This is a genomic window from Bradyrhizobium sp. LjRoot220, from assembly GCF_964252915.1.
In the GTDB taxonomy this organism is placed as follows: Bacteria; Pseudomonadota; Alphaproteobacteria; order Rhizobiales; family Xanthobacteraceae; genus Bradyrhizobium.
Genome location: NZ_CAXUPS020000014.1, coordinates 1 through 57,234, shown reverse-complemented (window position 1 = coordinate 57,234; position 57,234 = coordinate 1). Strand labels below are relative to the sequence as shown.

Sequence of the window (57,234 nt, the reverse complement as noted above, 5' to 3'; positions counted from 1 at the left end):
TTGAATCGGAACGGGGCTCTAGATTCTTGGTTTGACGCGTTTTCTTGACGCGAACCGGTATCCACTTCGCTGGAAAACGCTCTGGGGCCCCTTCTATCTTTGCATGGGGTTGTTTTCGCGATTTTGTGTCCGGGGCCTGCGGCTCGAATGGCGAGGGGTCCGGCGCGTTACGCCGAACCCCTCATTTCTTCGTCCTCTAGACGTGTTTTCTTCACGCGAACCGGAAGTCCACTTCGCTCGAAAACGCTTTAGAGCATCAGCCAGCCTGTAAGCCGGGTTTTGTAGGGCACCGCCCGCTTGCGCGGACGATACGTGACGGCCATTCCTCTGGGACCATGTTTGCACATGGCCTCGAGCAACCTACCCGGACGGCGAGCCTGACATCGCCCTGCGGCGTTTTCGCTTTCGCGAACGGCCCGCGTTGCCGTCCCTATTCGGTTTTGCTCCCGGTGTGGTTTGCCATGCCGGTTCCGTTGCCGGACCCGCGGTGCGCTCTTACCGCACCTTTTCACCCTTGCTGCCCCTCCCTTTCGGGTGGGGAGCGGTTCGTTCTCTGTGGCACTTTCCCTGGGGTCACCCCCGCCGGACGTTATCCGGCACCGTATGTCGATGGAGCCCGGACTTTCCTCTCCCGCAGCCTTTCGACCGTAGCGGGAGCGGCCGTCCGGCCGACTGACGCCTAAAGGCATGGGGGCTCCGGGCCGTGGCGTCAAGCCACCAACCCGCGCAAAATAAACTATCCTGAAAATGTCGTTTCGCGTGCCGCCCGTTCGACTGGGTGTCGGCGATCCAGCCGATCAAGAGGAGTAATGAGATGCAGTACCTGTTGCTAATCTATCAGAACGAGGCCGAGTTTGGCAAAATGGACGCCGCGGCGCGCAAGGCATTGACGGCGGAATACGGCGCATACACCCAATCCATCGTTCAGAGCGGCCATTTCAAGGCCGGCGACGGCTTGCAGCCGACGACGACCGCGACCACGGTGCGGGTTCGCGACGGCAAGACGCTGACCACGGATGGTCCATTCGCGGAGACGCGCGAACAGCTTGCCGGCTATTATCTGGTCGAGGCCAAGGATCTCGATACCGCGCTGGCGATCGCCGCGCGCATTCCCGGCGCCAGGACGGGGTCGGTCGAGGTGCGGCCGGTCATGGTTTATGACTAGGTTTCTCGTCATTCCGGGGCGCGAAGCGAACCCGGAATCTCGAGGTTCCGGGTTCGACGCTTCGCGTCGCCCCGGAACGACGGTGGTTAGTAGCGCTCCCCGATGACCCCCATCGAGATCGAAAAAATATTCCGCGATGAGGCGGGCAGGGCGTTGGCGACCCTGATCCGCCTCGTCGGCGATTTCGATCTTGCCGAGGATGCGCTGCAGGACGCGTTCGCGGTGGCGCTGGAGCGCTGGTCGATCGCCGATGTGCCGGCCAATCCGCGGGCCTGGCTGGTCAATGTCGGGCGCAACAAGGCCATCGATCGCGTTCGCCGCAACGTCGCGTTTCGCGGCAAGCAACAGGAGTTGACGCGCGAAATCCTGCTCAGCGCGTCGGAACCGTGCGAGTCCACGGACGGCGTGCTCGACGACGACATGCTGCGGCTGATCTTCACGTGCTGCCATCCGTCCTTTGCCGCGGAAGTGCAGGTGGCGCTGACGCTGCGCACGGTGTGCGGGCTCTCGACGGCACAGGTCGCGCGCGCGTTTCTCGCCAGCGAAGACGCAATGGCGCAGCGGCTGGTTCGCGCCAAGCAGAAGATCCGCCTCGCCGGCATCGCCTACGAAGTTCCGGAACGCGAAGCGCTGGAGCCGCGGCTGCGCGGCGTGCTCGCGGTGATCTATCTGGTCTTCACCGAAGGCTATGTCGCGACCTCGGGCGAAGACCTGATGCAGCCCGATCTGGCCCGCGAGGCGATCCGGCTGGCGAGGCTGCTCGACACGCTGATGCCCGGCCGCGGCGAGATCAAGGGATTGCTGGCGCTGATGCTGCTGCATGATTCACGCCGCGCCGGCCGCCAGACCGCGGGCGGCGACATCGTGCTCCTGGAAGAGCAGGACCGTTCGGTGTGGAATCAAGCCCAGATATCGGAGGGCCTGAAGCTGGTGGAAGAGGCGTTGCGGATTCCGGGGCGGCCGCAATCCTATGCGGTGCAGGCGGCGATCGCCGCGCTGCATGCGCGCGCGCCCAATTACCAGGACACAGACTGGCCGCAGATTGCCGGCCTCTATGAAGTGTTGCTGCGGATCAGCCCCTCGCCGGTGATCGAACTCAATCATGCCGCCGCGGTGTCGATGGTCGACGGGCCGGCGCGGGCGCTCGACCTGATCGACGCGCTGGAGGCGCGCGGCGGATTGAAGGGCTATGAACTGCTGCCGGCGGTCCGCGCCGATCTGCTGCGCCGCCTGGGCCGGCGCGATGCGGCGCAAGAAGCCTATCAGGCGGCGACATCAGCGACGCAACTGGAGCCGTTGCGGCGACTTTATGCGCGGCGGATGGCGGAACTCTAGTCGTCATTGCGAGCCAACGGGTCGCGCGAACGCGCGCCCGATGACAGGCTCCGCGAAGCAATCCATAGCCCGCCTAGCCGGAGCATGGATTGCTTCGCTGCGCTCGCAATGACGGTTGAAAAATCTCGCCTTGCTTACTTCGCGGCCACGGACGTCGGCGTCGCATCAGCCGGCAAACTCGCGAGCAGCGCGTGCAGTGTGTTCATGGTCGAAAGATCGGCGATGCCATCGACGCGGGCGGGACGGAAGTGGCGCTGGAACGCGGTGACCACTTCCATGGTCGGGCCGTCGAACTTGCCGTGGTTCGGCACGTTGTAACCGTACCGGGCCAGGGCAGTCTGCAGACCGGCGACGTCATCGCTGATGCTGCCCAGCTTGAGCGTTTCGCCGCGTACGATCGGCGCCGGCTGCACCCAATGGCCGACGCCGGAATTGGCCAGCGAATGCCACGGGAATTTTTCGCCGGGGTCCTTCTTGCGCGCAGGTGCGACGTCCGAATGCGCGAGCACGCGATGCGGCGGTACGTTGCGGCGGAGCATGATGCCGCGGCACAGCGCGATCACGGCGGCGATCTGGCGCAGCGGGAAATCCGGATAGCCCCAGTCGTGGCCGCGATTGATGATCTCGACTCCGATCGAACAGGAGTTGATGTCTTCTTCCCCGGCCCAGAACGAGGCGCCGGCATGCCAGGCGCGCTTGCTCTCCGGCACGCATTGTACGATGCGGCCGTCTTCCAGCACGATGTAGTGCGCCGATACGTCGGTTCCCGGGGTGCAGAGCTGGGCGATCGCGCCTTCCACATCCGGCATGCCGGTGTAGTGCAGCAGGATCATGTCGGGCAGGCGCCCCTTGTTGCGGTCGCCATAATTCGCCGACGGGATCACGTCGGAGGCAATCGAGGAATCCGGGGTAAAAGTCTTCATGTCCGCGTTGGCCCTGGGAATGGGAAGGGCGCGTTGACGCTTCGAATCAATACCGCCAGACGTGAACGAACCAGAGGCCATTATATATCAACCCAAACCGGGCAGGAGAGCGGCAACCCGCGAATTCCAGAAAATGAACTGAGTTTACTATTCCTTTACCTTGTCATCAGCGCAATCCGGCAGCCGGGCCCGGTTTCGCATTTTGCCGGACTGTGTGCGGCAGGCATCACTGGCTCTGCCAGTGAGCCGGGCATCACCGGGCTCGCCAGTGAGCCGGGGCATCACTGGGTGTGCCAGTGAGCCGGGGCATCACGGCCCAAAAATTGACTAGAAAGCGCGCAAAAGCCGCGGCCGATCGTCAACGCTTTCTTAACGCTAAGTGCCGTTACTAAGTAATGAAGAGCCGAACCGGTTTTGGGGACGGCCGAGGCCCTCTTTCACGCTCGAAAAGCCATGGCAGCCCAGCAAATTCCGTCCGGAAAACAGGGTTTGCGGGCTGGAGCTGATAACAACAGTCGCGCCTCGCAGCGGTTTTTTGGCCGGAACAACCCGGCAAAGCGCAGGGATTTGAGGCGCAATGGGCCCGTTGGCGTCCAGTTTCCGTTCTATACGCTGGAATACGCCGAAGGCCGGCGAATGACCGCGGCTGCCTCCCGTCATATCTCCGTTCTCGGCCGTGAGGCGGTCGAGATGCTCACCCCCCGCGACGGCGGCATCTATGTCGACGCCACCTTTGGGGCGGGCGGCTATAGCCGGATGATCCTGGAAACCGATGGAACCCGGGTGATCGGCATCGACCGCGACCGGTCGGCGATATCAGGCGGCTTCGATCTGGTCGATCAATCCCGCGGCCGGCTGACCCTGGTCGAAGACCGCTTCTCCAAGCTCGCCGAGGTCTGCGCCGCGCAGGGCATTGATGCCATCGATGGCGTCGTGATGGACGTTGGTGTCTCCTCGATGCAACTCGACCAGGCCGAGCGCGGCTTTTCGTTCCGGCTTGGTGGCCCGCTCGACATGCGGATGGGTCATGACGGCCCGACCGCGGCCGATGTGGTCGCCAAAGCGTCCGAAGCCGATCTTGCCAACATCATCTACATCTTCGGCGAAGAGCGTCACTCCCGCGGCGTCGCGCGCGCCATCGTCGCCGCCCGCAAGGAAGCGCCGATCACGACCACGAAGGCGCTCGCCGATATCGTCGGCAAGGTGGTGCGCTCCAAGCCGAACGAAATTCATCCGGCGACGCGGACGTTCCAGGGCTTGAGGATTTTCGTTAACGCGGAACTCGACGAGCTGCATCTCGCGCTGTCAGCGGCGGAACGCGTGCTGAAGCCGGGTGGCCGGCTCGCCGTGGTGTCGTTTCATTCGCTGGAAGACCGCATCGTCAAGGATTTCCTTAACCAGCGCGGCAAGTCCGGCGGCGGATCGCGGCATCTGCCTGAGGTCGCGCAGGCCGTGCCGAGTTTCCAGATCCTGACCAAGCGGCCGGTGACGCCCGGCGAAGCAGAGATCGCGGCCAATCCGCGTGCACGATCGGCAAAACTGCGTGGCGCCGAGCGCACCGCGGCACCGGCGCATGCCGCTAGCGCGTTGCCGGCATGGCCGACCATCGACAGCGTCATGAGGGGAGGCTGATCATGCGGATCATCCACCTCCTCGTGATCGGCATGCTGGTGTTCGCCGCCTCCTATGTCTACCGCATCAAGATGGAATCGACCTCGCGCACCGAGCGTGTGCTGCGGCTGAACGCGGAAATCCGCGAGCAGCGCGACGCTATCGCAGCGCTGCGCGCGGAATGGGCCAAGCTCGACGCGCCGCTGCGGCTGCAGGGCCTTGCCGACCGGCATTTGCCGCTGAAGCCGCTGGTCGCCACGCAGTATGACCAGTTGAAGAATTTGCCGGAGCGGCCGCCCAGCTTTGCCAGGCCGGGCGCGCCCGATCCGATCGGCGCGATGATCAATACCATCGAGGCCGCCGCCGATGCATCGACCGTGACCGGCTCCGTGCCCGCGCCGGGAGATCAGCAATGACCGACCGGGCGCTTGTGACCACCAAACCCGCAAGGCCTGCCGAACCCTGGCGGCAGCGGCTGATCCGCAGCCTGCTCTACGGGCGCAACGTCGATCGCGCCGCGAAGGCGCGGGCCCGCGTCGGATTTGCCGTGCTGGCGTTCGCCGTGGTGTATGCCATTCTCGCCGGACGCCTCGTCATGTTTGCGATCGGCGCCGACAGCCACACCGCGGGTCGCACCGGCTCGCGCGACGCGATTGCCACGGCGCGGCCCGACATCGTCGATCGTAACGGCGAGATCCTGGCGACCGACGTCAAGTCGCCCAGCCTGTTCGGCGAGCCGCGCCGCATCATCGACAAGGACGAAGCGATCGAACTCCTGACCGCGACACTGCCTGACCTCGACACCATTGAGGTGCGCGAGCGGCTGTCGTCGCGCAAGGGCTTTGCCTGGCTGAAGCGCGAGATCACGCCGAAGCAGCAGCAGGCCATTCATCGTCTCGGCATTCCCGGCATCGGCTTCCTGCGCGAGAACAAGCGCGTCTATCCGACCGGCGCCTCGGTCGCCCATCTGATCGGCCTGGTCAATATCGACAACCAGGGCATCGCCGGGATGGAGAAATGGCTCGACAATAACGGGTTGGCCGATCTGCACCGCGCCGGCTTCGCCACCGACCGGCTGCAGCGGCCGGTGGAATTGTCGATCGATTTGCGCGTGGAGCATGCGCTACGCGACGAACTGATGAAGGCGAAGGAGAAGTACAAGGCCAAGGCCGCCTCCGGCCTCGTCTCCAATGTCAGGACTGGCGAGATCGTCGCACTGGTGTCGTTGCCGGACTTCGATCCGAACAACCCGAAAGAGGTGCACGACCCCGACCGCATCAACCGCCTGACCACCGGCGTGTATGAAATGGGTTCGACCTTCAAGGCGCTGACGCTGGCGATGGCGCTGGATTCCGGCAAGGCCAACCTCAACACGCTGTATGACGGGCGGGGTACGCTGAAATTCGGCAAATTCACCATCCACGATACGCATCCCGTCGGCCGCTCGATCACGCTGACGGAGGTATTCACGTTTTCCTCGAACGTCGGCGCGGCCAAGATCGCGCTGGGGCAGGGCGTCGAGGCGCACAAGGCGTTCCTGAAAAAGCTCGGCCAGATGGACCGGCTGCGCACCGAATTGCCGGAGAGCGCGTCGCCGATCGTGCCGAAGCGCTGGAGCGAACTCAACACCATCACCATTGCCTTCGGTCACGGCATTGCAGTTGCGCCGTTGCAGGCGGTGATGGGCATCAACGCGGTCGTCAACGGCGGCTACCTGATCCCGCCGACCTTCCTCAAGCGCTCGGAAGAAGAAGCCAAAGCGATCGGCAAGAAGGTGCTGAAGACCGAAACGTCGGACAAGATGCGCTATCTGATGCGGCTGAACGCTGAAATCGGAACCGCGAAGAAAGCCGACGTGAAAGGCTATTATATCGGCGGCAAGACCGGCACCTCGGAAAAGGTGGTCGGCGGACGCTACTCCAAGAAGCAGGTGCTCAACTCATTTACCGCCGTGATTCCGGCCGACAACCCGCAATTTCAGCTCTTGGTCATGCTGGACGAGCCGAAGGCGCTGCCGGAAACGCACGGTTTTATCACCTCGGGCTGGAACGCGGTGCCGACCGGCGGCAAGGTGATCGCCCGTATCGGGCCGCTGCTCGGCGTCGAACCGCGCTTCGATTTGCCGCCGTCCGAGCGCCTCATTCTTGCGGCATCGAAGACAACCCAGTAAGGCGTTATTTCAAGCGCCGAGCTGCGCCGGCCGGACTGGAAGACATGAGACTTCGCGACCTCTTCAGCAATGATGCTGCGATCGAGCCGCAGGCGGAAGCGCTCGACGTCACGGGCCTGGCGGTGGACAGCCGCGCGGTGAAGCCCGGCGATTTGTTTTTTGCGCTCGCCGGCAGCAAGACCGATGGTTCGCGCTTTGTCGATGCAGCCATCGCCTCGGGCGCGATGGCGATCGTGGGCGATCACCCGATCAAGGATTGCCGCGTGCCGTTTGTCACGACGCCAAATCCACGCCGCGCGCTGGCGCTGGCGGCGGCAAGATTCTATCCGAAGCAACCTCAGATGATCGCAGCCGTCACCGGCACGAGTGGAAAAACCTCGGTCGCGGCGTTCACGCGCCAGATCTGGCAACAGCTCGGCCACGCCTCCGCCAGCATCGGCACCATCGGCCTGGTGTCGCCGAAACGCACGGTCTATGGGTCGCTGACGACGCCGGACCCGATCGCGCTGCATCGCCAGCTCGACGAGATCGCAGGTGATGGCGTCACCCACCTCGCCTTTGAAGCGTCGTCGCACGGGCTCGACCAATACAGGCTCGATGGCGTGCGCATCGCCGCCGGCGGGTTTACCAATTTGACGCGCGACCACATGGATTATCATCCTGACGTGGCGCATTACCTCGCCGCCAAGCTGCGCTTGTTCCGCGATCTCATCGCGGCCGACGGTGCGGCCGTGATCTCGGCCGATCATGATTGCTCGCGGCAAGTGATCGACGCCGCGCGGGAACGGAAACTGCGGATCATCGCCGTCGGCCGCAACGCCGACGAGGCGGGTGAGGGCATCCGTCTGGTCGACGCCGTGGTCGATGGTTTTGCGCAGAAGCTGACGCTTGAACATCGCGGGCGCAGGCACCTGATCAAGCTGCCGCTGGTCGGCGAATTCCAGATCGAGAACGCGCTGGTCGCGGCGGGGCTCGCGATCGGGACCGGTAGCGAGGCTGCGGCGGTGCTCGCCAGCCTCGAACATCTCGAAGGCGCCAAAGGGCGTCTGGAGCAGGTCGGCGAGCATAATGGTGCGCCGATCTTCGTCGATTACGCGCACAAGCCGGACGCGCTGGCGAAGGCGCTGCAGGCGCTGCGGCCTTATGCCAGGCGCGAGCTGGTCGTGGTGTTCGGCTGCGGCGGCGACCGTGACGCCGGCAAGCGCCCGCTGATGGGCGCGATCGCGGTCGAGAACGCCGATCATGTGATTGTCACCGACGACAATCCGCGCAGCGAGAATCCGGCAAAAATTCGCGCCGCCATCCTGGACGCCGCCAAGGGCGCCGATGACATCGGCGATCGCGCGGAAGCCATCAAGGCCGGCATTGCGGCGTTGCAGCCGGGCGACGCGCTATTGATCGCCGGCAAGGGTCACGAGACCGGCCAGATCGTCGGCGACAAGACGTTGCCGTTCAGTGATCACGACGCGGTCGCGGCCGCGCTCGCGGAGAGGACGACATGAGCGCTGCGCCGTTGTGGACGATCGCCGAAGTGGCCCGGGCTTTAGGCGTGGCCGGGAAGTTTCCCGACACCGCGATCGATTTCGTCACGCAGGACAGCCGGCTGGTAAAGCCCGGATGCCTGTTCGTGGCGCTCAGCGGCACGCCGAGCGGCGGCTTCATTTCGAGTTTCGCCAGCGCGCGCGACGGCTGGGAATTCGCCGACAAGGCGGAAGCCGCCGGCGCCGTGGCGATGATCGTGCCGCACAAGATCGAAGGCGTCAGCGTTCCCCAGCTGATCGTTGAGGATACGCTGATCGACGGCCTCTGGGGCCTGGCGCGCGCGGCGCGGGCGCGGTTCAAGGGGTCTGTCATTGGGCTCACCGGCAGCGCCGGCAAGACCAGCACCAAGGAATTCCTCGCCGCCTATCCGAACGCCTATGCCAGCCCGAGCAGTTTCAATAATTTCTGGGGCGTGCCGCTGACGCTGTGCAATGCCAGCCCCAGCGCCTCGTTGTGGGTGGTGGAAATGGGCATGAACCAGACCGGCGAAATCGCGCGGCTCAGCGAACTGACGCAGCCGACCGTGGCGCTGGTGGTAAACGTACAACCGGTGCATCTGGAAAAGCTCGGCAGCCTGGAGGCGATCCGGCGCGAAAAGGTCAGCATCGCGCAGGGCCTCCCGCAAAATGGCGTGCTGGTGCTGCCGACCGAAGTCGAAGCGCCGGAATGGAACGGCAGGCTTGTCCGCTTCGGTGGCACGTCCGAGGTGCGCGAATTGAATCGCACCGCGCATGGCGAAAGCTGGGACGTTTCAGCGCAGGTCGGTGGCAAGGAGATTTCGTTCGGCCTGACGCCGGGCGCGCCGCACCGCCTGCAGAACGCGCTGGCCGCGCTGGCATCGGTCCATGCCGCCAACCTCGATGCTGCGGAACTCGCCAAAGAACTCGGCAAGGTCGGCATCATGACCGGGCGCGGGGTCGAGCAGACCGCCGCCGGCGTGACCGTCATCGACGACAGCTTCAACGGCAACCCGGCCAGCATGGTCGCGGCGCTCGACAGCCTGAAGGCGCGGCCGGTCGCGTCCGGCCGGCGGATCGCCATCATGGGCGACATGCTGGAACTCGGCCCCGACGCGCCGGCCTATCATGTCAGGCTGGCCAAGGATCTGCCCGGCATCGACGGCGTCTATTGTGTCGGCCCGCTAATGCGCCATCTGTACGACCTGCTGCCGGCCCATCACGCGCTCGGCTGGCATGAAGACCCCGCCACGCTGGAGCCGCAGAAAGTCGCCGCATTGTTGCAAAGCGGTGACGTCGTGGTGGTCAAGGGCAGCAAAAAGATGTTCTGGGTCAACAAGTTTGTGCCCAAGCTGCTGGCCGCCTTACAGGCAAAAGCGTAAACTGGCCGGGTCGACCCACCCGTGATGTCAGCGGTGATTCGCTGATGTGCCGCCGCGATCATGACCAGGAATTGCTTGGTTCCTGGGATGAAAACGATTGTCAACGCGCTTGCAATGCGCTTACCCGGCAAGACGGCGCAACCAAGCCGCGCAATAGGGCATATTGAATGTTTTACTGGCTGATCGAACTTTCCAACACCGTCCCCGCTTTCTCTTTTCTGCGCGGTCTCCTCAACGTATTCCGTTACATCACCTTCCGCACCGGCGGGGCGATGGTGACGGGCGCGCTGTTCGTGTTCCTGTTCGGACCCTGGATCATCGATCATCTGCGGCTGCGTCAGGGCAAGGGGCAGCCGATTCGCACCGACGGCCCGGCGTCGCACATCATCGCCAAGAAGGGCACGCCGACGATGGGCGGGCTGATGATCCTGTCCGGCCTCGTCGTTTCGACGTTGCTGTGGGCCAACCCGCTCAACCCCTATGTCTGGATCGTGCTGGCGGTGACGCTCGGCTTCGGCTTCGTCGGCTTCTACGACGATTATCTGAAAGTGACGCAACAGACCCACAGCGGTTTTGCCGGCAAGTTTCGTCTCGCCATCGAAGGCTTGATCGCGTTGATCGCCTGTTATGCGCTGGTGCGGCTCGGGCGCGATGTGACGTCGACGTCGCTGGCGATTCCTTTCCTCAAGGACATGGTGTTCAATTTCGGCTGGTTCTTCGTGATCTTCGGCGCCTTCGTCATCGTCGGCGCCGGCAACGCGGTCAACCTCACCGACGGCCTTGACGGCCTCGCGATCGTTCCCGTGATGATCGCGGCCGCCAGTTTCGGCATGATCGCCTATCTGACCGGAAACGCTGTATTCTCCGACTACCTGCAGATCAGATACGTCGCCGGCACCGGCGAACTCGCGGTGCTGTGCGGCGCGGTGCTCGGCGCGGGCCTCGGATTCCTCTGGTTCAACGCGCCGCCGGCCTCGATCTTCATGGGCGATACCGGCTCGCTCGCGCTCGGCGGCATGCTGGGGGCGACGGCGGTCGCGGTCAAACACGAGATCGTGCTGGCCGTGATCGGCGGTCTGTTCGTGCTGGAAGCGGTATCGGTCATCGTGCAAGTGGTGTCGTTCAAGCTGACCGGCAAACGCGTATTCCGGATGGCGCCGCTGCATCATCATTTCGAGCAGAAGGGCTGGACCGAACCGCAGATCGTGATCCGGTTCTGGATCATCTCGGTGATGCTGGCACTGGCCGGCCTCTCCACGCTGAAGCTGCGGTGATAATTTGATCCCCGTCACTTCCTTCGCCGGCAAGACCGTTGCCGTCTTCGGGCTCGGCGGATCCGGGCTCGCCAGCTGCCACGCCCTCAAGGCCGGCGGCGCGGAGGTGATCGCTGCTGACGACAGCGCCGACAACGTCGCCAAGGCGGCGCAGGACGGTTTTACGACGGCGGATTTGCGCAACGTCCCCTGGGATAATTTCGCCGCGCTGATCCTGACCCCCGGCGCACCGCTGACCCATCCGGCGCCGCATTGGTCGGTGCTGATGGCGCGGCAGGCCGGCGTCGAGGTGATCGGCGACATCGAATTGTTCTGCCGGGAACGAAGGCGTCACGCACCGGACGCGCCGTTCGTCGCCATCACCGGCACCAACGGCAAATCCACCACCACGGCGCTGATCGCGCACCTGATGAAGGTCGCCGGTTACGACACCCAGATGGGCGGCAATATCGGCACCGCGATCCTGTCGCTGGAACCGCCGCGGATGGGGCGGGTGCATGTGGTCGAGATGTCGTCCTACCAAATCGATCTGGCGCCCTCGCTCGATCCCTCCGTCGGCATTTTGCTCAATGTCAGCGAAGACCATATCGACCGCCACGGCACATTGGAGCATTACGCGGCGGTGAAGGCGCGCCTGGTGGCCGGCGTGCAGCCGCAGGGCACCGCCATCGTCGGCGTCGACGACGGCTGGTGCCGCAACATCGCCGACCGGCTCGATCAGGCCGGCAAGCGCGTGGTGCGCATCTCCGTCAGGAACCCGCTGGCCGACGGCATCTATGTCGAGCGCGAAACCATCGTCCGTGCCTCCGGTGGCGCGCGCAGCGAAATCGCATTGCTCGGCGGCATCGGCTCATTGCGCGGCCTGCATAATGCGCAGAATGCCGCCTGCGCCTCGGCCTGCGCGCTGGCGATGGGGATCTCGACCGACGTCCTGCAGAACGGCCTGCGCAGTTTCCCCGGTTTGGCGCACCGCATGGAGCAGGTCGGCCGCCGCGGCAACGTGCTGTTCGTCAACGATTCAAAAGGCACCAACGCGGACGCCGCGGCGCATGCGCTGTCGTCATTCGCTGACATCTTCTGGATTGCCGGCGGCAAGCCGAAACTCGGCGGCATTACCAGCCTCACCGAATATTTCCCGCGCATCCGCAAGGCTTACCTGATCGGCGAAGCGGCGCAGGAATTTTCCGGTACGCTCGGGACCCGCGTGCCGCACGAGATCTCGCAAACGCTCGATGTCGCCGTCGCCAGCGCCGCGCGCGACGCCGAAGCCTCAGGCCTCACCGATCCCGTGGTGCTGCTGTCGCCGGCCTGCGCCTCGTTCGACCAGTACCGCAATTTCGAAATCCGCGGCGCCAGGTTCCGCGATCTCGTCACGGCGATGCCGGGCGTGAAGCCGGTGGTGTGATGGCCAGGTCCGTCCGGCCAGCATGCGCGGCGGCTGGCTTCGTTTGGTCGCTCGTGCTAAGTTTTCGCTATGGAAACTTCATTGACCAGTGGCCTCCCCAACGGATTTTTGTCGGAACTGGAGAAGAGGTTTTTCTGGTGGGAGCCTGTCGGTTCGGAGCCCCGTTCGGATGCAAGAATCCTGGCCCAGGCGATGAGCATGGCAGGTTTCGCGGAGGTGCGGCGGTTGGAGCGAATGCTTGGCTACGATCGGCTCGCCGAGACGATGCTTCGGGCCGAGCCGGGATGGATTGACGAGCGTTCATGGGAGTTTTGGCGTGGCCGCTTGATGCGAGCTACCGGCCGCTCGATACCCGATGCAGCTCCGGTGAGATCGTTCCATGTCGGACCCGTTTGACCCTCGGATCGAAATCCTTCCGCCGGCCCAGAAGGAGATCTGGCCCCAGCTCGCTCCAGCGCCCGATCTGTCCCTGGTACTGTATGGCGGCACTGCCGTCGCGCTCCATCTGGGCCATCGCGTCTCGATCGATTTCGATTTCTTCAAGGCCGAGCCCCTGGAGAAAGCGCGGATTGAGGCAAGCTTTCAGTTTGTCCGAAATGCGTGGACCATTCAGGAAGACGAAAATACCCTTGTCATGGACGTGTCGATGCCATCCGGCCTGGTCAAGGTATCCTTCTTCGGGGGACTAACGCTGGGCCGCATCAATGATCCGCTCCGAACGAGGGATCGGGTGCTTGTGGTTGCTTCGCTCGAGGACCTGCTTGCCACCAAGCTGAAGGCAATTTTGGACCGGGCTGAAGCCAAGGATTATCGCGACATCTCAGCGATGTTGTCAGCCGGCGTTTCGCTGGAAAAGGCGTTGGGGGCATTCACCGCGAACTACCGAAGAGATCCCGCGCTTCCTCTCAAGGCCCTGGGTTTCTTCAAGGACGGCGATTTGCCGTCTCTTCCCAAGACCGATCAAGACCTGCTTCGGACTGCCCGAGACCGGGTTTCCGACGTGCCTGATGTCTGTCTGTTGAAGGGATTGCTTCCGGTTCGATGACTTCGGATGGGGGCGCAGAACGGCGCGACGTTCCGCGATCCGGTTATGGCGATGGCGGGTGTGAAGGCGGTGGTGTGACGATGCGGAAGCGGCTTTCGGTCGGAGTTTTCATCGTTGCACTATTCGGTTTGATTGGCGGCGCCTTTCTCTATCTCGATTCTGCCTTCAGCAAATTCGGTGAATGTCGCATTCTCCATTTGACTTCGACCCCATCCCCGGACGGGAGCAAGTCAGTCATAACATTCAGAAAAGAGTGCGGGGCGACGGTACCCGACAGTACGCACGCGAGCATTGCTTCAACCGGCGCGTCCCTCTCGCCCGCAGCGCCCCCACCGTTTTTCAGTGTTCGCGGTAACCAGAACGTCGTCGCCGCCTGGAGTGGCGAGCATGCTGTCAGAATAGGTCTCATTCCTGGCGGCGATACGTTCTATAAGCGCGAACGGAGCGTTGGTGACATCAAGATAGAGTACGAATGATCCATCGCTCTATTCCTTCGACTTCGCACTCCGACTTGCACGCACCGGCTTGAACAGATCGAGATCGATCGCCTGGCCCATCGCCAGATAACCCGTGCGATTGGGATGCAGCTTGTCGCCGGCGCCTCCTGTCGTGCTGTCGGGAACGAATTCCGGCTTGAGGCCGCCCGATTGCGGATCGAGCGTCGCCTTGTCGAAATCGATCACGCCGTCGAATGTGCCTGACGTGCGGATGAAGTCGTTCAGCGCTTTCCGCTTGGCGTCCTGTTCGGCGAAACCATGCGCTGCGCTGGAACTGCCCAATGCCGTCGTCACGGTGGCGCCGATGATTTTCACATGCGGCCATTTTGCGCGCAGCCGCGCGACGCCTTCCTTCATCGCGGCAATGACCTTGTCGCTTTCGGCGTTGCCGTTCTTGCTGAAGTCGTTGATGCCTTCCAGCCAGATCAGGCTGGAGATGCCCGACAGCGTCAGCACGTCGCGCTCAAGCCGCTGGCCTGATGCGGGGCCGCCGGGGAACGGTTTGTTTGCGCCGTACTCGGCCGGACCGGCGATCTGGTTGCCGCCGATGCCGCCATTCACCACCGCGACCTTGTTGCCATGGATCGCCTTGAGGCGGCGCGAGAGCACGTTGGGCCAGCGGTCGTCGCCGTTCATGGTAGACGCCGTGCCGTCGGTGATGGAATCGCCGAACGCCATGATCGCGAAGGCGTCGGTCGGCGCCGTCATCTCGATGGCATCGAGGAAGAACCATGACGCGGTCGTATACGGAAATGCCGCCTCGTCCTCCACGGTGCTCTTGGATCCGGCGCCGGGCGCGGTGACGTAGGACGTCGTCAGCGCCTTGGCGTGCCATGTCATCGGACCGCTTTCGCCGGCGATGTGAAAGCTCACCGCGAGCTTGCGACCGGCGAGGTTGTCGGGCTGCCCTGCCAACGGCAGCGTGACCGGGTCGCTCCAGACCGAACTGCCGGGCGGGACGGTGACGGACATTTTGCCGCCAAACGTCACCAGGCGATTGGAGCCGCGCAGCAGCGCCGCACTGCCCAATTGCAGGCCGGCACAAACGCCGTCGAAGGTCACGGGCCTGGTGCCGAAGGCGTTGCTGAAACGGAGGCGAGCCTGACGGCCCCACAAATCGGGCCGCACGATCAGGCGAAAAGTCTGGTCCCGCGCGCCGGCCGCAGGATCGGGGAACGCAAATTTCTGGTCAGGCTGGGCGGAAGGGTTGCCGACGGGGTAGGGTCCCTGGACCGAACCCGTCCATGACACCACCCAGTTCTCTTCCTTGGCGGATGCGCCCTGAAGCGATGCGACCAGCAGCGACGCCGCGACGAGACAGGTGAGCGATTGCATGGTTTCCCCCTTGTGATTTTGGGCCCACCCTAGTGCGTTTTCCAGCGAAGTGGATACCGGTTCGCGTCAAGAAAACGCGTCAAATCTCGAATCCTGTTCCGATTCTGATCGGAACAGGACTCTAGAGCCGCGGGTGCAAATCGTGAAACCGAAAATTTGAGATGGTCCATTAACCCCCCATAAACCATCCTGCCCCACCAATGGACGTTACCTCTGCCATTTGGGGACGCCCATGCTTGCCCGTGACCAACGCACCCCATTTTCGGAATGGTGGTGGACCGTGGATCGACTGCTGCTCGCGGCGATCCTCGGGCTGGTGCTGGCCGGCGTCATCCTGTCGCTGGCGGCGAGCCCGCCGGTGGCGACACGGATCGGGCTCGATCCCTTCCATTTCTTCGGCCGCCACGTCTTGTTCCTGCTGCCGTCCTTCATCGTGCTGATCGGGGTGTCGTTCATGTCCCCGAAGCATATCCGCCGCGCGGCGCTCCTGGTGTTCGCGGTCTCGATCGCGCTGATCGTGGCGACGCTGGTGTTCGGCGCCGAGGTCAAGGGGTCGCGGCGCTGGATCACGCTGCTCGGCGTCAATATCCAGGCCTCCGAATCCGCCAAGCCCGCTTTCGTCGTGATCGCGGCGTGGCTGTTCGCCGAATCGACCAAGCGGCCGGAAATGCCGGCGACCTCGATGGCGATGGTGCTGCTGTTGATGCTGGTGACGCTGCTGGTGATGGAGCCGGATTTCGGTCAGACCATGCTGGTCCTGATGGTGTGGGGCGCGCTGTTCTTCATCGCGGGCATGCGGATGATCTGGGTGGCTGGCCTTGCCGGCGCCGCCGCCGCCGGACTGTTCGGCGCGTATCTGCTGGTGCCGCACGTCGCGCACCGCATCAAGCGCTTCATGAACCCCGGCTCGGGCGACACGTTCCAGCTCGACATGGCGATGGACGCGTTCCTGAACGGCGGCTGGTTCGGCCTCGGTCCCGGCGAAGGCATCGCCAAGCGCAGCCTGCCGGACAGCCATACCGATTTCGTGTTCGCGGTCGCGGCGGAGGAATTCGGCATCATCCTGTGCCTGGTGCTGGTGACGTTGTTCGCCTTTGTCGTGATCCGCACGCTGCTGCGCGCCTATGCCAGCGAGGACATGTTCTCGCGGTTTGCCGCTTCCGGCCTCGCCATTCTGTTCGGCGTGCAGGCCGCCATCAATATGGCAGTCAATCTGCAGCTGATCCCCGCCAAGGGCATGACGCTGCCGTTCATCTCCTATGGCGGCTCCTCGATCATCTCGCTGGCCTATGGCGTCGGCATGATGCTGGCGCTGACCCGGCAGCGGCCGCGCACCGAGATCGAGTCCCAGAACAATGCCAACGCGGTGCGCAGCTACGCGTGACGGCGTGCTGACTTTAGATCGGCGTCGCGCTGCACAGTCTCCCCGTCATCCTGAGGTGCGCTCTTGCGCGCCTCGAACGATGAGTACGGCCCGTGGCCCATCCTTCGAGGCTCGCTGCGCTCGCACCTCAGGATGACGGCGAGGCCGTTGCGCGAGAATTCCCGTCTAGGGCGTGACTGGAGCCGCGCCATCGGCTATTTGAACCTCCATGGATACCTCCCCCCTGATCCTCCTCGCGGCCGGCGGCACCGGCGGGCATTTGTTTCCGGCCGAAGCGCTCGGCGTCGAGCTGATCAAACGCGGCTTTCGCGTGCGGCTCGCGACCGATGCCCGCGCGCTGCGCTATAGCGGCCTGTTCTCCAAGGACAATATCGATGTGGTGCCGAGCGAGACCGTGCGCAGCCGCAACCCGATCTCGCTGGCGCGCACCGCCATCATGCTCGGTTATGGCGGCCTCATCGCGCTCAATCTGGTACGGCGACTGAAGCCCGCGGCCGTGATCGGCTTCGGCGGCTATCCGACGCTGCCGCCGCTGCTGGCGGCCAGATGGCTCGGCGTGCCCAGTCTCATTCACGACGCCAACGCCGTGCTCGGCCGCGCCAACCGGTTTCTCTCGAGCCGCGTCAATGCGATCGCGACCTCGCTGCCGGGCGTGCTCGATCGCGATCCGGCGCTGGCCGGCAAGGCAACCACGGTCGGCACGCCGATGCGCCCGGCGATCCTGGCCGCGGCCGCAATACCTTTTGCATCGCCCGAGGCGAACGGGCCGCTGCGACTGTTGGTCGTCGGTGGCAGCCAAGGGGCGCGCGTGATGAGCGACATTGTGCCGTCGGCGATCGAGCGGCTGGAGCCGGTGTTGTGGAGCCGGCTGATGCTGACGCAACAGGTGCGCGAAGAAGACATGGCGCGGGTGCGCGCGATCTACGACCGGCTCAAGATCAACGCCGAACTCGCACCGTTCTTTAGCGACTTGCCGGCGCGGCTGGCCTCCAGCCATCTGGTGATTTCGCGCTCCGGCGCCGGTACCGTGGCCGAACTCGCTGCGATCGGCCGGCCATCTATTCTGGTGCCGCTGCCCGGCGCGATCGATCAGGACCAGTTCGCCAATGCCGGCGTGCTGGACAAGGTCGGCGGCGCGCTGCGCATCGCGCAGACGGAATTCACGCCGGACCGTCTGGCTTCCGAAATTTCCGCGTTCGCCGCCGAACCGGCCAGGCTGACCGCGATGGCCGCCGCCGCCCGCACGGTCGGCAGGCTGGATGCGGCTGAGCGGCTGGCCGATCTGGTTGTGAAGGTCGCCGCAATCTGACGTCTCGCTTCAGTCCAGCCGAACGTTCTCGACGAGGTAATCGAGGAACGCGCGGACGCGCGCCGGGAGCTGGCCGCCGTGACCAACGAATACCGCGTGAATCACTTCGAGGTCGCCGGGATTGAAGGCCTCCAGCACCGGCACCAGCCGGCCGGCCTTGATCTCGTTCTCGACATGGAAGCGGGTGAGCCGCGCGATGCCGGTTCCGGCGATGGCCAGTTGCTGCATCGCCTCGCCGTCACTGATCAGCACGCTGCCGATGGGAGGTACGGTGACTACGCCACCCTTGCCATCGAGAAAAGGCCAGCCATCAAACTGTTTGGGAAAACAGAAGCCCAGCAGATTGTGCGTGGCGAGTTCGGCCGGCGTTTGCGGCGTGCCGTTCCGCGCCAGATACGCCGGCGATGCGGCGACCACCATGCGGCTTTCGCCGAGCTTGCGCGCCAGCAATCGCGATTCACGAAGCGGCCCCACTCGGATCGCAACATCGGCGCGCTCCTCCATCAGGTCGACGACGATGTCGGTGAGAGCGATATCGACGGAAATTCCGGGATAACGCGCGAGAAAAGAGGGAACCAGTGGCAACAGGCGATGCAGCCCGAATGGCACGCTGCTGTTGATCCGCAGCCGACCTTGCGGGGTGGCGCCGATTGCCGCTTCGCGTTCCGCACCACTGATGTCATCGAGGATGCGGACCACGCGGTCGTAATAGGCGGCACCCTCCGGCGTCAGTTGCAGCTTGCGGGTCGAACGGTTGATCAGGCGGACCCCCAGCCTGGCCTCGAGGCGCGCCACCAGCTTGCTTACCGCCGACGGCGTCATCCGGAAGGTTTTTGCCGCCGCCGAGAACCCGCCCAACTCCACCACCCGGGCGAAAACCTCCATTTCGCCGGACCGATTCACATCCAATCGAGACATTGTGACTTCAATTCATAAATGATGTTCCTGTTGGCATTCTAATTCATGAATGTCGTCGCGTCCACCTTGGTGGGGCCCGGCGCAGTGCCGGGCAATCCACTGGGGAATCCTCTATGCCGCTCGCACTCTACGCACTAACCGCCGGCGCCTTCGGAATTGGCGTCACTGAATTCGTGATCATGGGATTGCTGATCGAGGTCGGGACCGATTTCGGCGTTTCGATCTCCGCCGCCGGCCTGCTGATCTCGGGCTATGCACTCGGCGTCGTCGTCGGTGCGCCCATCATGACCATCGCCACCGGAAAATGGCCGCGCAAAACCGTGCTGCTGGTGCTGATGGCGGTTTTCACCCTTGGCAACGCGGCGTGTGCGCTGGCGCCGGACTATTGGAGCCTGATGGCGGCGCGCGTGCTCACCGCCTTTGCCCACGGCACGTTCTTCGGTGTCGGTTCGGTGGTGGCCACGACCCTTGTTGCGCCCAACAAGAAAGCTTCCGCCATCGCCATTATGTTCACTGGCCTGACGGTTGCCAATATTCTTGGCGTGCCTTTCGGCACCTGGCTTGGACAGGCTTATGGCTGGCGATCGGCATTCTCTGCGGTAACGCTGGTTGGGCTGATGGCGCTTGTCATCATCGCGTTTTTCGTTCCGAAGGACAAAGCGGCGCCCGCGGCCTCGAACCTTCGCAATGACCTTGCGGTGCTGGCCCGACCGCAGGTGTTGATGGGATTGCTGACGACGGTGCTGGGTTGGGTTGGTGTCTTCGCGGTGTTCACCTACATCGCGCCGATCCTGATCCGCATTTCCGGCTTTTCTGAATCAGCGGTATCGCCGATCCTGCTCGTCTTTGGCGGCGGTTTGCTGGTGGGTAACCTTCTGGGCGGACGGTTGGCGGATCGATGGCTGATCCCCGCGCTGCTTGGCAGTATCTTGACGCTGGCAGCGGTGCTGTTGCTGATGACTTTCGCTGCGCACAACCAGATCGCCGTCGTCATGTTTGTGGCGTTGCTCGGTGCAGCCGCGTTCGCAACCGTGCCGCCGTTGCAGATGTGGGTGCTGGAAAAGGCTGACGGCGCCGGCCAAAGCCTCGCTTCCAGTTTCAACATCGCCGCCTTTAACCTCGGTAACGCCATCGGCGCCTGGCTTGGCGGGGTCGTGATCGACCACGGGCCGGGGCTCGGCGCGGTTCCCTGGGTTGCGGCGCTGGTTCCGTTCGCCGCGGCCGGCGTCGCCGCCCTCGCGATCCATGGCGACCGGAGGCGCCGGCTGACGGTGGTGGCCGCGGAATAATCGCGCTGCGTTGTGGGAATTTAGCAGATCGCAAGCCCATTTTTGGCCTTGTCAGCGCCTTCGAAAGCGGGGCATCCAGTACGTCGCGCGGCTGATTTGACTTAACGGCCGCGCGGAATACTGGATCGCCTGCTGGCGCCTGTCATCGGGCGGCCCTTCAGCCGACCCGTTGGCGGGCGAGGACGCCCAAGGATTGAACCATGAGACTGCCGCGTGAGATCGGACCCATTCACTTCGTCGGGATCGGCGGCATCGGCATGAGCGGCATCGCCGAAGTTCTGTGCAATCTCGGCTATACCGTGCAGGGCTCGGACGCCTCCGAGGGCGGCAACGTCACGCGGCTGCGCGACAAGGGCATCACGGTTTCGGTCGGCCACAAGGCGGAGAATGTCGACGGCGCCGACGTGGTGGTGGTCTCGACCGCGATCAAGCGCGACAATCCCGAATTGATGGCGGCCCGCGCCCAGCGCATTCCCGTGGTGCGCCGCGCCGAAATGCTCGCCGAATTGATGCGGCTGAAAAGCTGCGTCGCCATCGCGGGCACCCATGGCAAGACCACGACAACGACGATGGTGGCAACGCTGCTCGACGCCGGCGATCTCGATCCCACCGTGATCAACGGCGGCATCATCAACGCCTATGGCTCCAATGCACGTTTGGGTGCCGGCGACTGGATGGTGGTGGAAGCCGACGAGAGCGACGGCACATTCCTGAAGCTGCCGTCCGATGTCGTGATCGTCACCAACATCGATCCCGAACATCTCGATCACTTCAAGACGTTCGAGGCAATCCAGGATGCGTTCCGCAATTTCATCGAGAACGTGCCGTTCTACGGCTTTGCCGTGATGTGCACCGATCATCCCGTCGTGCAGACCCTCGTCGGCAAGATCGAGGACCGCCGCATCATCACCTATGGCGAGAACCCGCAAGCCGATGTGCGGCTGGTCGACCTTGCGCCGACGGGCGGCGGCTCGAAATTCAAGGTCGTGTTCCGCAACCGCAAGACCGACGCCACGCACGAAATATCCGACATCATGCTGCCGATGCCGGGACGCCACAACGCATCGAACGCGACGGCGGCGATCGCGGTGGCGCATGAACTCGGCATTGCCGACGAGGTGATCCGCAAGGCGATGGCGGGTTTTGGCGGCGTGAAGCGGCGCTTCACCAGGACCGGCGAATGGAACGGCGTCACCATCATCGACGATTACGGCCATCACCCGGTCGAGATCGCGGCGGTGCTGAAGGCGGCGCGGGAATCCACCAGCGGCAGGATCGTCGCCGTGGTGCAGCCGCATCGCTTCACCCGCCTGCAATCGCTGTTCGAGGAATTCTGCACCTGCTTCAACGATGCCGACGCCGTCGTCGTCGCCGAGGTCTATCCAGCCGGCGAGGCGCCGATCGAGGGCATTGACCGCGATCATTTCGTGCTCGGCCTGCGCGCCCACGGCCATCGCGAAGTCATTGCGCTGCAAAATTCGTCCGAACTCGCCAGGGTGATCAGCGGCATCGCCGATAATGGCGACTACGTCGTCTGCCTCGGCGCCGGCAACATCACGCAATGGGCCTACGCGCTGCCCGGCGAATTGAAGGCGCTGGGCTAGACGTGGCAGCGTTTCCCGACATCACCCCCGACCTGAAATCCGCAATGCCGCAACTGCGCGGGCGGTTGCTGGCGAACCAGTCGCTGGCGGAGCTGACCTGGTTTCGTGTCGGCGGTCCGGCGCAGGTGCTGTTCACCCCGTCGGATGAAAACGATCTGGCTTACTTCCTGAGAAACCTGCCGACCGAATTGCCGGTCTATGTCGTCGGCGTCGGCTCCAACCTCATTGTGCGCGATGGCGGCATTCCTGGAATCGTGATCCGGTTGTCGCCGCGCGCGTTCGGCGACATCCGCGCCGCGGGCGACGTCGTCAGCGCCGGCACCGCGGCGCTCGACAAGCGGGTGGCGGAAACCGCGGCATCGGCCAATATCGGCGGCATGGAGTTCTTCTTCGGCATTCCCGGCACGATCGGCGGCGCGCTGCGCATGAATGCCGGCGCCAACGGCAGCGAGACCAAGGACGTCCTGATTGAGGCCACCGGGATCGGGCGCGACGGCACCAGACACGTCTTTGGCAATGCCGACATGAAGTTTGTCTATCGCAACAGCGGCGTCGACCCCCAGATCATTTTCACCTCGGCGCGTTTTCGCGGCGCCATTGCCGCGCCGGAAATCATTCGGGCGCGGATGGAGGAAGTGCAGACGCACCGCGAGACCGCGCAGCCGATCCGCGAAAAAACCGGGGGCTCGACCTTCAAGAACCCGCCCGGCAACAGTGCCTGGAAGCTGGTCGATGCCGCCGGCTGCCGCGGCTTGCGCGTCGGCGGCGCGCAGGTGTCGGAAATGCACTGCAACTTCCTGATCAACACCGGCAACGCGACCGGGCATGATATTGAAACGCTGGGCGAAACCGTGCGGGCGCGGGTTAAGGAAAACTCCGGAATCGAGTTACACTGGGAAATCAAGCGGATCGGGATTCCGATCTAATTGTCATTCCGGGGCGCGCGAAGCGAGAACTACGATGTGCTATTGCACATCGGAGAATCTCGAGATTCCCCGGTGCGCAATTGCGCACCTGAGGTCTGGTCCTTCGGACCATCCCGGAATGACGAAAGGGCAGGGCTGATGCGGATTACCATTCTCTTCGGCGGCACCAACAAGGAGCGGCTGGTCTCGGTGGCGAGCGCGCAGGCGCTGCATCGGGCTCTGCCGGAGGCCGATCTCTGGTTCTGGGACGTCGCCGACACCGTGCACGAGGTGAAGTCGGAAGCCCTGCTCAATCACCAGCGGCCGTTCGAGGATGAATTCGATCCCGGCAATCGCGGCATCGGGCTGGAAGCGGCGCTCGATAAAGCAAAAGCCGAAGATCGCGTGCTGGTGCTCGGCCTGCATGGGGGCCGGGCAGAGAATGGTGAACTGCAGGCGATGTGCGAGCTGCGCGGCATTCCCTTCACCGGGTCTGGCTCGGCGTCCTCAAACCTTGCCTTCGACAAGACCGCGGCCAAGCGCTTTGCGGCAATTGCGGGCGTGACGGCGCCGGATGGCATCGCGCTCGACGATATCGATGCCGCGTTTGCCGAATACGGCAAGCTGATTGCGAAGCCGGCGCGGGACGGATCGAGCTACGGCCTGATCTTCGTCAACGCCAGGCAGGACCTCGTGGCCGTCCGCAACGCCGCCAAATCAGAGGAATATCTGATCGAGCCGTTCGTTTCCGGCGTCGAAGCCACGTGTGGCGTGCTGGAGCGCTCCGACGGCACCATCATGGCGCTGCCGCCGGTCGAAATCATCCCGGGCGAGGGCGCGTTCGACTACACGGCAAAATATCTGCTCAAATCGACCCAGGAGATCTGCCCGGGCCGTTTTTCGCCCGAGATTACCGCTGGTCTGATGGACCAGGCGCACCGGGCCCACCGGGCGTTGTCGTGCAGCGGCTATTCCCGGAGCGATTTCATCGTCTCGGCCAAGGGGCTGGTCTATCTCGAGACCAATACCCTGCCGGGCTTGACCGCGGCCTCGCTGTACCCGAAGGCGCTGAAGGCGGAGGGCATCGAGTTCGCGGATTTCCTGCGCGACCAGATTGCGCTGGCTGAGAAGCGTCTTCATCCGCGGGGCTGATTCGCCCGATTAACGTGCCGGGCGAGGGAACCGGCCCGGCCCGGATGAAATATTACTAAAATCCTAACCAATGCCCGGCAAACTACTCATTAGGCTGCTCAAAACGCGCCCATGACCGGCCGAATTTACCCTTTGTTTACCAGGAAGTCCGAAGGTTAACGCTGGCGGCGCATGTGGCGCTTGGCTGCCGGGGCGTAAGCTGTTGCGGATTTCCGCTTCGACGACCGCATCGAGGGAACAATGGCCTCCTCACAACCGAGGTCTTAACCCAGCCCGGCATCACCGAGACATCACGTGCGTCAGAGCCCGCAAGTCCTTTTGCGGGAACAACTTTTTGACGAGCTCGTGCAATGGATGGTGCAGGACGCCTCGCCCGATCGCTGCGATCGCTGAGGCCCCAAGCTGACCTGAAAGCCGCCGCCATCGGAGCGGTCGTGCTGCTGCGCGAGCGGCTGGGCCTTCGCGCCCGCGTCCCCGCGAGGCGGGTGATCGACCGCGAACCGCCGAATCGTCTGATTCTCTGGCTCGAACGTTACCTTCCGAACCGTCTCGGCGTCGTGCTCACGGTGTTAATGCTGCTCGGCAGCACCTCGCTCGGTATCATCAAGGGCGGCCATCTCGACGAACTGGTCGGTGCGCTCAGCGATGCCCGCAATGCGCTGGCGAATTCGGCCGGCTTTCGCATCACCGAAGTGGCCATCAACGGCCGCAAGCAGCTGAGCCAGGATGAAGTGCTCGCGATCGGCGGCGTCAACGGCCGCTCCTCGCTGTTGTTCCTCGATGCCGCCACCGTGCGCGACAAGCTCAAGACCAATCCCTGGATAGCGGACGCCACGATCCTGAAACTTTATCCCGGCCGGCTGCAGATCGACATCGTCGAGCGCAAGGCGTTCGCGCTGTGGCAGCAGGACGGCCGGCTTTCCGTCATCGCCGAGGATGGCGCGGTGCTCGAAGCCTATATGTCGCGGCGCTTCATTTCGCTGCCGCTGGTGGTGGGCAAGGGCGCCGCCGACAAGGCGCGGGACTTCCTGGCGCTGCTGGATCGCTATCCGCAGGTCCGCGGCGTGACCAAGGCGGCGATCTATGTCGGCGAACGGCGCTGGAACCTGCGTCTCAAGGACGGCCTCGATATCCGCCTGCCGGAGCACGACGTCGGCAATGCGCTGGCGCTGTTGAGCAAGCTCGACAAGGAGGACCGGTTGTTCTCGCGCGACATCGTCGTGGTCGACATGCGCCTACCGGACCGCCTGACGGTGCTGCAGTCCGAAGACGCGGCGAAAGCCCGCGACGAACTGTTCAAGGACAAGAAGACCAAGAAGAAGGCCGGTGACGCATGACCGGTCTCGATCGCAACCAGACCCCGAAGACGCGGCCGATGGCGCAGAAGCGCACCGCGCTGGTGGCGTCGCTCGACATCGGCACCAGCAAGATCGCCTGCATGATCGCGCGGCTGCGGCCGTCGCCGCCGAACGACGCGCTGCGCGGCCGCAGCCACGCCGTCGAACTGATCGGCTACAGCCAGATCCAGTCGCGCGGCGTCAAGGCCGGTGCGGTGGTCGATCTTGCCGAATGCGAACAGGCGGTGCGCCAGGCGGTGGCGCTGGCCGAACGCATGGCAAAAGTCCGCGTCGAATCCGTCCTGCTGTCGGTTTCCGGCGGCCGGCTGCAGGGTCAATTGGTCGAAGCCGCGGCCGACATTCGCGGCGGCTCGGTCACCTCTGACGATGTCACCCGCGTGACGTCCACCGGCATGCGCCACGCCACCGGCGAAGGCCGCACCGTGCTGCACGCGCTGCCGGTCGGCTACACGCTGGATGGCGTCAAGGGCATCCGCGACCCCCGCGGCATGGTGGCGCGGCAGTTCGGCGTCGACATGAACGTCGTGACGGCGGATGCGACGGTCGCCAAGAATCTGATGCTGGTGGTCGAGCGCTGCCATCTCAACGTCGAAGCCATGGCGGCAAGCCCTTATGTGGCGGGCCTTTCGGTCCTGACCGACGACGAGGCGGATTTGGGCGCCGCCGTGGTCGAGATGGGCGCCGGATCGACCACGATCGCGACCTATTCGGCCGGACGCTTTGTGCACGCTTCAGGGTTTGCCGTCGGCGGGCAGCACATGACGATGGATCTTGCACGCGGCGTCGGCGCGTGCATTGCGGATGCCGAGCGAATCAAGACCTTATACGGCACCGTGCTGACCGGCGGGTCGGACGCACGCGAGCTGATGTCGGTACCAACTGCAGGCGATGACGAACGCGATGCGCCGCAGATCGTCTCGCGCGCCACGATCGCGAACATCATCCGGCATCGCGCCGAGGAGATCTTTGAAATGGTCCGGGACCGGCTCGCGGATTCCCCGTTTGCGGCAGAGCCGCGGGCGCGGGTTGTCCTGAGCGGCGGCGCGTCCCAACTCACCGGCACCGTCGAGCTCGCCACCCGCATTCTCAACCGGCCGGTGCGGATCGGCCGCCCGCTCGGCTTCGGCCGGCTGCCCAACGAAGCCAAGAGCGCCTCGTTCGCGGTGCCTGCGGGCCTCTTGGTCTATCCGCAATACGCACACCTTGAACATGTCGAACCGCGGCATACGCGGCAGCTCAGGACGGGGACTGACGGCTATTTCGGAAGGGTCGGACGATGGCTTCGAGAGGGCTTCTAATGACCGGTTTTCATACCAAACGACATTCAAGAACTCCTGCACCAACTTCTGCACCCACTCCCGCGGCCGCCGGCCGGGGCGAACCAACGCGCGCGTAATAATCGAGAGGCAACCATGGCACTCAATCTGACACCCCCTGACATCAGCGAACTGAAACCGCGGATTACCGTCTTCGGCGTCGGTGGAGCAGGCGGCAATGCCGTCAACAACATGATCACTGCCGGGCTGCAGGGCGTCGATTTCGTCGTCGCCAATACTGACGCGCAGGCGCTGAGCATGTCCAAGGCCCAGCGCATCGTGCAGATGGGCACCCAGGTAACCCTGGGCTTGGGTGCCGGATCGCAGCCCGATGTCGGGGCGGCCGCGGCCCAGGAGGTCATCGACGAGCTTCGCGACCACCTCACCGGCGCCAACATGGTGTTCGTCACCGCCGGCATGGGCGGCGGCACCGGCACCGGTGCAGCCCCCGTCATCGCCAAGACCGCGCGCGATATGGGTATCCTCACCGTCGGCGTGGTGACGAAGCCGTTCCACTTCGAAGGCCAGCGCCGCATGCGCACCGCCGAGTCCGGCATCGCCGAACTGCACAAGGTGGTCGACACGCTGCTGATCATCCCGAACCAGAATCTGTTCCGGGTCGCCAACGAAAAGACCACCTTCGCCGACGCCTTCGCGATGGCCGACCAGGTGCTCTATTCGGGCGTCGCCTGCATCACCGACCTGATGGTCAAGGAAGGCCTCATCAACCTCGACTTCGCCGACGTCCGCGCTGTGATGCGTGAAATGGGCAAGGCGATGATGGGCACCGGCGAAGCCACCGGCGAGAAGCGCGCGCTGACCGCGGCCGAAGCTGCGATCGCCAACCCGCTGATCGACGATAGCTCGATGAAGGGTGCACGCGGCCTGTTGATCTCGATCACCGGCGGCAAGGACCTGACGTTGTTCGAAGTCGATGAAGCCGCCACCCGCATCCGCGAGGAAGTCGACCAGGATGCCAACATCATCGTCGGCGCGACCTTCGACGAAACGCTGGACGGCATCATCCGCGTCTCCGTCGTTGCCACCGGCATCGAACAGGCGCTGATCGCGCGCAACTCGGCGGCGCCCCCTGCGGCTGCGACCAACGCGGCGGCTCCGACGCCGGACAGCCGTCTGGCCGACCTCACCGCGCGGCTGCGCGCTGACAACCAGCGGATCGCCGAGCGCGCCCAGAAGCCCGACGCGCCGGCGCAGGCCGCACCGGCAGCCCCGGCTGCCGCCGCCCCGCAGCAGCGCGCGCCCAGCAATCACGAGCGTGCCGCGCTCGCCGCCATTGCCGCCGCCGTCGCTCCGGAAGTGCCGCAGGCCCAGGCCCCGCAGGCTCAAGGGCCGTTGCAGTCCGGCTCCTATGGCGACGTCACGGTTCGCCCGATCGCGCAGAAGCCCACGCTGTTCCCGGATCACAAGGAGCAGGTCCGCGCCGAGCTCGAAGAGCTGATTGCGCCGCCGGAGACCTTCATCCCGCAGGCGGCGGAACGGCCGCCGACCCGCAGCCCGCGGATGCCGAAGTTCGAGGACCTTCCGATGCCGGCCCAGGCCGAGATCCGGCAGGCCCGCGGCGAGACGGAGGAAGATCAACCGCAGAAGACCCGGCTGTCGCTGCTGCAGCGCCTCGCCAATGTCGGCCTCGGCCGCCGCGACGAAGAGTCAGAGCCGCCGATCTCGGCCCGCGCCTCCGGTCCGGCGATGGCACCGCTGCCGCCGCTCCCCGAGCGCAAGCCGCAACGTTCCGTGGCTCAGCAGATGGGGAACGAGCCGGTATCGGAGTATGCTCGGCGTCCGGCGCCGCAGGGTCTGGATGCCCATGGCCGCCCCGCACCTGTTGCCGCCGCGCCACAGGGCGACGACCATCTTGATATCCCGGCCTTCCTCCGGCGGCAGTCCAACTGAGTTTTGTTACAATTCAGGCAACCCGAAAGGCCCCGGCGGTATCAGCCGGGGCCTTTTTCTTGTGCATTGCGCACCGTGGTCGTTCACTCAGCAAGCAACTGATTTTAAATGATTAATTACCTGTTCCGTGTTCTGATGCCGCGACCGGAACCAGCTCAAACCACGCTGGAGTTTGGTTAACCCTTGGCGTGAATGCGGCAGAGATAGGGTAACAATCGGTAAAAAAGCGTGAGTTGGCGCGCTTTGGGGCAGTGACTATGGTTTGCCGTGACTTGGGGATACCGGAAGCAGATTCGGCGCGAACAAGGACCGTTTCTGTCTGAAGGTATAAGTCGGTAGTGGGCGATTATCGAATGAAATTCAGCCGTCAAACGACGCTTCGGTCGCTTGCCACCGTGACGGGTGTCGGCGTTCATTCCGGTTTATCGGTTAATCTGACGATTGGGCCTGCGCCTGTCGACGCGGGTTTTATTTTTGTCCGCACCGGCCTCGATGACTGCGACCGCGAAGTTCCGGCCATCGCGGAATCCGTCATCGCCACTGACTTTGCGACCGTTCTCGGCGACCGCCAGGGCCCGCTCGTCTCCACCGCCGAGCATGTGCTTGCTGCGCTGCGGGGCATGGGCGTCGATAACGCCACCATCGAAGTCGACGGCCCGGAAGTTCCGATCATGGACGGCAGCGCGGCCGCCTTCGTCGCCGCCATCGATCAGGCCGGCATCGTCACCCAATCCGCCACCCGCCGTTTCATCCAGGTATTGAAGCCGGTGCAGGTCGCGCTTGGCGATTCGTTCGGCGAGCTGCGCCCCTATGCCAACGGTTTCCGGGCCGAGGTCGAAATCGACTTCGCCAATCCGGTGATCGGCCGCCAGAACTATTCGCTCGATCTGAACCCCGAAAGCTTCCGCCGCGAGATTTCCCGCGCCCGGACCTTCGGCTGCATGAATGACGTGGCGCGGCTCTGGAGCGCCGGTTTCGCGCTCGGCGCGTCCTTTGAGAATTCGGTGGTGTTCGACGAGACCCGTCTGCTCAACACCGAAGGCCTGCGCTACAGCGACGAATGCGCCCGTCACAAGGTGCTGGACGTGATCGGCGATCTCGCGCTGGCCGGCCTGCCGCTGCTCGGCGCTTACCGGTCCTCGCGTGGCGGCCACAAGCTCAACCACGCGGTGCTGACGGCCCTGATGGCCGATCGCAGCGCCTGGCGGGTGGTCGAAGCCGAACCGGCACGCCGCCCCCGCGTCGAAGCCGGCGCCGGAATGGTCGGCGGCATGGTCGCTCCGGCCTATGGTCCGGACGTTTCCTGACTTTCGACTTCGAAATGTCCTGAAGCTGGGCCACTTCTGAAGGCGCCTTGTCTTGAACCCGGCTTGTCCTGGAGCTTGGCTGGCCGGTCGCCCATCCCGATTTCCGTAGTAACCACAATTGGTAACGATGCTGCCCTGCCGCCTTAATCCGGGCGAAATGCCTGCGTATTCGGTTGGTTAGCGACCATTTTTCGGCTAGATAGGCCCGCGGTTGCAAGGCAGGGCGCTACCAATGTTGGCGCTCGGGCACGGCAATCTCGCCGGCGACCTTGGGGCACGGGGATTATTGCGTTCATGACCGCGGTTCATGGAGCGACGCGCTCAACCACCGACCGCATCGCCACCAACGGCGTGGCTACCAACTGCGTAACAGGCGTCAGGTCTCACATTTCATGTCGGCACAGCGTATGACGCTCGAACCCCGCAAATCATCCGGCCTCTCATCCGGTATTTTCTGCCTTCATCGGGCGGGCCGCTCGCTTCGGCTGGCGGCGGGACTGATCGCGCTGACTGTCCCCTTGAGCGGATGCGGCACCGGTTCGCTGTGGGACAAGTTCACCGCCAAGGACGACACCTTCGTCGAGGAACCCGCGGACAAGCTCTACAACGAGGGCTTGTACCTGATGAACCAGCGCAAGGATTCGAAGGCGGCCTCGAAGAAATTCGAGGAAGTCGACCGCCAGCATCCTTATTCCGACTATGCGCGCAAATCGCTGCTGATGTCGGCGTACTCGTTCTACACCGCCGGCGATTATGACGGCTGCATTGGCGCGGCGACCCGTTACGTCACCCTGCATCCGGGCAGCCCCGACGCCTCCTACGCGCAATATCTGATCGCGGCCTCCCACTACGACCAGATCCCGGATATTTCGCGCGATCAGGGCCGCACCGAGAAGGCAATCGCCGCGCTGGAAGAGGTGATTCGCAAATATCCGACCTCGGAATACGCCACCAGCGCCAAGGCCAAGCTCGAGGGCGCGCGCGACCAGCTCGCCGGCAAGGAAATGGATGTCGGCCGCTACTACATGAAAAAGCGCGACTACACCGCGGCGATCAACCGCTTCAAGACCGTAGTCACCCGCTATCAGACCACCCGCCATGTCGAAGAAGCGCTGTTCCGGCTCACCGAAGGCTATATCGCGATCGGCATCACCGGCGAGGCGCAAACCGCCGCCGCCGTCCTTGGGCACAATTTTCCTGACAGCCGCTGGTACAAGGACGCCTATAATCTTGTAAAGTCCGGCGGTCTCGAGCCGAGCGAGAATCAGGGGTCCTATATTTCCAGGGCCTTCAAGAAGATGGGTCTCGGCTAGGAATTTACCTCGCATGCTGGCGCGTCTGTCGATCCGTGACATCGTCCTGATCGAACGGCTCGATATCGAGTTTTCCCGTGGCCTCGCGGTGCTGACCGGCGAGACCGGCGCGGGCAAATCCATCCTGCTCGATGCCTTCGCGCTGGCGCTCGGCGGCCGCGGCGACGCCGGGCTGGTCCGCCATGGCGTGGAGCAGGGCCAGGTCACCGCCACCTTCGACGTGCCCAAGGGCCATCCGGCCGCAGAAATCCTTTCCGAAAACGGCCTCGACGATACCGGTGAGATGATCCTGCGCCGCGTGCAGCTCGCCGACGGCCGCACCCGCGCCTTCATCAATGACCAGTCGATCAGCGTGCAGACGCTGAAAGCGGTGGGCGCTGCGCTGGTCGAGATCCACGGCCAGCACGACGAGCGCGCGCTGGTCGACGCCTCGACGCACCGGCAGCTGCTCGACGCCTTTGCCGGCCTCGAAAAGGAAGTTACCGCGCTGGCAACGCTGTGGGATATCAGGCGCACCGCCAACAATGCGCTCGATGTGCATCGCGCCAGCATGGAGCGCGCCGCCCGCGAAGCCGACTATCTGCGCCATGCCTCCGACGAACTGAAAGCGCTGCGGCCCAGGGAAGGCGAGGAAACCGAACTGGCCGAACGCCGCACCACGATGATGCAGGGCGAGAAGATCGCCAGCGACCTGCGCGAGGCGCAGGAGGCGGTCGGCGGCAACCATTCGCCGGTGCCGGCGCTGGCGGCCGCGGTACGGCGGCTGGAACGCCGCGCCGCCAATTCGCCCGCGCTGGTCGAGCCCGCGGTGAAGGCGATCGATATCGCGATCAACGCGCTGGAGGAAGCCGATCAGCATCTCAGCGCCGCGCTGATTGCCGCCGATTTCGATCCGGCCGAGCTGGAGCGGATCGAGGAACGGCTGTTCGCGCTGCGCGCCGCCTCGCGCAAATACTCGACGCCGGTCGAGGGGCTGGCGGCGCTGGCCGCAAAATATGCCTCCGACGTGGCGCTGATCGATGCCGGCGCGGACCAGTTGAAGAAGCTGGAAGCCGCCGCCGCCGAGGCCGACCAGCGTTTTGGCGCGGCAGCGGCGAAGCTCTCGGCCGCCCGCACCAAATCCGCCGAAAAACTCAACAAGGCGGTCAACGCCGAACTGGCGCCGCTGAAACTCGAACGTGCCAAATTCATGGTGCAGGTCGAGACCGACGCCAACGCGCCGGGCCCGCAGGGCATCGACCGCGTCGAGTTCTGGGTCCAGACCAATCCCGGCACCAAACCGGGCCCGATGATGAAGGTCGCCTCCGGCGGCGAACTGTCACGCTTTCTGCTGGCGCTCAAGGTCGTGCTGTCGGATCGCGGTTCGGCCCCCACGCTGGTGTTCGACGAAATCGATACCGGTGTCGGCGGCGCGGTGGCGGACGCGATCGGCGCCCGGCTGGCGCGGCTTGCCGGAAAGGTCCAGGTGATGGCGGTGACGCACGCGCCGCAGGTCGCCGCCCGCGCCAGCCATCATCTCCTGATTTCCAAGGATGCGATGGACAAGGGCAAGCGCGTCGCCACCCGCGTCAACGCGCTCGCCGCCGACCACCGCCGCGAGGAAATCGCCCGCATGCTGGCCGGCGCCGAGATCACCGCCGAAGCCCGCGCCGCCGCCGACCGGCTGCTTCGCGCGGCGACAGCGTAATTTTCTCTTCGTCATTCCGGGGCGCCGCAGGCGAACCCGGAATCTCGAGATTCCGGGTTCGATGCCTCGCATCGCCCCGGAATGACGAACCTAACTACAGATCGATTCGTACAAATCTTTCCAAAGCGGATTTTGCGCTTCGATCAGTTCAGTCTTCCAACGCCGCTTCCACTTCTTGAGTTCTTTCTCACGGGAAATCGCGGAAGTCGGGTCATCGTATGCTTCGAACCAAACTAGCTGTGTGATATTGTATTTGGAAGTGAACCCCGGGACGGCCTTTATCCTATGCTCGTAGACTCGACGCACGATGTCGTTGGTCACGCCAACGTAGATCGCTCCATCTCGTCGGCTCGCGAGGATGTACACGTAGTAACTCATGATTGTCGCTCACAACCTCAGGAGCCCGTCATTCCGGGGCGTGCGTAGCACGAACCCGGAATCTCGAGATTCCGGGTCTGGTCCTCCGGACCATCCCGGAATGACGAGCTAAATCATTATCATGATAGCAAAATCAAAACCCAAAACCCTCGTTGATATCGCCAAGCTTACCAAGGCCCAGGCCAAGGTCGAGCACGTCAGGCTTTCGCTGGAGATCGAGGCGCACAACCAGCGCTATTATCAGGACGATGCGCCGAGCGTCAGCGATGCCGAGTACGACGCGCTGCGGCAGCGCTACGACGCCATCGAGAAGCGCTTTCCCGAATTCGTCACGCCGGATTCGCCGTCGCAGAAGGTCGGCGCGGCACCCTCGGGACGTTTCAGGAAAGTCCGTCACGCACTGCCGATGCTCTCGCTCGACAACGCGTTTGCCGAACAGGATGTGCTCGATTTCATTGGCCGTATCGAGCGGTTTCTCAAACTGCAGGACGACAAGATCGATTTTTCCGCCGAGCCGAAGATCGACGGGCTCTCGATGTCGCTGCGCTACGAGGGCGGTGAACTCGTTACCGCGGCGACCCGCGGCGACGGCGCGGTGGGCGAGGACGTCACCGCCAATATCCGCACGCTCGAGGACGTGCCGCAGAAGCTCAAAGGCCGTAATGTGCCCGACATCTGCGAGGTGCGCGGCGAAGTCTACATGACCAAAAAAGCCTTCCTTGCGCTGAATGAACGGCAAAAGGCGGCGGGCGACACCATCTTTGCCAATCCGCGCAATTCGGCGGCGGGCTCTCTGCGGCAGAAGGACCCGACCATCACCGCGTCGCGTCCACTCGGCTTCTTCGCCTATGCATGGGGCGAAATGAGCGCGATGCCGGAAGCAACCCAGACCGGCATGATCCACTGGTTCGAGCGCTGCGGCTTCAAGACCAACCCGCTGACCAAGCTCTGTCACTCGGTCGATCAGTTGATCGCGTTCCATCGCAAGATCGAGGAGCAGCGCGGCAAACTCGACTACGATATCGACGGCGTGGTCTACAAGATCGACCGGCTGGACTGGCAGCAGCGGCTCGGCTTCGTGTCGCGCACGCCACGCTGGGCGATCGCACACAAATTCCCGGCCGAGCGCGCGATGACGGTGCTCCGGGATATCGAAATCCAGGTCGGCCGTACCGGCTCGTTCACGCCGGTCGGCAAGCTGGAGCCGATCGGCGTCGGCGGTGTCATTGTGCAAAACGTCACGTTGCACAATGAGGACTACATCAGGGGCATCGGCGGCGGCGGTGAGCAATTGCGCGAAGGTCGCGACATTCGGATCGGCGACACCGTCGTCATCCAGCGTGCCGGCGACGTGATCCCGCAAGTGGTCGATGTCATCATCGACAAGCGGCCAAAGGACGCAAAGGAGTTTCACTTCCCGAAGAAATGCCCGTGTCCGCTCCATACCGACGTGGTGCGCGAGGAGACGGCGGCCGGCGAGGAGGGCTCGCGCGCGCGGTGCAGTGGCGAGTTCGCCTGTCCCTACCAGAAAATCGAGCACTTGAGGTTGTTCGTCTCGCGGCGCGCCTTCGACATCGAAGGGCTCGGCGAAAAGCAAATCCAGTTCTTCTTCGACGAAGGATGGGTGAAGGAGCCCGCCGATATCTTCACGCTGCCCAAGCGCAACGCCAAGCTGAAGCTGGAAGAGATCGAAGGCTACGGCGCGACGTCGGTGCGCAACCTGTTTGCTTCGATCGAGGGCCGGCGCAAGGTTTCGCTGGAGCGCTTCATCTACGCGCTCGGCATGCGCCATGTCGGCGAGACCACGGCGCTGGCGCTGGCGCGTGGCTATGGTTCCTGGCAGGCCTTCCACGACGCCTGCCTGCAGGTCGCCAAGGGTGACGAGGAGACCATCGCCGAGATGGATGCGCTGGACCAGATCGGCGACACCGTGATCAAGAGCATCGCCGCCTATTTCGGCGAAAGCCACAACCGCGGGATCGTCGAGCGGCTGACCAAAGAAGTTACCATTCTCGATGCCGAAAAACCCAAGAGCAATTCGGCCGTGGCCGGCAAGACCGTCGTCTTTACCGGCTCGCTGGAGAAAATGACGCGCGATGAAGCCAAGGCCAAGGCCGAGCGGCTTGGCGCCAAGGCCGCAGGCTCGGTATCGAAGAAAACCGATTACGTGGTTGCAGGCCCCGGCGCGGGTTCAAAACTGGCGGAAGCCAAGAAACACGGCGTGGCCGTGCTGACGGAAGACGAGTGGCTGACGCTGATCGGGGAGTGAGGTTGGTGTCATTCCGGGGCGCGCATAGCGCGAACCCGGAATCCATCAGGCCGCAAGCTCTGTCGCTCGATGGATTCCGGGCTCGTGCTTCGCACGCCCCGGAATGACGGAGGGAACGACCCGACGGGCAAGTCACTTCTGTTATTCAGAACCAATGTCAAGCCCCAAAATAAAAAATATTTCGCTTTTACGGAAGGCCGACTCAGGGGCATAGTTTGGCCATCCCGTCCTAGTCAGAAGGGCGTCGGCCGTGGTCACGGACGTTGGACGGGGTTGCGGTGGACGTGACGGTGCCCTTGACCAAAGGCGCCGAAGCGTACGGCAAAGACGAGTGGTCCCGACGTCGCGGTGCTGGCGTCAATGCACCTGGAGGCAATAGCTTCCAGGGCGCAACGGAGGCAAAAGAGCCGTTCTCCGGGGAGAGCTCGTTATAAGCCGTAAAGCCATTGCGCAGGGAAGGCCGGGTGTTCACCGCTGCCCTGTATGCTCGTGTGCAGCTTTCTATCTACCAACCGCACACGGGACCGCGGGTGCAGCGCGCACCCGGTCTTCCCTGCGCCCTCTGTTTTCGAGGGCGGGAAGTTTCCAGCATAGCTCGGGCGCATCGCGTCGCGAGAAGGCGAACTCACATCCCCACGGCTTCCTAGACATGAAGCAGCAATTCTCCTCACGTCATCCCTGCGAACGCAGGGACCCATACGCCCCGGCGGAAATTATTGAGCACGATGGTCGATAGCTTTTTTCAACAACAGATGACCGGGGTTATGGGTCCCTGCGTTCGCAGGGACGACGGATGGGGCGGCATTCATTGCGTTCCCTCACAACCTCCCCTGATCTTCCTTCTGCACCTTCGCCTCGCTGACAACCATCTTCCGCCGCGGCACGATGAAGATCATCGTCGCGGCGCAGGCGAGCGAGATCGTGAAGACCGCTGATGTCAGCGGCAGCGTGGTGGTGGAATGGCCGCCGAGATAGGCGCCGAACTGCGACACCAGCGAGCCGAGCCCCATCTGCAAAAATCCCATCGCGCCGGAGGCGGTGCCGGCAGCTTCGGGGCGGACGCTGATCGCGCCGGCGACCGCGTTCGACATCACGAAGGCGTTGGCGAGCATCACGATCATCTGGGTGCCGAACAGGACCGACGGCACCTGGTTGGTCCCCGCAAGGCTCCACACCAGATTGAGCAGGCTGCCGCCGAGCTGCAGCGCCAGCCCGAACCAGATCAGCTTCTCCAGCGGATAGCGCGGCGCAAAGCGGACGCAGAACAGGTTGCCGACCAGAAAGGCGAGGCCGCTGGTCGCAAACCATGCGCCATATTCGGCGCTGCTGCGGCCCATTTGCGTGACCACGATATAAGGCCCGCCGCCGGCGAAGGTGAAAATGATCTGCGAGGCCAGCACCTGGCACAGCGCATAGCCGATGAACGCCCGCGAGGTGATCAGGCCGCCGATGTCGCGGCGAAAGCTGCTGCCGGCGGCGCGCTCACGGCGGGTTTCCGGCAGCATGCACGCGATCACCGCCGTGATCGTCAGCGCCGCCGCCGTGATCAGATAGAAGATCGCGCGCCAGCCGAACGCGATTTCCAGCAGGCCGCCGGTCAAGGGGCTCAGCATCTGCGCGATCATCATCACCGCGACCACGAGGCTGATCATCGAGCTGATGCGCTCGCGGCTGTAGAGATCGCGGATGATGGCGCGGCTCACCACCATGCCGGTGGCGCCGCCGAGCGCCTGCAGGAAGCGCGCGGCGATCAGTTGCGGCAGGGTTTCGGCGAAGCTGCAGCCTGCGCTCGCCGCGACCATCAGGGCGAGCCCGCACAGCAGCACCGGGCGGCGCCCAAAACGGTCCGACAGCGGCCCCATGATGATCTGCGAACAGGCGATGCCGACCATGAACAGCGACACCGTCATCTGCGCGATCGAAATATCGCGCCCGAACGTGGTCGCCAGCACGGGCAGTGCCGGCACCAGCATGTACAGCGAGATCGGCGCGACGCCCGTCATCGCGACGAGCATCAGCAGCATTATCTTCGACGTCGCGACGCCGCCGGTGTCACCAGCAGCACCGGGCGGCTTGCCCATCACGCCATGCATTCAGGTCCGATCCGTTTTGTGAATTCGGACTGTAGCGGGATGGCTCAGGGCGAATACGGCCGTTTCGGCATGCGGCTATGCCGGGATCGGGAGGCGCATTGTTGTCATCACCCGCGAAGGCGGGTGATCCAGTAATCCAGAGGCGGGAGTTTCAAATCGAGAGGCCGCGGCGTACTGGGTCCCCCGCCTTCGCGGAGGACGACAGGCCATGGTCGGCGCCTAAAGCGGCAGCAGCGCCGCCGTGGCGTCGTCCAGCCACAGCTTGGTCGAGTTGTCATCGAGATGCGGGCGCACCGAGCGGTTGACGCGTTCGTGGTAGTCGTTCAGCCATTTCAGTTCGGTCGCGCTCAGCATGTGCACGTCGATCAGGCGGCGGTCGATCGGGGCCAGCGTCAGCGTCTCGAACGCGTTGATCGGCTTTTCGGCGCCGGCGACGTCAGCGCCGACCACCAGTTCGAGATTTTCAATCCGGATGCCGTAGGCGTCGGTCTTGTAGTAGCCGGGCTCGTTGGACAGGATCATGCCGCGCTTCAGCGGCGCGGTGCCGAGCTTGGAAATCCGTGCCGGGCCTTCGTGCACCGAGGAATAACTGCCGACGCCGTGGCCGGTGCCGTGCTCGAAATCGAGGCCGGCAGCCCAAAGATATTGCCGCGCGAAGCTGTCGAGCTGGGCGCCGGTGGTGCCGTCGGGGAATACCGCGCGCGCGATCGCGATATGGCCGCGCAGCACGCGGGTGAAGCGGTCGCGCATCTCCGCCGTCGGCTCGCCGATCGCGATGGTGCGGGTGACGTCGGTGGTGCCGTCTTCATATTGCGCGCCGGAATCGATCAGCAGGAGATCGCCGGACGCAATCCGCCGGTTGCTCCTGCGGGTGACGCGGTAGTGCACGATGGCGCCGTTCGGCCCGGTGCCGGCAATGGTCGGAAACGACACGTCCTTCAGGGCGCAGGTCTGGCGGCGAAAGGTTTCCAGCGCCTCCACGGTGTCGATCTCCGTCAGCGAACCCGACGGGGCCTCGCGGTCGATCCAGGCCAGAAACCGCGTCAGCGCCACCGCGTCACGCTGATGCGCGGTGCGGGCGCCTTCGATCTCGGTGATGTTCTTCACCGCCTTGAGCAGCGCCACCGGATCGCTGCCGCGCACCGGCTTGCCGCCGGCGGCCGCGATCAGGCGGCTCAATGCATCGGCCGCGGTGACGCTGTCGAGCGCGATGGCAGCGCCCTTCTGCGCCAGTTCAGTCAGCATCGGCGCCAACGCGTCGGACTCGCGGACGTCTGCGGATCGTTCGAGATGGTCGCGCGTCAGGTTCGAGAGCTTGCGGTGGTCGATAAAGATGGTGGGGCGGCCGTCCTTCGGCACCAGCGCGTAGGACAAGGGCAGCGGCGTATGCGAGACGTCGGCGCCGCGGATGTTGAAGGTCCAGGCCACCGCGTGCGAATCCGACAGCACCAGCGCCTCGACGCCGAGTTTTGCGATCTCCAGCCGAATGCGCTTGAGTTTCTCGGCCTCGATCTCGCCGGAAAATTGCGTGCCGTGAATGGCGACCCGGCCGAGCGGCGGGGCGGGGCGTTCGTGCCACACCGAATCGAGCGGGTTGCCGTCCACCGCGACCAGCTCCGCGCCGGCCTTGGAGCAGGCGGCGACCAGCCGTTCGGCTGCCGCCGAAGTGTGCAGCCATGGGTCAAAACCGAGGCGGTCGCCGGCGGTAAGATGCTTGGTCAGCCAGTGCTCCGGCGGCGGATCGGCCAGCGGCTCGATATGCCAGGCCTTGCGGTCGACCTGCTTGGCGGCCTGCAGCGTGTAGCGGCCATCGACGAAAACCGCGGCCTCCTTGGTCAGGACAACAGCCATGCCGGCCGAGCCGGTGAAGCCGGTGAGCCAGGCCAGCCGCTCTTCCGATGCCGGCACATATTCATTTTGCTGCTGGTCGGCGCGGGGAATCACGAAACCCGTCAGCTTGCGCCGCGCCAGTTCCTCGCGGAAGGCGGCCAGCCGGGCCGTCAGCGCCACGCCGCCCTCGGGTTCTTCGAATGTCTGGAAGTGGGCTTCGAACATCGTCACGTCACTTTAGGGTTGGGGTGCGGTCCGCATAACATAGCCATATTTTGGCATAATCTGTGCTTGAATATCCATGTCCGCGTTAGACCGGACGGAACGGTTGGCCATGCAAGCCGTTCACGTGACGACACCAGGGGAAATTCCAGGAGTGTTTCAACTCAACGAAGAGGGGATTCACCATGCCTGCTTTCACGTTTGAGAAGATCTCGCCGCCCGAGCGCCGTGGCCCGGTTTCGCCCGTCGCCAACAAGAAGCAACGTGGCGTCATCGTCCAGTTGCTGGACCGCTTCGCCGAGGCGCGCGTCAAACGTACCAAGCAGGAAGAGGAAAAGGGCGTCATCGCCCGCTACAAACCTCCTGAATGAGATTCTAGCCCGCGTTGCGCAGCAGCAGGCTGCTCCAGCCTGCGATACGCAGATGACGCACCGGGACCAGCCCCCGCGCACGATAGGCGGATATGACGGAAGCCGCCTGCGGCGTCAGCAGTCCCGACAGAATGACCAGCGCCGATGGTGCCAGATGCCGCGCCATCGGCGTTGCCAATTGCCGCAACGGATTGGCGAGGATGTTCGCCAGCACCAGATCGAACGGCCCGGCCTGCGCGAACTGCGGCGCAGAAAAGCCGGTGGCGGGGATCACCTGCACCAGATGCCCCGAACCATTGAGCCGGGCATTTTCCTGCGCGACCCGCACCGAGAGCGGATCGATGTCGCTGGCCAGCACGTTTTCCTGCAGCGCCTTGGCCGCGGCGATCGCCAGCACGCCGGTGCCGGTGCCGAGATCGAGCACGCGCTGCGGCCGCCAGGCCTTCAGGACATGATCGAGCAGCAGCAGGCAGCCGCGCGTGGTGCCGTGGTGGCCGGTGCCGAACGCCAGCGCGGCTTCGATTTCGATGCCGAGCTTGTTGGGCGGCACCCGCGCGCGGTCGTGCTGGCCGTGCACGACGAAGCGCCCGGCCGGGACCGGGACAAGATCTTCGAGTGTGGCCTTGACCCAGTCCTTGGCCTCGACCGTATCGAAAGTGATATTTTCTGCGATCTTGTCGCCGGTGGCGGTGGCCACGAGGTCGCGGATCCGGGCCTGATCCGGCGGGGCGGCAAAATGCATGATCACGTCCCAGCGGCCGCCCGGATTTTCAAACGCGGCGATGGCTGCCTCGTCCTCAACGAACAATTCGTTAAGCATATCGACAACACGCTTGGCGGCGGTTTCGTCGCCGATCGCGAAGCCGGCCCGGTACGTAGAGGGGGTGAAGGTCATTGGGAACCAAAGGATAAGGTGGGTAGCTCGAACGTGAGCAAATCGCGAAAAGTTACGCGTAGGCGATTAGAACAACCTCACCGGCAGCTCCACTGAACGGGGGGCCCTCGGTTCCATGGGTAGCAAACCGACGCTTGAAACGCCATGAAGCCTGACACGGTCAGCACGGCATGTATTCATCCTGGGCGAAACTTCCGCTCCGGTGTGGCAGCACTTGCACAGTTTATCGACCCTAAACGCAAGGCTTGTCCACAGCGTCATGCACCGGAACATACAGGCAGCTTCCACAGGCAGCCCAACCTGTTTGCACCGCGAATACACCGGCTTCTCCACCGGTCGTCCAAGGGTTTGTCCACACCTTGGCCACGGTGACGCAATCGGAATTTTCAAGGCTTGTTAGCCAATTCACGGGCGATTCACAGCGTTTCCAGATCGGAGCTGCAACCGGGGATGCGGGAACCGGGCGTTAAATGGGCGCATGCCAGGATCGGTGCCGTTAAGAAATATAACAAGGGGGAAATTGAAATGACAAAAATTACCGCAGTTATTGCAGTGATGTGTGCGTTGTGCGCGTTCGTCAGCTATCCGTTGGCGGAGGAGCGCCCTCAGTCCGCGATGGAGACGATCTCGCCGCTGGCGATGATGCAGACCGCGCGGGCGCTTCCGACGGAAGCCTACGACGCTATTTGACCACTGAGCAGGGCGCGGCGCCGGCAACGGTGTTGCGCCCCTCAACCAAACAGTGCGCGGTGATCGCCCAGGATCACTTTTGCGGCGTTGTGGCCGGGGGCGCCGGTGACGCCGCCGCCGGGATGGGCACCGGAGCCGCAATGGTAGAGGCCCTTCAGCGGGCCGCGGTAATCGGCATGGCCCAGCATCGGCCGCGCCGAGAACAGCTGATTCAGCGTCAGGGCGCCGTGAAAGATGTCGCCGCCGAGCAGCCCGAACTGCCGCTCCAGATCGAGCGGCGACAGCACCTGCCGGCCGACGACGCTTTTCGCAAAGCCCGGCGCATATTTGTCCACCGTCGCGATCATCAGATCGGCCACTTCCTCGCGATGGTCGTCCCAGGATTTTCCGTCCGGCAACTGCGGCGCGACGTGCTGGCAGAACAGGCTCGCGACATGCTGGCCGGGCGGGCAAAGGGAATCGTCGAGCGTAGAGGGGATCAGCAATTCGACCACCGGCTCGCGGCTCCAGCCGCGCGCGCGGGCGTCCTGCCAGGCGCGGTCCATGTAATCGAGACCGGGCGCGAGGATGATTCCCGCCGTCAGATGATCGCCTTCGCCGGGCAGTGCCGTGAACGAGGGCAGGGCACTCAGCGCCACATTCATCCGGAAGGTGCCGGAGCCGTTGCGCCAGTGGCTGATGCGATCGAGGAATTCCGGCGCCAGCGCGCCCGGCGGCACGAGGCGCGTGTACAGCAGCTTCGGATTTACGCCGGAGACGATGTATTTCGCGCGCACCGTCTTGCCATTGTCGAGGATGACGCCCACTGCGCGCCCGCCTTCGACGATCACCTCGCGCACGCCAGCCTCCAGTTCGATGCCGGCGCCATGGCCGCGCGCCGCGCGCGCCATCGCCTGGGTGATCGCGCCCATGCCGCCGATGGCGTGGCCCCACACGCCCTTCTTGCCGTTCACTTCGCCGAACGCATGGTGCAGCATCACGTAGGCGGAGCCGGCCGCATAGGGGCTGGCGTAATTGCCGACGATGGCGTCGAAGCCGAACAGCGCTTTCACCAGATCGCTCTCGAAGCGTTCGTCCAGCATCTCGCCGGCCGAGCGCGTGAACAGGTCGAGCAGGCTGCGCTGCTGTTCGAGCGACAATTTTTTCAGGATGCTGGCGGTGCCGAACGCATTGAACGTCTCGCGGATCGCGCCGAGGCTGAAGCCTTCGACGATGTTCGGCGGGGCGCGCAGCACCAGTTGCCGCAGCACGTCGGCGATGCCTTCGAGTTCGTGCGCGAACGCATCGATGCGATCGGCGTCGCGCGGGCTCAATTTGGCGACCGAATCCCGCGTGCGGCCTTCGCCGGTGAGCAGATAGCTGCCGTCGGGCGCCGGCAGGAAATTCTGCGCGCGGCGTTCGACGATGCGCAGGCCGTGGTCGGCCAGCTTCAAATCGGCGATGATCTGCGGGTTGAGCAGACTGACGGTGTAAGCGGCCACCGAATTGCGAAACCCCGGATGGAATTCCTCGGTCACGGCGGCGCCGCCGACCACCTTGCGGCGCTCGACTACTTTCACGCGCAGGCCGGCCTTCGCGAGATAGGCCGCGCAGGTGAGGCCGTTATGCCCCGCACCGATGATGACGACGTCTGTTCCGTTCATGTCCGCTTCAAGAAAGTTTGATTAAGCCGCCGTTGCGCCGCCCCGGCGCTCCCGTCAATCCACCATTTTCCGATTCCTTGCTAGCCATGTTGCCATATGCTCCATTAAACGTCTCTGGCGCTTCCATGCCGGAATTCCGCCCACCGGCTCCCGCCGGACCCACGCCGGAGCATCCATGAGCTTTTCTAAACCGTCCGCCGCCACGGACCTGTCGTCCGATTCCCGGAACCGGACGGTCCTCGTGGTCTACACCGCGGCGATCTTCGTCAGCGCGCTGCTGCTGTTCTCGGTGCAGCCGCTGTTCACCAAGATGGTGCTGCCGCGGCTCGGCGGCTCGCCAGCGGTGTGGTCGGTGGCGATGGTGTTCTTCCAGTCGCTGCTGCTGGGCGGCTACGCCTATGCGCATTTCCTGATGCAGCTGCGCAACCGCGTGATCCCCGTGGCCGTGCATCTGGCGCTGCTGGCCATTGCGATGCTGACGCTGCCGCTGTCGATCGCGATCGGCTGGGGCGAGCCGCCGAGTTCCGGCTATGCGATCTGGCTACTGGGTCTGTTTGCGGTGTCGATCGGTCTGCCGTTTTTCGCGCTCGCCGCCAACAATCCGCTGCTGCAGGCCTGGTTCGTTCGCACCGGCCACCCCAGCGGCCCCGATCCGTACTTCCTCTATGCGTCCTCGAACATCGGCAGTTTCCTCGCGCTGTTGTCCTATCCGGTGCTGCTGGAGCCGATGTTCACGCTGCGCGCGCAAAACCTGATCTGGACCGCTGTTTATGGCCTGCTTATCGTTCTGATCGCAAGCTGCGCAATATTGCTGCTGCGCTCGCCGGCCAATGCGGCAGAGTTGAACATGCCCGCCGACGATGCGGATGCGCCGGCGCCGTCGTGGATGACGCGTGCGCGCTGGATTTTCCTCGCGGCGGTGCCGTCGGGTCTGCTGATCGCGGTGACCGCGCATATCTCCACCGACGTTGCCGCGGCGCCCTTGTTGTGGGTGCTGCCGCTGTCGCTGTATCTGCTGACCTGGGTGCTGGTGTTCCAGTCGCGGCCGCTGCTGCCGCACAAATGGATGCTGCTGGCGCAACCGCTGGCGATCGCCGGTGTCGTCGTGCTGCTGGCATTCGGCGGCGAGCAGAATCTGTTGCTGACGCTCGGCGGGCACCAGCTGTGCTTCTTCGTCATCGCGATGGCCTGCCATGGCGAACTGGCGCGGACGCGACCGGCTGCCAAATACCTCACCGGCTTTTATGTCGCGCTGTCGTTCGGCGGCATGGTCGGCGGTCTCTTTGCCGGCCTGATCGCCCCCTTCACCTTTTCCTGGATCGCCGAATACCCGATCCTGCTGGCGCTGGCCGCCTTGTGCCGGCCGACGGGAAGCGAACGGTGGCCGCGCTGGAGCGGTTGGTACTGGCCGTTCCTCGCGGCACTGGCGGTGGCACTGATCGTGCCGTCCTGGTCATCCGGCAAGGTCATGCACTGGCTCGACGATCACCGGGTCTGGATGATCGGCGCGGTCGGCGTGCTCTCGGCGCTGCTGGCGCTTGGGCTGAACGCCAGTCGATGGAAGATCTTTGCGACCGTGGTGGTGGCGCTGGTGTTGTTGCGCGCTTATCCCTCTGACGACGGGCGGGTGGAGACCGTGCGCAGCTTCTTCGGCGTCCACAAGATCGTGGTGACGTCGAATGGCCAGTATCACGTGCTGATGCATGGCACCACGATCCACGGCGCCGAGAAATTCAAGAACGATGACGGCACGCCGGTGACCGGCCGGCCCGAGCCGATCACCTACTACCACAAGGACGGCGGCATCGGTCAGGCGATCACGGCGGTGCGCGAGCGCAAGGCGGCGCCGCTGCGGGTGGCGGTGATCGGCCTTGGCTCCGGCACGCTGACCTGCGCCTCGTTGCCGGGCGAGGACTGGAAGTTCTTCGAGATCGACCAGACGATGGTCGATACCGCGCGCGATCCGAAATATTTCACCTATGTCAGCAAGTGCGCGCCGGACATGAAGCCGGTGATCGGTGACGCGCGGCTGACCTTCGCGCGCGAACCCAACGGGGTCTACGACCTGATCATCGTCGATGCCTATTCGTCGGATGCGATTCCGATTCATCTGGCGACCGAAGAGGCGATGGAGATCTACAAGGAAAAGCTGGCGCCGCAGGGCGTGGTCGCGATGCACGTCTCCAACCGGCATCTGGAACTGTCCAGCGTCGTGGTCGGCATCGCCGACGCCAACGACATGAAAAGCTGGGTCTACAGCGAGGATTCCGGCCGCGACAGCGAATACATCTTCTCGACCTCGGTGGTGGTGTCGGCGCGGCACGAAACCGATGTCGGCGCGCTGGCATCGTCGGACAAATGGGCGGAGACCGAAGCCGAAGACCATCAGCGGGTCTGGACCGACGATTACTCCAACGTGCTGGGCGCCGTTTGGCGCCGGATGCGCGACGGCGAACAATAGGCCCATTGCGATAATTCGTTGCGGGTCTAGAGTCCGGTTTCGATTGAATCGAACCCGGGCTCTTTCGTCATGGCCAATTTCACTCCCCTGTCGGCCGCGATCGGCGGCGCGCTGATCGGCCTTTCGGCCGTGCTGCTGATGCTGCTGACCGGGCGGATCGCGGGCATCAGTGGCATCTTCGCCGGGCTCCTGACCATCAGGAGCGACGACAAGGCCTGGCGCATTGCCTTTATCGCGGGGCTGATGCTGGTCCCCGTCATCGCCGGATGGATCGGCTACGGCATGGCGCCGCCCAGGCTGCCGGCCAGTTGGGCCGTCATCGTGGTCGCCGGGCTATTGGTCGGCTTCGGCACACGGCTCGGCGGTGGCTGCACCTCCGGTCATGGCATTTGCGGAATTGGACGGCTGTCGGTGCGCTCGATCGCGGCGACCGTCGTCTTCATGGTGACGGCGGTGATCACTGTGGCGATCGCACGCCACGTGCTGGGAGGTTGAGCCATGGAAACCGTCTCGCGCATGATCGCGCCGTTGTTGTGTGGCCTGATCTTCGGAACGGGCTTGCTCATCTCCGGCATGGTGCAGCCGACCAAGGTGCTCGGCTTCCTCGATGTCTTTGGGGCGTGGGATCCAAGCCTCGCCGTGGTGATGGCGGCCGCACTGGCGGTCGCAACGCCCGGCTTCATGCTGGCAAGACAGCGCGCGCGGCCGGTGCTGGCCGGGCAGTATTTCTGGCCGGGGAAATCGGAGATCGATGCGCCGTTGCTGCTGGGAGCAGGGTTGTTCGGCGTCGGCTGGGGTCTCGTCGGATTGTGCCCGGGGCCGGCGCTGGAGAGCCTGGCGACGCTGTCGCCAGGTGTGGTTGTCTTCGTCGTGGCGATGGCCAGCGGGATGATTCTGCACGACAAATGGCAGTCGTCGCGGCCGATAATTCCCCGCGACGCGCCGGTTGCCCGCGCCACGGACGGCTGAATTCAAGCGAAGCGGCCCAAATCACAGCCGAGGGGACTGGCGAACAACTGCGGCTGTGGAGCGATGGTCGCATCCGGCAGGCTTGGCGCAAGCGGTTGCCCGGGCTATGAAGTGATACCCTGCCGTGAGTCCCAATCATTGCCTGTGCCGACATGCGCGATATCAGGATCATCAGAAGCCGGCACTTCCACCGGATGCAGCGCCGGCACTTCGTCATGTTCGACGTATTGCCTTTCTGCGGCACGCTGATCGCGCTGGGCCTGCTGTTCTACCGGCCGATCGGCTGGCTCGAGATCGGCCTGTTTTTCGGCATGTGGCTGCTCACCGGCCTCGGGCTTACCGTCGGCTATCACAGGCTGTTCACCCACCGCGCGTTCGCAACCAGCATTGCCGTGAGCTGCATGCTCATTGTCATGGGTTCGATGGCAGGACGCGGCCCGATGCTGTCATGGGTCGCCATGCACCGCCGGCATCACGAGCTGTCCGATCACGACGGTGATTTGCATTCGCCGAATTTGCACGGCGATACCGTGCTGGGTCGCCTGCGTGGCTTCCTGCATGCCCATCTGACCTGGATGATCGAACACGATTATCCCAACGTCGCGCACTACGTGCCGGACCTGATGACGGAGCGGACGTTGGTTGCCGTGAACCGGCATTATTATGCGTGGGTACTGCTGGGGCTGCTGATTCCCGCGGCCATCGGCGGTCTCGCCAGCGGCACGCTGTGGGGTGCCGTTGGCGGATTTCTCTGGGGCGGTATCGTGCGCATGTTCGTGGTCGAGCAGTCGATGTCGGCGATCAATTCATTGATGCATACATTCGGCGCGCGGCCTTATCGGACCCGGGACGACAACAGCCGCAACCTCGGCGTGATGGCGTGGCTGGCCTGGGGTGAGGGGTGGCACAACAACCACCATGCCTTTCCGTATTCGGCGGCGTTCGGGCTGCGCTGGTTCGAATTCGATCCGGGATATCTCTTCATCCGTCTGCTCGCCGCTCTGGGACTGGCGTGGAACGTCAAGGTGCCCAGCCCCGAGAAGATCGCGCTGCGCCGGATGAATGGCCCCGCGCTAGAGGCGGCCGATCTCGAACGTGGCTAGTCTTCGCTCCAGGACGAGCACCGCAGCGAAGCCGGAGTTGATCCCGAGCGGTGTCGGGAGTTGAACATGCCCGGGATCGCGGACTGATGGCGTTCAACAGTTACCCGTTTCTGCTGGGCTTCCTGCCGCTAGCTGTCCTGCTCTGTCGATTGGTGGACTCCTATCCGCATTTCCGGATCTGGATGCTGGTGCTGTTGTCGCTGGCGTTCTACGCTTATGGCAGTCCGCCGTTCATCCTGCTGCTGGTGCTGTCGGTCCTGATCAACTGGCTGGCTGCGCTGGCCTATGTCAGGACCAAACTGTCTGGCATCATCACGGCGGCGATCATTGCCGATCTCGGCGTGCTCGCATTTTTCAAATACACCAACTTTCTCGGCTACAATCTCGGTCTGGTGCTGGGCCGGCCGATGCCGCTGCTCGACATCGCGCTGCCGCTCGGCATCTCGTTCTTCACGTTCCACCACATCATGTACCTGGTCGATCTGCGCAAGGGCAAAGCGCCGATCTACCCGCTTGGCCATTACGCGCTCTACATTGGTTTTTTCCCACAAGCGCTCGCCGGGCCGCTGGCGCGCTGGTCGCAGGTGATGGACCAGTTCGGCAGAAGGATCTATGCGCCGGGCTGGCAGCGCGAATTCTGCCTCGGCATTGCCTTCATCACGGCGGGGCTGTTCGAAAAGGTCTTTCTGGCCGACCGGCTCGGTCGCCTCATCGATCCCGTCTATGCGAAGGCGCTGTCCGGTCCGGTGGCCAATGGTGACGCCTGGCTGGCGCTGAGCTTCAACATCCAGATTCTGTTTGATTTCGCCGGCTATTCCGACATCGCGATCGGGCTCGGTCTGCTGTTTGGCGTCAAACTGCCGTTCAATTTCAACGCGCCGTTTCGTTCCACCAGCATTCAGGATTTCTGGCAGCGCTGGCACATCACCTTGATGCTGTTCCTGCGCGACTATGTTTTCTACCCGCTCGCCAACAGCCGCATCCTGCCAAGGCGCCTTCTTCCGCTGCAGTTTTTCGGCGCCATGCTGCTGACGATGGCGCTGTGCGGCCTGTGGCACGGCGCAAGCTGGTCGTTCGTGCTGTGGGGTGTCCTGCACGGCTGCGCGCTGGTGATCTGCTCGCTCTGGCGCCGCTATGGCCCGCGAATGCCGTCGCTGCTCGGATGGGCGCTGACGGCGATGTTCGTGCTGCTGACCGGCGTGATCTTCCGCGCCGGGACACTACAAGCCGCCTGGCATATTTTTCAGGGGCTTGCCATTCCGCTCGATCTCGGGCGCGGGCACCTTGAGCCATTCTTCATCATTCCGCTGGTGGCTTTCCTGCTGCCTGCCAGCCAGGACATCATCGAAATGCTGACGCGGCGGCCAAGACCCTGGCTTGCCGGTCTGGTGGGCATCGTCCTGCTGGCAATTCTGATCGAGCTCGGAGAACGCAACGTCAATGGCTTTGCTTACTTCTACTTCTGACGAGTCGGACGGATGGGCCCGCTGCCTGACGGCGTGCCTCGGCACGATCGGCATCGGCGCGCTGCTGTTGCTGGCCTTGATGGTCGCGGTCGATCCCTACGACACCGGAAAGTTCGGCTGGCTCGGCATTGACGGCGTCGACGACCAGAATACTCACACGGCGAGCGCAAGCCGGGCGCGGGACGCCCAATTCGACTCTGCCATTGTCGGAAGTTCCACCGCGCAAATGCTCCATCCGGCCGAACTGTCGCGGGCCACGGGCTTGCGCTTTGTGCAACTCTATCTGACCGGCGGCTCTCCCCGCCAGCAGCTCACCGTGCTCGATTCCTTCCTGCGACATCATCAAAGGCCGGGTGCGCTGGTCATCGTCACCGATCCCTTGTGGTGCGTGCATCAGCGGGTCGATGATCCAAACGACCGCTTTCCCTATTGGCTCTACGACGACAGTTCGCTTGCCTACGCCGTCCGGCTGTTGTCGTGGCCGGCGATCCAGCGCGCATCGCGGCGGATCTCGATCGGTCTGGGTTGGCGTAAGCGCGACGAACCGAACGGCTACTTCAGCTATGAGGCTTTCTGGCATCGGGGCGAGTTTCGTCCCGTAAGCCCACCGAGGGATTTCGTGCCCGGGGCCCCGGTCGGCGGCCGCGATGGTTTTCCCGAGATCATGCGGCTCGACGCGGTTATCAAACAGCTCCCGGCCAATGTTGCCGTCGTTCTGGTGGTCCCGCCAACCTTCCATGCGGCGGTGGCGAAACCAGGCATGCCAGCGGCGGCGGAACGGGACGCCTGCAATGCCGCGTTGCAACGGATTGTAGCCGGCCGCGCCCGCAGCAATTTCATCAACTACCGCATCGAGAATGCGCTGACCCGCAATCCCGACAATTTTGCGGACTTGATTCATTACCGTCCGAGCATTGCCAGCAAGATGGCGGAAGGCATTGCCGACAGCATCAGGCTGGGCGAAGCCGCCAAAATCGACTTCTGATCAGTCCGCGTCGGCCGCGAGATCTTCAAAGCGCCGCTCGAGCCACAGCTTGCGCGCCAGGCTGCGCTGGATCTTGCCGCTGGTGGTCTTCGGCAGCGTTCCGGGCCGGATCAGCACGATGTGGCGGGCGAACAATTCGTGCTGATCGGTCACGCTTTCGCGGATCAGTCCCTTCATCCCGGCGGCATCGACCCGGTTGCGTTCGGTGCGCTCGATCTCCTGCACGATGACCAGCGTATCCTCACCGCGCTCGTCGGGCACGGCGAAGGCGGCGCCGCAATTGGCGCGAAGCGCCGGCTGGGCGGACTGAACCGTCCGTTCGATGTCCTGCGGGTAATGATTGATGCCCCTGACCAGGATGAGGTCCTTGATCCGGCCGGTGACGAACAATTCACCGGCCTCGTCGAGAAAGCCGAGATCGCCGGTGCGCAGCCATCGTCCGCCGTCATCCTCGCCGGCGATGTCGGCATTGAGGGTTGCCTGCGTGGCCTCGGGGTTGTTCCAATAGGCGCGCGCGACGTTCGGTCCGTTCACCCAGATTTCGCCGACCATGTGGGGGAGCTGGCGCACACGTTGATTGGGGTCGACGATGGCGATCCGTTCATTGACCAACGCGCGGCCGCAACCGACGAGCAATTGTGCGTCAGCCGCACCGGCGGGTGCGGTGACCGCATGCGATTGAAGCCCGACGCTGCTGACGCTGCACGTCACGTGACCCGCACCGCGCCGCCCGCCCGAGATCAGCAAGGTTGCTTCCGCCATGCCGTAGGCCGGGAAGACTGTAGTGGCATCGAAGCCATGGCCGGCGAAGGTCCCGATGAAACGGTCGATGGTTTCGGCGTGCACCGGCTCGGCGCCGTTGAGCGCGACCTTCCAGCAGGAGAGGTCGATGCCCTGCATCTGGTCAGCGCGATACCGGCTGACGCAATGGTCATAGCCGAAATTCGGGCTGCAGCCGACCTCGGCGCGGTAATCATGGATGGCGCGCAGCCAGTTCAGCGGCCGCTGCGTGAAGGCGTTCGGCGCCATCAGCACGCACAGCGACCCGACATAGAGCGTCTGCAACGCGTTCAGGATCAAGCCCATGTCGTGGTAGAGCGGCACCCAATTGACATAGGTGGACCGGCTGGTGTTGCCGAGCGCGCAGCGGATCATCTCCAGATTGGCGAGCAGGTTGGCGTGGCTGACCGCGACGCCCTTTGGCTCGGAGGTCGAGCCCGAGGTATACTGCAGAAAGGCAATGTCCTGAGCCTTCGGCGGCGGCATGCCGGATCCTGCGGTGGCGGCCGACGCGGCAGCCAGGTCCACCGACAGCCATTGCAGCCTTTCGCGTAAAAATCGCGCCTGCAAATCGCCGCGGACCGCAAATGACGCACTGCTGAGCGCGACCGCCGGTTCGCAATTGGCGATGAACGCCGCGCTTGAATCGCGCGCAGCCTGCCGGCGCGGCATCATCATCGGAACCGCGATCACGCCGGCGATCAGGCATCCGAAGAAGGCAACGATGAATTCGAGGCCTGGCGGAAACACCAGCAGCGCGCGCTCGCCGGGGCCGACGATCCCGCGGAGCCGCGCCGCGAGCGCATTCGCGGCATCATGCAGCTGGCGAAAGCTGAGCGCCGCTTCCTCGGTGCCGCGGTCGGACAGGAAAACATAAGCGCGCTCATCCGGCTGGCTTTGCGCCCGCTTCGCGAGCAGTTCGACCAGCGAGGAGAACGGTTCCATATCGGCCAGGAATGTCTGCCGGTGGCGGGTTCAGGCGGCGGAGCGCGCTGCGCGCCTTTCGGCAAGGGCGCGGGACAGTTCGTCGATCGTGGGATGGTCGTAGAAATCGTCGGTCGACAGTTCGAGGCCGAGTTTTTCCTCGAGCTCCAGCATGACATAAACAACCATGGCCGAATCGAGCCCGATGCGGCTGAATTTGGCGTCGGTTTTGACCCGATCCTTTGCGATCCGCAGCACATTCGCCAGCGAAGCCACGCAAAGCTCGGAGATTTCTTGTTGCGTCATCACAATCCAGCCGAGAACCCGACGACAATACGGCTGCATTGCGCATTGTCAATTTGACGGGTCGACCGGGGTTTTGATGACGCGCGGCCCAGGCCCGATCGATGCCTAGTCTCTGCTTCAATCCTGATAGGTGAACAGCCCGCGTGGCTGGTAATATGGCTGCGGCTGTGGCTGCTGGTAGTAATAGCCCTGCGGCGCCGGCGGATAGCCGCGATAATATTGCTGCTGCGGCTGTGGCTGCGGATGGGCCTGGGCGCCGTAGAGGCGGCGGTCGCGCGGCGCCGGATAGCGCGCCTCGCTGGAGCTGCCGTCAGCCGGATAGATGTAGCCGTCGTCGGCGCGGACCTGCGGCGCCACGCCGGCCTGCGGCGCGATCATGACGGGGTCGCCGACCGAAGCTTCGGTCTGCTGCTCATATTGCGGGGCCGGGGCGCGGCGCGCGACGGCATTGGTGCGCGGCCGCGGATGGCGCGCCAATGCGACCTGCGACGAGCCGGTCAGCGTCACCGTGGTGTTGAGCACGCCTTGCTCCTTCACCAGTGCATAAAGCTTCGAGGCGTTGTCGCGCGACAGCCGCACGCAGCCATGCGAGGCGGGCGAACCGAGCCGGTTGACAGAATCGGTGCCGTGAATGGCGTGGCCGATCTTCGTGAAGAAGATCGAATGCGGCATCGGCGCGTCGTCGAATTCCTTGGAATAGTGGTCCAGTTCCATGCGGAAGGCGCGGAAGCTGCCGTTCGGCGTCTCGTAGGAAGGCAGGCCGCTCGACACCGGCCAGCGATAGCGCTCGACGCCGTCGACGGCGACGGTCATCTGCTGGCTGTCCTTGTCGACGGTGATGGCGACTTTGGCCTGCGCGGCGCCGGTTGCGAACAGCATCAGGCCGGTTAAGGCAACGAGGAAGGAACGCATTTTACCCTGGCCTCCAGGCCATGCAACGCCGCGGCTCTCCGTCCCCGGCATTTAATATGCCCGGAATCCGGCCTCGGTTCCAGTGGCTTGCCGACTGCATCGTTAATGCGCCCCGCGGCGCGAGCAAGGCGGAGCGGGGCCGAAGCCGGCTGGTTGTGTTGACGTTTTCGCGAGCGGCGGCGGCACCGGGTCGCCCGGAAGGTGTCACAGCCGCGCAACTTTTCCGCCGCATCGGCGTTGCAGATTCCCGCCCCAACGGCCCGATTCGCGCCGAGTTTTGAGGAATCCACATGAAGCACAGCAAGCTTGAGACGGCAGCGCTGCCCAGGAATTTATCGGCGGATTTGATGTTGGCAGGTTTGCCGGTGCGGCTGGCGCTCGCGGCGGCCGCCATTCTGCTGGCGCTGCTGACGATCCCCCATGCCGTTTACGCTCAGGGCATCGTCCGCGGCGCCCAGGAGGGCTCCTACGAGGGTAACCGGATCGCCGGCCCGGTAGGTGGCGTGGTCGGCGGAGCGGTCGGCGCGGGCGTCGGCGGCGCCATGGGCGCGGTCAAGGGCGTGTTCGGAATTCCCGATCGCGGCTACCGGCGCGGCTATCGCTGCCACGGCTATTACAACCGGCATGGGCATTTCAGGTGTTACCGGTGATCTCCGTCTCCAAGCCGTCATTCCGGGATGGTCCAAAGGACCAGACCCGGAATCTCGAGATCCCCCGATGCGCAATTGCGCATCTGAGGTTCGTGCTTCGCACGCGCCGGGATGACGGCTCGCCTGTAGCGATCCGTCAATTCTTCAACCGGTACCCAGTCCTGAAGATCCACCACACCAGGACCATGCAGACCGCGAGAAACCCGAGCGTCATGCCGAGGCTGAGGGCGACGCTGACGTCGGCGATTTCGTAAAAGCTCCAGCGGAAGCCCGAGATCAGATAGACCACCGGATTGAGCAGCGTGATGGTGCGCCAGCCCGACGGCAGCATGTTCACCGAGTAGAAGCTGCCGCCGAGGAAGGTCAGCGGCGTCACCACCAGCATCGGGATCATCTGCAGCTTTTCGAAACCGTCGGCCCAGATCCCGATGATGAAGCCGAACAGGCTGAAGGTCACCGCCGTCAGCACCAGGAAGGTCAGCATCCACCACGGATGCATGATGTGCAGCGGCACGAACAGCGCGGCGGTGGCCAGGATGATCAGGCCGAGGATGATCGATTTGGTGGCGGCGGCGCCGACATAGCCGACCACGATCTCGAGATAAGACACCGGCGCCGACAATATTTCGTAGATCGTGCCGACGAATTTCGGGAAGTAGATGCCGAACGAGGCGTTGGCGATGCTCTGCGTCAGCACCGACAGCATCACCAGTCCCGGCACGATGAAGGTGCCGTAGCTGACGCCGTCGACCTCGGTGATGCGCGAGCCGATCGCGGCGCCGAACACCACGAAATACAGCGAGGTCGACACCACGGGCGAGACGATGCTCTGCAGCAGCGTGCGCCAGGTGCGCGCCATTTCGAACAGATAGATAGCCTGAACCGCGCGCCAGTTCATGGTGCCCTCACCAGGCTGACGAAGATGTCTTCCAGCGACGATTGGGTGGTGTCGAGATCGGAAATGCGGATGCCGGCGTTGCGCAGGTCGCTCAAGAGGCTGGTGATCCCGGTGCGGTCGCCCTTGGTGTCGTAATTATAGGTCACCTCGCGGCCGTCCTCGGACAGTTCGAGGTTGTAGGCCGCCAGCGCCTCGGGGATCGCGTCGACCTTGCCCTGCAGATACAGCTTGAGGTGCTTCTTGCCGAGCTTCTGCATCAGCCCAGCCTTGTCCTCGACCAGGATGATCTCGCCCTTGTTGATGACGCCGATGCGGTCGGCCATTTCCTCGGCCTCTTCGATGTAATGCGTGGTCAGGATGATGGTGACGCCGGAGGCCTGCAGGGTGCGCACCACTTCCCACATGCCCTTGCGCAGTTCGACGTCGACGCCCGCTGTCGGCTCGTCCAGGAACAGGATCTGCGGCTCGTGCGACAGCGCCTTGGCGATCATGACGCGGCGCTTCATGCCGCCGGACAGCGTGACGATCTTGGCATCCTTCTTGTCCCACAGCGACAGGTCCTTCAGCACCTTCTCGATATGGGCGGGATTCTTCGGCTTGCCGAACAGGCCGCGGCTGAAGCTCACGGTCGCCCACACCGATTCGAAGGCGTCGGTGTGCAGCTCCTGCGGCACCAGCCCGATCAGCGAGCGCGCGGCGCGGTAATCCTTGTTGATGTCAAACCCGTTCACGGTGACGCGGCCTTCGCTCAGATTGGCGATGCCGCAGATGATGCTGATCAGCGTGGTCTTGCCGGCGCCGTTCGGTCCCAGCAGCGCGAAAATCTCGCCGCGGCGGATATCCAGATTGATGCCGTTCAGCGCCTTGAATCCCGAACCGTAGGTCTTGGACAGGTTGGTGACGGAAATGATCGGAGGCATCGAGTGCATGGCGGTCTGATTCGAAAATTGCGATTGGTTGCGATGGTTCTGGCACGGCGCTGCGGCCGCGTCGGTGCGGGCGGGGGCAGCGGGAACTAGCAGATAGGAATGGGCCGGCGGCTTCGCAATCGGCGGCGAGAATATTATCCCGCTTTATTTCTTTTTCTTGGCCGGTTTTTTCGCGGCCGCGCCCTTTGCCGCCGCGGGCGTGTCGCTCTGCTCGGGCACCTTCGCCAGCGTCATGATCTGGGTCTGCGCATTGACGGGTCCGTTGGGACGGGCGGGATCGAGCAATTGTTCCTCGCCGAGGCCCACCGACTGCAGCCGCTTGGCGGATATCTTGAAGGTGTTGACCAGGATATCGCGGATCGCATCGGCGCGGCGCTGGCTGAGATAGACGTTGTGGTCGCGCCTGCCAGTGGATTCGACATGGCCGACGATCAGGAACGTGTAGTTCAGCAGTGCGGCATTGACCAGCGTGTCAGCCAGCCGTCCGATTGTCTGATAGGATTCCGGCCGTACGATCGGGGTGTCGGTATCGAACTGGATGTCGATATTGAAGCTCGGCAGCTTGTTCAGTTCGGGTGCAATCGGCGGCCGCTTCTGTGGCGGCGGCTCGTTCTTGCCGCGCAATTTCGACCGCTCCAGGACCTGCGCGCGCAGCGCGGGGATGTCCAGCTCCAGCGGTGTTTCCAGCCCGCTCAGCTTGGTTGCGACCTCGTCCGTCGCCCGGTATCCGACATCGGCGATGGACTTGGTGCATCGCGCGCTCACGGTTGGCAGCGCCAGCAGGCAATTCAGGGATTTGAAGACTTCGCGTCCCTTGCCGCCGCACTTCTTGACCACCTCGAACTCGCACTCGCGCCCGACGGTGGCGCGCGCCGCGATGCGCTTCTGGATCGCGTCGAACGCCCGGGGATAGTCGGCCTTGCACGCCGCCGACATCACGTCCTGGTTGCGGTAGAGACATTCCTTCAGGCGGGTGGAGTCGATATTGACGCCGCGGCAATTGGCGGTGATGTCAGGGGCGCAGCTCTTGCCGAGTATGGCCGCTCCCTCGCCAAAGCTGATGGTCTGCGCCGTCGCCAGCGACGGCGCAGTGAGCGCAACGACAAGAAATATCGACCTACCCCAGACCATGATTGTATCTCAACCGATGAATGTGCCGATGGTCAAGGGCCCGGACACAGAGAAAGCCCTTCTGTCATAAAGTCCTTCGGCCAAACGGGCCATTGTTCATTAATCTTCGTGTTCGGGACCCAACCGACCCTGTGATTCGGGTCCAATTGTCAAACAGCGACAGGGCGTGCAGCCGCGTTCTCGCGGCGCAAAAAGCCCGAGGTTTGCCTCCGTTTGCTCCCCTCCTGGATAAAAG

At 64.0% G+C, this 57,234-nt stretch carries 47 protein-coding genes, 1 other RNA gene and 1 pseudogene; 34 read left to right on the top strand and 15 right to left on the bottom strand.

Features of this window, described 5'->3' with window-relative positions; all coding sequences use genetic code 11:
- Positions 1–252 precede the first annotated feature (252 nt).
- Positions 253–676: RNase P RNA component class A (gene rnpB, locus ACSQ84_RS33870), an RNA gene on the bottom strand.
- 138 nt (positions 677–814) lie between these two features.
- On the opposite strand from rnpB, the gene ACSQ84_RS33865 reads away from it, so the two are divergent.
- On the top strand, positions 815–1,165 hold the full coding sequence (locus ACSQ84_RS33865; protein ID WP_436216091.1) for a YciI family protein: 351 nt from the start codon (positions 815–817) through the stop codon (positions 1,163–1,165).
- Between the two features lie 102 nt (positions 1,166–1,267).
- Positions 1,268–2,500 (top strand): RNA polymerase sigma factor, encoded by a 1,233-nt coding sequence (locus ACSQ84_RS33860; protein WP_436216090.1) that lies wholly within the window; start codon positions 1,268–1,270, stop codon positions 2,498–2,500.
- Between the two features lie 134 nt (positions 2,501–2,634).
- Here ACSQ84_RS33860 and ACSQ84_RS33855 read toward each other — a convergent pair whose 3' ends face one another.
- Complete coding sequence (locus tag ACSQ84_RS33855) at positions 2,635–3,504, bottom strand: N-acetylmuramoyl-L-alanine amidase (RefSeq protein ID WP_436216089.1); 870 nt, start codon at positions 3,502–3,504, stop codon at positions 2,635–2,637.
- A 555-nt stretch (positions 3,505–4,059) separates the two neighbouring features.
- On the opposite strand from ACSQ84_RS33855, the gene rsmH reads away from it, so the two are divergent.
- The 9 genes from rsmH (at position 4,060) to ACSQ84_RS33810 (ending at position 14,285) form a co-directional block, all read left to right on the top strand.
- Positions 4,060–5,055 (top strand): 16S rRNA (cytosine(1402)-N(4))-methyltransferase RsmH, encoded by a 996-nt coding sequence (gene rsmH / locus ACSQ84_RS33850; RefSeq protein ID WP_436216088.1) that lies wholly within the window; start codon positions 4,060–4,062, stop codon positions 5,053–5,055.
- 2 nt (positions 5,056–5,057) lie between these two features.
- Entirely contained in the window at positions 5,058–5,450 is a 393-nt protein-coding gene (ftsL, locus tag ACSQ84_RS33845; protein WP_436216087.1) for a cell division protein FtsL, read from the top strand.
- Complete coding sequence (locus tag ACSQ84_RS33840) at positions 5,447–7,204, top strand: peptidoglycan D,D-transpeptidase FtsI family protein (RefSeq protein WP_436216086.1); 1,758 nt, start codon at positions 5,447–5,449, stop codon at positions 7,202–7,204. The genes ftsL and ACSQ84_RS33840 overlap by 4 nt, the downstream gene beginning before the upstream one ends.
- A gap of 44 nt (positions 7,205–7,248) precedes the next feature.
- On the top strand, positions 7,249–8,706 hold the full coding sequence (locus ACSQ84_RS33835) for a UDP-N-acetylmuramoyl-L-alanyl-D-glutamate--2,6-diaminopimelate ligase (RefSeq protein WP_436216085.1): 1,458 nt from the start codon (positions 7,249–7,251) through the stop codon (positions 8,704–8,706).
- On the top strand, positions 8,703–10,085 hold the full coding sequence (locus tag ACSQ84_RS33830) for a UDP-N-acetylmuramoyl-tripeptide--D-alanyl-D-alanine ligase (RefSeq protein ID WP_436216084.1): 1,383 nt from the start codon (positions 8,703–8,705) through the stop codon (positions 10,083–10,085). Before ACSQ84_RS33835 ends, ACSQ84_RS33830 begins: the two co-directional genes overlap by 4 nt.
- Before the next feature lie 167 nt (positions 10,086–10,252).
- A complete protein-coding gene (gene mraY / locus ACSQ84_RS33825) occupies positions 10,253–11,359 on the top strand; it encodes a phospho-N-acetylmuramoyl-pentapeptide-transferase (protein WP_436216083.1) in 1,107 nt (368 codons plus the stop codon).
- 4 nt (positions 11,360–11,363) lie between these two features.
- Positions 11,364–12,764, top strand: coding sequence for a UDP-N-acetylmuramoyl-L-alanine--D-glutamate ligase (murD, locus tag ACSQ84_RS33820; protein ID WP_436216082.1), 1,401 nt, complete (start codon positions 11,364–11,366; stop codon positions 12,762–12,764).
- A 379-nt stretch (positions 12,765–13,143) separates the two neighbouring features.
- Positions 13,144–13,809, top strand: coding sequence for a nucleotidyl transferase AbiEii/AbiGii toxin family protein (locus ACSQ84_RS33815; RefSeq protein WP_436216081.1), 666 nt, complete (start codon positions 13,144–13,146; stop codon positions 13,807–13,809).
- Positions 13,806–14,285, top strand: a complete 480-nt coding sequence (locus tag ACSQ84_RS33810; protein ID WP_436216080.1) for a hypothetical protein — start codon at positions 13,806–13,808, stop codon at positions 14,283–14,285. Before ACSQ84_RS33815 ends, ACSQ84_RS33810 begins: the two co-directional genes overlap by 4 nt.
- Positions 14,286–14,294: 9 nt before the next feature.
- Here ACSQ84_RS33810 and ACSQ84_RS33805 read toward each other — a convergent pair whose 3' ends face one another.
- Positions 14,295–15,641, bottom strand: coding sequence for a GDSL-type esterase/lipase family protein (locus ACSQ84_RS33805; RefSeq protein ID WP_436216079.1), 1,347 nt, complete (start codon positions 15,639–15,641; stop codon positions 14,295–14,297).
- A 232-nt stretch (positions 15,642–15,873) separates the two neighbouring features.
- On the opposite strand from ACSQ84_RS33805, the gene ftsW reads away from it, so the two are divergent.
- A complete protein-coding gene (gene ftsW / locus ACSQ84_RS33800; RefSeq protein ID WP_436216078.1) occupies positions 15,874–17,025 on the top strand; it encodes a putative lipid II flippase FtsW in 1,152 nt (383 codons plus the stop codon).
- Between the two features lie 208 nt (positions 17,026–17,233).
- Positions 17,234–18,334, top strand: a complete 1,101-nt coding sequence (murG, locus tag ACSQ84_RS33795) for an undecaprenyldiphospho-muramoylpentapeptide beta-N-acetylglucosaminyltransferase (RefSeq protein ID WP_436216077.1) — start codon at positions 17,234–17,236, stop codon at positions 18,332–18,334.
- A gap of 9 nt (positions 18,335–18,343) precedes the next feature.
- On the opposite strand, the gene ACSQ84_RS33790 is transcribed toward murG, so the two are convergent.
- Complete coding sequence (locus ACSQ84_RS33790) at positions 18,344–19,252, bottom strand: LysR family transcriptional regulator (RefSeq protein WP_436216076.1); 909 nt, start codon at positions 19,250–19,252, stop codon at positions 18,344–18,346.
- A gap of 113 nt (positions 19,253–19,365) precedes the next feature.
- On the opposite strand from ACSQ84_RS33790, the gene ACSQ84_RS33785 reads away from it, so the two are divergent.
- The 11 genes and pseudogenes from ACSQ84_RS33785 (at position 19,366) to recN (ending at position 33,094) form a co-directional block, all read left to right on the top strand.
- On the top strand, positions 19,366–20,541 hold the full coding sequence (locus ACSQ84_RS33785; protein ID WP_436216075.1) for an MFS transporter: 1,176 nt from the start codon (positions 19,366–19,368) through the stop codon (positions 20,539–20,541).
- Positions 20,542–20,741: 200 nt separating this feature from the next.
- A complete protein-coding gene (murC, locus tag ACSQ84_RS33780) occupies positions 20,742–22,145 on the top strand; it encodes a UDP-N-acetylmuramate--L-alanine ligase (protein ID WP_436216074.1) in 1,404 nt (467 codons plus the stop codon).
- A 44-nt stretch (positions 22,146–22,189) separates the two neighbouring features.
- Complete coding sequence (gene murB / locus ACSQ84_RS33775; protein WP_436216169.1) at positions 22,190–23,071, top strand: UDP-N-acetylmuramate dehydrogenase; 882 nt, start codon at positions 22,190–22,192, stop codon at positions 23,069–23,071.
- A gap of 138 nt (positions 23,072–23,209) precedes the next feature.
- The gene (locus tag ACSQ84_RS33770; protein WP_436216073.1) at positions 23,210–24,202 is read left to right on the top strand and encodes a D-alanine--D-alanine ligase family protein; all 993 of its coding nucleotides are present in this window, start codon (positions 23,210–23,212) and stop codon (positions 24,200–24,202) included.
- Between the two features lie 77 nt (positions 24,203–24,279).
- Positions 24,280–24,595 (top strand): annotated as a pseudogene (locus tag ACSQ84_RS33765) (D-alanine--D-alanine ligase); the annotation flags it as partial.
- On the top strand, positions 24,553–25,539 hold the full coding sequence (locus tag ACSQ84_RS33760; protein ID WP_436216072.1) for a cell division protein FtsQ/DivIB: 987 nt from the start codon (positions 24,553–24,555) through the stop codon (positions 25,537–25,539). The pseudogene ACSQ84_RS33765 and the gene ACSQ84_RS33760, both read left to right, overlap by 43 nt.
- Positions 25,536–26,858 (top strand): cell division protein FtsA, encoded by a 1,323-nt coding sequence (gene ftsA, locus ACSQ84_RS33755; RefSeq protein ID WP_436216071.1) that lies wholly within the window; start codon positions 25,536–25,538, stop codon positions 26,856–26,858. Before ACSQ84_RS33760 ends, ftsA begins: the two co-directional genes overlap by 4 nt.
- Positions 26,859–26,972: 114 nt before the next feature.
- The gene (gene ftsZ, locus ACSQ84_RS33750; RefSeq protein ID WP_436216070.1) at positions 26,973–28,787 is read left to right on the top strand and encodes a cell division protein FtsZ; all 1,815 of its coding nucleotides are present in this window, start codon (positions 26,973–26,975) and stop codon (positions 28,785–28,787) included.
- 353 nt (positions 28,788–29,140) lie between these two features.
- Positions 29,141–30,094 (top strand): UDP-3-O-acyl-N-acetylglucosamine deacetylase, encoded by a 954-nt coding sequence (gene lpxC / locus ACSQ84_RS33745; protein ID WP_436216069.1) that lies wholly within the window; start codon positions 29,141–29,143, stop codon positions 30,092–30,094.
- Positions 30,095–30,486: 392 nt separating this feature from the next.
- Positions 30,487–31,407, top strand: coding sequence for an outer membrane protein assembly factor BamD (locus tag ACSQ84_RS33740; protein WP_436216068.1), 921 nt, complete (start codon positions 30,487–30,489; stop codon positions 31,405–31,407).
- 13 nt (positions 31,408–31,420) lie between these two features.
- Positions 31,421–33,094, top strand: coding sequence for a DNA repair protein RecN (gene recN / locus ACSQ84_RS33735; protein WP_436216067.1), 1,674 nt, complete (start codon positions 31,421–31,423; stop codon positions 33,092–33,094).
- Positions 33,095–33,184: 90 nt separating this feature from the next.
- Here the strand turns inward: recN and ACSQ84_RS33730 are convergent, their stop codons facing one another.
- Complete coding sequence (locus ACSQ84_RS33730) at positions 33,185–33,472, bottom strand: GIY-YIG nuclease family protein (RefSeq protein ID WP_436216066.1); 288 nt, start codon at positions 33,470–33,472, stop codon at positions 33,185–33,187.
- Positions 33,473–33,593: 121 nt separating this feature from the next.
- On the opposite strand from ACSQ84_RS33730, the gene ligA reads away from it, so the two are divergent.
- Positions 33,594–35,741 carry an NAD-dependent DNA ligase LigA gene (gene ligA, locus ACSQ84_RS33725; protein ID WP_436216065.1) on the top strand — a complete coding sequence of 716 codons (2,148 nt, stop codon included), beginning with the start codon at positions 33,594–33,596 and terminating at the stop codon, positions 35,739–35,741.
- A gap of 818 nt (positions 35,742–36,559) precedes the next feature.
- On the opposite strand, the gene ACSQ84_RS33720 is transcribed toward ligA, so the two are convergent.
- Both ACSQ84_RS33720 and ACSQ84_RS33715 read right to left on the bottom strand, forming a co-directional pair.
- Positions 36,560–37,834 (bottom strand): multidrug effflux MFS transporter, encoded by a 1,275-nt coding sequence (locus tag ACSQ84_RS33720; protein WP_436216064.1) that lies wholly within the window; start codon positions 37,832–37,834, stop codon positions 36,560–36,562.
- A gap of 219 nt (positions 37,835–38,053) precedes the next feature.
- Positions 38,054–39,889, bottom strand: a complete 1,836-nt coding sequence (locus ACSQ84_RS33715) for an aminopeptidase P family protein (RefSeq protein ID WP_436216063.1) — start codon at positions 39,887–39,889, stop codon at positions 38,054–38,056.
- Positions 39,890–40,071: 182 nt separating this feature from the next.
- Here ACSQ84_RS33715 and ACSQ84_RS33710 point away from each other — a divergent pair, with 182 nt between their 5' ends.
- A complete protein-coding gene (locus tag ACSQ84_RS33710) occupies positions 40,072–40,257 on the top strand; it encodes a hypothetical protein (RefSeq protein ID WP_436216062.1) in 186 nt (61 codons plus the stop codon).
- Positions 40,258–40,261: 4 nt separating this feature from the next.
- On the opposite strand, the gene ACSQ84_RS33705 is transcribed toward ACSQ84_RS33710, so the two are convergent.
- Positions 40,262–41,152, bottom strand: a complete 891-nt coding sequence (locus ACSQ84_RS33705; protein ID WP_436216061.1) for a 50S ribosomal protein L11 methyltransferase — start codon at positions 41,150–41,152, stop codon at positions 40,262–40,264.
- A 393-nt stretch (positions 41,153–41,545) separates the two neighbouring features.
- On the opposite strand from ACSQ84_RS33705, the gene ACSQ84_RS33700 reads away from it, so the two are divergent.
- Positions 41,546–41,842: a hypothetical protein gene (locus ACSQ84_RS33700; RefSeq protein WP_436216060.1), complete on the top strand. Its 297-nt coding sequence runs from the start codon at positions 41,546–41,548 to the stop codon at positions 41,840–41,842.
- A 41-nt stretch (positions 41,843–41,883) separates the two neighbouring features.
- Here the strand turns inward: ACSQ84_RS33700 and ACSQ84_RS33695 are convergent, their stop codons facing one another.
- A complete protein-coding gene (locus tag ACSQ84_RS33695) occupies positions 41,884–43,485 on the bottom strand; it encodes a phytoene desaturase family protein (protein ID WP_436216059.1) in 1,602 nt (533 codons plus the stop codon).
- A 175-nt stretch (positions 43,486–43,660) separates the two neighbouring features.
- Between ACSQ84_RS33695 and ACSQ84_RS33690 the strand changes: the two genes are divergently transcribed.
- The 6 genes from ACSQ84_RS33690 (at position 43,661) to ACSQ84_RS33665 (ending at position 50,469) form a co-directional block, all read left to right on the top strand.
- The gene (locus ACSQ84_RS33690; protein ID WP_436216058.1) at positions 43,661–45,946 is read left to right on the top strand and encodes a fused MFS/spermidine synthase; all 2,286 of its coding nucleotides are present in this window, start codon (positions 43,661–43,663) and stop codon (positions 45,944–45,946) included.
- Between the two features lie 69 nt (positions 45,947–46,015).
- Entirely contained in the window at positions 46,016–46,441 is a 426-nt protein-coding gene (locus ACSQ84_RS33685) for a YeeE/YedE family protein (RefSeq protein WP_436216057.1), read from the top strand.
- A gap of 3 nt (positions 46,442–46,444) precedes the next feature.
- Positions 46,445–46,915, top strand: a complete 471-nt coding sequence (locus tag ACSQ84_RS33680; RefSeq protein ID WP_436216056.1) for a DUF6691 family protein — start codon at positions 46,445–46,447, stop codon at positions 46,913–46,915.
- Between the two features lie 152 nt (positions 46,916–47,067).
- On the top strand, positions 47,068–48,018 hold the full coding sequence (locus ACSQ84_RS33675; protein ID WP_436216055.1) for an acyl-CoA desaturase: 951 nt from the start codon (positions 47,068–47,070) through the stop codon (positions 48,016–48,018).
- A gap of 86 nt (positions 48,019–48,104) precedes the next feature.
- Positions 48,105–49,484 carry an MBOAT family O-acyltransferase gene (locus tag ACSQ84_RS33670; protein WP_436216054.1) on the top strand — a complete coding sequence of 460 codons (1,380 nt, stop codon included), beginning with the start codon at positions 48,105–48,107 and terminating at the stop codon, positions 49,482–49,484.
- The gene (locus tag ACSQ84_RS33665; RefSeq protein WP_436216053.1) at positions 49,459–50,469 is read left to right on the top strand and encodes a hypothetical protein; all 1,011 of its coding nucleotides are present in this window, start codon (positions 49,459–49,461) and stop codon (positions 50,467–50,469) included. Before ACSQ84_RS33670 ends, ACSQ84_RS33665 begins: the two co-directional genes overlap by 26 nt.
- On the opposite strand, the gene ACSQ84_RS33660 is transcribed toward ACSQ84_RS33665, so the two are convergent.
- From ACSQ84_RS33660 to ACSQ84_RS33650, 3 genes are all read right to left on the bottom strand, one after another.
- Entirely contained in the window at positions 50,470–52,194 is a 1,725-nt protein-coding gene (locus ACSQ84_RS33660) for a fatty acyl-AMP ligase (protein ID WP_436216052.1), read from the bottom strand.
- A 30-nt stretch (positions 52,195–52,224) separates the two neighbouring features.
- Positions 52,225–52,479 (bottom strand): acyl carrier protein, encoded by a 255-nt coding sequence (locus tag ACSQ84_RS33655; protein WP_436216051.1) that lies wholly within the window; start codon positions 52,477–52,479, stop codon positions 52,225–52,227.
- 117 nt (positions 52,480–52,596) lie between these two features.
- Entirely contained in the window at positions 52,597–53,391 is a 795-nt protein-coding gene (locus ACSQ84_RS33650) for a L,D-transpeptidase (protein ID WP_436216050.1), read from the bottom strand.
- A 347-nt stretch (positions 53,392–53,738) separates the two neighbouring features.
- Between ACSQ84_RS33650 and ACSQ84_RS33645 the strand changes: the two genes are divergently transcribed.
- Positions 53,739–54,041, top strand: a complete 303-nt coding sequence (locus ACSQ84_RS33645; protein WP_436216168.1) for a hypothetical protein — start codon at positions 53,739–53,741, stop codon at positions 54,039–54,041.
- A 136-nt stretch (positions 54,042–54,177) separates the two neighbouring features.
- Here the strand turns inward: ACSQ84_RS33645 and ACSQ84_RS33640 are convergent, their stop codons facing one another.
- From ACSQ84_RS33640 to ACSQ84_RS33630, 3 genes are all read right to left on the bottom strand, one after another.
- Positions 54,178–54,939, bottom strand: coding sequence for an ABC transporter permease (locus ACSQ84_RS33640; RefSeq protein WP_436216049.1), 762 nt, complete (start codon positions 54,937–54,939; stop codon positions 54,178–54,180).
- Positions 54,936–55,859: an ABC transporter ATP-binding protein gene (locus ACSQ84_RS33635; protein ID WP_436216167.1), complete on the bottom strand. Its 924-nt coding sequence runs from the start codon at positions 55,857–55,859 to the stop codon at positions 54,936–54,938. The genes ACSQ84_RS33640 and ACSQ84_RS33635 overlap by 4 nt, the downstream gene beginning before the upstream one ends.
- Positions 55,860–56,012: 153 nt before the next feature.
- Positions 56,013–56,999, bottom strand: coding sequence for an OmpA family protein (locus ACSQ84_RS33630; RefSeq protein ID WP_436216048.1), 987 nt, complete (start codon positions 56,997–56,999; stop codon positions 56,013–56,015).
- Positions 57,000–57,234 lie beyond the last annotated feature (235 nt).

Excerpts from the sequence above, each read along its gene's own strand:
- ACSQ84_RS33865 (WP_436216091.1), top strand. The coding sequence starts at position 815 with ATGCAGTACCTGTTGCTAATCTATCAGAACGAGGCCGAGTTTGGCAAA.
- ACSQ84_RS33860 (WP_436216090.1), top strand. The coding sequence starts at position 1,268 with ATGACCCCCATCGAGATCGAAAAAATATTCCGCGATGAGGCGGGCAGG.
- ACSQ84_RS33855 (WP_436216089.1), bottom strand. The coding sequence starts at position 3,504 with ATGGCCTCTGGTTCGTTCACGTCTGGCGGTATTGATTCGAAGCGTCAA.
- rsmH (WP_436216088.1), top strand. The coding sequence starts at position 4,060 with ATGACCGCGGCTGCCTCCCGTCATATCTCCGTTCTCGGCCGTGAGGCG.
- ftsL (WP_436216087.1), top strand. The coding sequence starts at position 5,058 with ATGCGGATCATCCACCTCCTCGTGATCGGCATGCTGGTGTTCGCCGCC.
- ACSQ84_RS33840 (WP_436216086.1), top strand. The coding sequence starts at position 5,447 with ATGACCGACCGGGCGCTTGTGACCACCAAACCCGCAAGGCCTGCCGAA.
- ACSQ84_RS33835 (WP_436216085.1), top strand. The coding sequence starts at position 7,249 with ATGAGACTTCGCGACCTCTTCAGCAATGATGCTGCGATCGAGCCGCAG.
- ACSQ84_RS33830 (WP_436216084.1), top strand. The coding sequence starts at position 8,703 with ATGAGCGCTGCGCCGTTGTGGACGATCGCCGAAGTGGCCCGGGCTTTA.
- mraY (WP_436216083.1), top strand. The coding sequence starts at position 10,253 with ATGTTTTACTGGCTGATCGAACTTTCCAACACCGTCCCCGCTTTCTCT.
- ACSQ84_RS33815 (WP_436216081.1), top strand. The coding sequence starts at position 13,144 with ATGTCGGACCCGTTTGACCCTCGGATCGAAATCCTTCCGCCGGCCCAG.
- ACSQ84_RS33810 (WP_436216080.1), top strand. The coding sequence starts at position 13,806 with ATGACTTCGGATGGGGGCGCAGAACGGCGCGACGTTCCGCGATCCGGT.
- ACSQ84_RS33805 (WP_436216079.1), bottom strand. The coding sequence starts at position 15,641 with ATGCAATCGCTCACCTGTCTCGTCGCGGCGTCGCTGCTGGTCGCATCG.
- ftsW (WP_436216078.1), top strand. The coding sequence starts at position 15,874 with ATGCTTGCCCGTGACCAACGCACCCCATTTTCGGAATGGTGGTGGACC.
- murG (WP_436216077.1), top strand. The coding sequence starts at position 17,234 with ATGGATACCTCCCCCCTGATCCTCCTCGCGGCCGGCGGCACCGGCGGG.
- ACSQ84_RS33790 (WP_436216076.1), bottom strand. The coding sequence starts at position 19,252 with ATGTCTCGATTGGATGTGAATCGGTCCGGCGAAATGGAGGTTTTCGCC.
- ACSQ84_RS33785 (WP_436216075.1), top strand. The coding sequence starts at position 19,366 with ATGCCGCTCGCACTCTACGCACTAACCGCCGGCGCCTTCGGAATTGGC.
- murC (WP_436216074.1), top strand. The coding sequence starts at position 20,742 with ATGAGACTGCCGCGTGAGATCGGACCCATTCACTTCGTCGGGATCGGC.
- murB (WP_436216169.1), top strand. The coding sequence starts at position 22,190 with ATGCCGCAACTGCGCGGGCGGTTGCTGGCGAACCAGTCGCTGGCGGAG.
- ACSQ84_RS33770 (WP_436216073.1), top strand. The coding sequence starts at position 23,210 with ATGCGGATTACCATTCTCTTCGGCGGCACCAACAAGGAGCGGCTGGTC.
- ACSQ84_RS33760 (WP_436216072.1), top strand. The coding sequence starts at position 24,553 with ATGGATGGTGCAGGACGCCTCGCCCGATCGCTGCGATCGCTGAGGCCC.
- ftsA (WP_436216071.1), top strand. The coding sequence starts at position 25,536 with ATGACCGGTCTCGATCGCAACCAGACCCCGAAGACGCGGCCGATGGCG.
- ftsZ (WP_436216070.1), top strand. The coding sequence starts at position 26,973 with ATGGCACTCAATCTGACACCCCCTGACATCAGCGAACTGAAACCGCGG.
- lpxC (WP_436216069.1), top strand. The coding sequence starts at position 29,141 with ATGAAATTCAGCCGTCAAACGACGCTTCGGTCGCTTGCCACCGTGACG.
- ACSQ84_RS33740 (WP_436216068.1), top strand. The coding sequence starts at position 30,487 with ATGTCGGCACAGCGTATGACGCTCGAACCCCGCAAATCATCCGGCCTC.
- recN (WP_436216067.1), top strand. The coding sequence starts at position 31,421 with ATGCTGGCGCGTCTGTCGATCCGTGACATCGTCCTGATCGAACGGCTC.
- ACSQ84_RS33730 (WP_436216066.1), bottom strand. The coding sequence starts at position 33,472 with ATGAGTTACTACGTGTACATCCTCGCGAGCCGACGAGATGGAGCGATC.
- ligA (WP_436216065.1), top strand. The coding sequence starts at position 33,594 with ATGATAGCAAAATCAAAACCCAAAACCCTCGTTGATATCGCCAAGCTT.
- ACSQ84_RS33720 (WP_436216064.1), bottom strand. The coding sequence starts at position 37,834 with ATGCATGGCGTGATGGGCAAGCCGCCCGGTGCTGCTGGTGACACCGGC.
- ACSQ84_RS33715 (WP_436216063.1), bottom strand. The coding sequence starts at position 39,889 with ATGTTCGAAGCCCACTTCCAGACATTCGAAGAACCCGAGGGCGGCGTG.
- ACSQ84_RS33710 (WP_436216062.1), top strand. The coding sequence starts at position 40,072 with ATGCCTGCTTTCACGTTTGAGAAGATCTCGCCGCCCGAGCGCCGTGGC.
- ACSQ84_RS33705 (WP_436216061.1), bottom strand. The coding sequence starts at position 41,152 with ATGACCTTCACCCCCTCTACGTACCGGGCCGGCTTCGCGATCGGCGAC.
- ACSQ84_RS33695 (WP_436216059.1), bottom strand. The coding sequence starts at position 43,485 with ATGAACGGAACAGACGTCGTCATCATCGGTGCGGGGCATAACGGCCTC.
- ACSQ84_RS33690 (WP_436216058.1), top strand. The coding sequence starts at position 43,661 with ATGAGCTTTTCTAAACCGTCCGCCGCCACGGACCTGTCGTCCGATTCC.
- ACSQ84_RS33685 (WP_436216057.1), top strand. The coding sequence starts at position 46,016 with ATGGCCAATTTCACTCCCCTGTCGGCCGCGATCGGCGGCGCGCTGATC.
- ACSQ84_RS33680 (WP_436216056.1), top strand. The coding sequence starts at position 46,445 with ATGGAAACCGTCTCGCGCATGATCGCGCCGTTGTTGTGTGGCCTGATC.
- ACSQ84_RS33675 (WP_436216055.1), top strand. The coding sequence starts at position 47,068 with ATGCGCGATATCAGGATCATCAGAAGCCGGCACTTCCACCGGATGCAG.
- ACSQ84_RS33670 (WP_436216054.1), top strand. The coding sequence starts at position 48,105 with ATGGCGTTCAACAGTTACCCGTTTCTGCTGGGCTTCCTGCCGCTAGCT.
- ACSQ84_RS33665 (WP_436216053.1), top strand. The coding sequence starts at position 49,459 with ATGGCTTTGCTTACTTCTACTTCTGACGAGTCGGACGGATGGGCCCGC.
- ACSQ84_RS33660 (WP_436216052.1), bottom strand. The coding sequence starts at position 52,194 with ATGGAACCGTTCTCCTCGCTGGTCGAACTGCTCGCGAAGCGGGCGCAA.
- ACSQ84_RS33655 (WP_436216051.1), bottom strand. The coding sequence starts at position 52,479 with ATGACGCAACAAGAAATCTCCGAGCTTTGCGTGGCTTCGCTGGCGAAT.
- ACSQ84_RS33650 (WP_436216050.1), bottom strand. The coding sequence starts at position 53,391 with ATGCGTTCCTTCCTCGTTGCCTTAACCGGCCTGATGCTGTTCGCAACC.
- ACSQ84_RS33645 (WP_436216168.1), top strand. The coding sequence starts at position 53,739 with ATGTTGGCAGGTTTGCCGGTGCGGCTGGCGCTCGCGGCGGCCGCCATT.
- ACSQ84_RS33640 (WP_436216049.1), bottom strand. The coding sequence starts at position 54,939 with ATGAACTGGCGCGCGGTTCAGGCTATCTATCTGTTCGAAATGGCGCGC.
- ACSQ84_RS33635 (WP_436216167.1), bottom strand. The coding sequence starts at position 55,859 with ATGCCTCCGATCATTTCCGTCACCAACCTGTCCAAGACCTACGGTTCG.
- ACSQ84_RS33630 (WP_436216048.1), bottom strand. The coding sequence starts at position 56,999 with ATGGTCTGGGGTAGGTCGATATTTCTTGTCGTTGCGCTCACTGCGCCG.